This window comes from Amycolatopsis sp. (assembly GCF_036008905.1).
Classification (GTDB): domain Bacteria; phylum Actinomycetota; class Actinomycetes; order Mycobacteriales; family Pseudonocardiaceae; genus Amycolatopsis.
The window spans coordinates 1-50,474 of sequence record NZ_DASYMU010000197.1 but is presented as its reverse complement, the minus strand read 5'-3'; the positions used below and the strand labels follow the sequence as shown (position 1 = coordinate 50,474).

General features: G+C 68.6%; 50 protein-coding genes. 28 read left to right on the top strand and 22 right to left on the bottom strand.

Features of this window, described 5'->3' with window-relative positions; all coding sequences use genetic code 11:
- The 5 genes from VGP60_RS32510 to VGP60_RS32490 all read left to right on the top strand — a co-directional run.
- The coding region (locus tag VGP60_RS32510) for a hypothetical protein (RefSeq protein WP_327551985.1) at positions 1 to 337 on the top strand (337 nt) is incomplete at its 5' end.
- Positions 318 to 851, top strand: coding sequence for a DUF6879 family protein (locus VGP60_RS32505; protein ID WP_327551984.1), 534 nt, complete (start codon positions 318 to 320; stop codon positions 849 to 851). The genes VGP60_RS32510 and VGP60_RS32505, both read left to right, overlap by 20 nt.
- 12 nt (positions 852 to 863) lie before the next feature.
- Complete coding sequence (locus VGP60_RS32500; RefSeq protein WP_327551983.1) at positions 864 to 1,769, top strand: helix-turn-helix transcriptional regulator; 906 nt, start codon at positions 864 to 866, stop codon at positions 1,767 to 1,769.
- A gap of 693 nt (positions 1,770 to 2,462) precedes the next feature.
- Positions 2,463 to 2,882, top strand: coding sequence for a PPOX class F420-dependent oxidoreductase (locus VGP60_RS32495; RefSeq protein ID WP_327551982.1), 420 nt, complete (start codon positions 2,463 to 2,465; stop codon positions 2,880 to 2,882).
- A gap of 40 nt (positions 2,883 to 2,922) precedes the next feature.
- On the top strand, positions 2,923 to 4,074 hold the full coding sequence (locus tag VGP60_RS32490) for a N(5)-(carboxyethyl)ornithine synthase (protein WP_327551981.1): 1,152 nt from the start codon (positions 2,923 to 2,925) through the stop codon (positions 4,072 to 4,074).
- Between the two features lie 54 nt (positions 4,075 to 4,128).
- Here VGP60_RS32490 and VGP60_RS32485 read toward each other — a convergent pair whose 3' ends face one another.
- Complete coding sequence (locus tag VGP60_RS32485; protein ID WP_327551980.1) at positions 4,129 to 4,560, bottom strand: DUF6292 family protein; 432 nt, start codon at positions 4,558 to 4,560, stop codon at positions 4,129 to 4,131.
- Between the two features lie 151 nt (positions 4,561 to 4,711).
- On the bottom strand, positions 4,712 to 5,341 hold the full coding sequence (locus VGP60_RS32480; protein ID WP_327551988.1) for a UdgX family uracil-DNA binding protein: 630 nt from the start codon (positions 5,339 to 5,341) through the stop codon (positions 4,712 to 4,714).
- A 115-nt stretch (positions 5,342 to 5,456) separates the two neighbouring features.
- On the opposite strand from VGP60_RS32480, the gene VGP60_RS32475 reads away from it, so the two are divergent.
- From VGP60_RS32475 to VGP60_RS32455, 5 genes are all read left to right on the top strand, one after another.
- Positions 5,457 to 5,765, top strand: coding sequence for a DUF3040 domain-containing protein (locus VGP60_RS32475; protein WP_327551979.1), 309 nt, complete (start codon positions 5,457 to 5,459; stop codon positions 5,763 to 5,765).
- Positions 5,766 to 5,828: 63 nt separating this feature from the next.
- Positions 5,829 to 6,812 carry an LLM class F420-dependent oxidoreductase gene (locus VGP60_RS32470; protein ID WP_327551978.1) on the top strand — a complete coding sequence of 328 codons (984 nt, stop codon included), beginning with the start codon at positions 5,829 to 5,831 and terminating at the stop codon, positions 6,810 to 6,812.
- Positions 6,809 to 7,492 carry an HAD family hydrolase gene (locus tag VGP60_RS32465; protein ID WP_327551977.1) on the top strand — a complete coding sequence of 228 codons (684 nt, stop codon included), beginning with the start codon at positions 6,809 to 6,811 and terminating at the stop codon, positions 7,490 to 7,492. The genes VGP60_RS32470 and VGP60_RS32465 overlap by 4 nt, the downstream gene beginning before the upstream one ends.
- A 76-nt stretch (positions 7,493 to 7,568) precedes the next feature.
- On the top strand, positions 7,569 to 8,792 hold the full coding sequence (locus VGP60_RS32460) for a glycosyltransferase family 87 protein (RefSeq protein ID WP_327551976.1): 1,224 nt from the start codon (positions 7,569 to 7,571) through the stop codon (positions 8,790 to 8,792).
- On the top strand, positions 8,789 to 10,051 hold the full coding sequence (locus tag VGP60_RS32455) for a glycosyltransferase 87 family protein (RefSeq protein ID WP_327551975.1): 1,263 nt from the start codon (positions 8,789 to 8,791) through the stop codon (positions 10,049 to 10,051). The genes VGP60_RS32460 and VGP60_RS32455 overlap by 4 nt, the downstream gene beginning before the upstream one ends.
- 103 nt (positions 10,052 to 10,154) lie before the next feature.
- Here VGP60_RS32455 and VGP60_RS32450 read toward each other — a convergent pair whose 3' ends face one another.
- Both VGP60_RS32450 and VGP60_RS32445 read right to left on the bottom strand, forming a co-directional pair.
- On the bottom strand, positions 10,155 to 14,441 hold the full coding sequence (locus VGP60_RS32450; protein ID WP_327551974.1) for a discoidin domain-containing protein: 4,287 nt from the start codon (positions 14,439 to 14,441) through the stop codon (positions 10,155 to 10,157).
- 298 nt (positions 14,442 to 14,739) lie between these two features.
- Positions 14,740 to 15,915 carry a DUF1015 family protein gene (locus tag VGP60_RS32445; RefSeq protein ID WP_327551973.1) on the bottom strand — a complete coding sequence of 392 codons (1,176 nt, stop codon included), beginning with the start codon at positions 15,913 to 15,915 and terminating at the stop codon, positions 14,740 to 14,742.
- Between the two features lie 93 nt (positions 15,916 to 16,008).
- On the opposite strand from VGP60_RS32445, the gene VGP60_RS32440 reads away from it, so the two are divergent.
- Complete coding sequence (locus VGP60_RS32440) at positions 16,009 to 17,532, top strand: MDR family MFS transporter (protein WP_327551972.1); 1,524 nt, start codon at positions 16,009 to 16,011, stop codon at positions 17,530 to 17,532.
- A 144-nt stretch (positions 17,533 to 17,676) separates the two neighbouring features.
- Here the strand turns inward: VGP60_RS32440 and VGP60_RS32435 are convergent, their stop codons facing one another.
- Both VGP60_RS32435 and VGP60_RS32430 read right to left on the bottom strand, forming a co-directional pair.
- A complete protein-coding gene (locus VGP60_RS32435) occupies positions 17,677 to 18,921 on the bottom strand; it encodes an RNA polymerase sigma factor (protein WP_327551971.1) in 1,245 nt (414 codons plus the stop codon).
- Positions 18,921 to 20,024 carry a serine hydrolase domain-containing protein gene (locus VGP60_RS32430; RefSeq protein WP_327551970.1) on the bottom strand — a complete coding sequence of 368 codons (1,104 nt, stop codon included), beginning with the start codon at positions 20,022 to 20,024 and terminating at the stop codon, positions 18,921 to 18,923. The genes VGP60_RS32435 and VGP60_RS32430 overlap by 1 nt, the downstream gene beginning before the upstream one ends.
- 59 nt (positions 20,025 to 20,083) lie before the next feature.
- Here VGP60_RS32430 and VGP60_RS32425 point away from each other — a divergent pair, with 59 nt between their 5' ends.
- Entirely contained in the window at positions 20,084 to 21,349 is a 1,266-nt protein-coding gene (locus VGP60_RS32425; RefSeq protein WP_327551969.1) for an RNA polymerase sigma factor, read from the top strand.
- On the opposite strand, the gene VGP60_RS32420 is transcribed toward VGP60_RS32425, so the two are convergent.
- The 7 genes from VGP60_RS32420 to VGP60_RS32390 all read right to left on the bottom strand — a co-directional run bounded on the left by VGP60_RS32420 (position 21,346) and on the right by VGP60_RS32390 (position 28,320).
- Positions 21,346 to 22,803, bottom strand: a complete 1,458-nt coding sequence (locus VGP60_RS32420; RefSeq protein WP_327551968.1) for a serine/threonine-protein kinase — start codon at positions 22,801 to 22,803, stop codon at positions 21,346 to 21,348. The two genes, VGP60_RS32425 and VGP60_RS32420, sit on opposite strands and share 4 nt — an antisense overlap.
- A 211-nt stretch (positions 22,804 to 23,014) precedes the next feature.
- A complete protein-coding gene (locus tag VGP60_RS32415; protein WP_327551967.1) occupies positions 23,015 to 24,220 on the bottom strand; it encodes a cysteine desulfurase-like protein in 1,206 nt (401 codons plus the stop codon).
- A 3-nt stretch (positions 24,221 to 24,223) separates the two neighbouring features.
- Positions 24,224 to 24,616 carry a riboflavin kinase gene (locus VGP60_RS32410; protein ID WP_327551987.1) on the bottom strand — a complete coding sequence of 131 codons (393 nt, stop codon included), beginning with the start codon at positions 24,614 to 24,616 and terminating at the stop codon, positions 24,224 to 24,226.
- A 62-nt stretch (positions 24,617 to 24,678) separates the two neighbouring features.
- Complete coding sequence (locus VGP60_RS32405) at positions 24,679 to 25,260, bottom strand: DUF305 domain-containing protein (protein WP_327551966.1); 582 nt, start codon at positions 25,258 to 25,260, stop codon at positions 24,679 to 24,681.
- A 69-nt stretch (positions 25,261 to 25,329) separates the two neighbouring features.
- Positions 25,330 to 26,079: a lytic polysaccharide monooxygenase gene (locus VGP60_RS32400; RefSeq protein ID WP_327551965.1), complete on the bottom strand. Its 750-nt coding sequence runs from the start codon at positions 26,077 to 26,079 to the stop codon at positions 25,330 to 25,332.
- 385 nt (positions 26,080 to 26,464) lie between these two features.
- Positions 26,465 to 27,139 carry a response regulator transcription factor gene (locus VGP60_RS32395; protein ID WP_327551964.1) on the bottom strand — a complete coding sequence of 225 codons (675 nt, stop codon included), beginning with the start codon at positions 27,137 to 27,139 and terminating at the stop codon, positions 26,465 to 26,467.
- Positions 27,136 to 28,320: a sensor histidine kinase gene (locus VGP60_RS32390; protein WP_327551963.1), complete on the bottom strand. Its 1,185-nt coding sequence runs from the start codon at positions 28,318 to 28,320 to the stop codon at positions 27,136 to 27,138. The genes VGP60_RS32395 and VGP60_RS32390 overlap by 4 nt, the downstream gene beginning before the upstream one ends.
- 178 nt (positions 28,321 to 28,498) lie before the next feature.
- Between VGP60_RS32390 and VGP60_RS32385 the strand changes: the two genes are divergently transcribed.
- From VGP60_RS32385 to VGP60_RS32365, 5 genes are all read left to right on the top strand, one after another.
- Complete coding sequence (locus VGP60_RS32385; RefSeq protein ID WP_327551962.1) at positions 28,499 to 29,425, top strand: ABC transporter ATP-binding protein; 927 nt, start codon at positions 28,499 to 28,501, stop codon at positions 29,423 to 29,425.
- Complete coding sequence (locus VGP60_RS32380) at positions 29,422 to 30,279, top strand: ABC transporter permease (RefSeq protein ID WP_327551961.1); 858 nt, start codon at positions 29,422 to 29,424, stop codon at positions 30,277 to 30,279. Before VGP60_RS32385 ends, VGP60_RS32380 begins: the two co-directional genes overlap by 4 nt.
- Before the next feature lie 462 nt (positions 30,280 to 30,741).
- Entirely contained in the window at positions 30,742 to 32,094 is a 1,353-nt protein-coding gene (locus VGP60_RS32375; protein WP_327551986.1) for an amino acid permease, read from the top strand.
- 9 nt (positions 32,095 to 32,103) lie between these two features.
- Complete coding sequence (locus tag VGP60_RS32370; protein WP_327551960.1) at positions 32,104 to 32,358, top strand: glutaredoxin family protein; 255 nt, start codon at positions 32,104 to 32,106, stop codon at positions 32,356 to 32,358.
- A 7-nt stretch (positions 32,359 to 32,365) separates the two neighbouring features.
- A complete protein-coding gene (locus VGP60_RS32365) occupies positions 32,366 to 33,247 on the top strand; it encodes a LysR family transcriptional regulator (RefSeq protein WP_327551959.1) in 882 nt (293 codons plus the stop codon).
- A 34-nt stretch (positions 33,248 to 33,281) separates the two neighbouring features.
- Here the strand turns inward: VGP60_RS32365 and VGP60_RS32360 are convergent, their stop codons facing one another.
- Complete coding sequence (locus VGP60_RS32360; RefSeq protein ID WP_327551958.1) at positions 33,282 to 33,560, bottom strand: hypothetical protein; 279 nt, start codon at positions 33,558 to 33,560, stop codon at positions 33,282 to 33,284.
- On the bottom strand, positions 33,560 to 34,240 hold the full coding sequence (locus VGP60_RS32355) for a 2OG-Fe(II) oxygenase (protein ID WP_327551957.1): 681 nt from the start codon (positions 34,238 to 34,240) through the stop codon (positions 33,560 to 33,562). Before VGP60_RS32355 ends, VGP60_RS32360 begins: the two co-directional genes overlap by 1 nt.
- A 96-nt stretch (positions 34,241 to 34,336) precedes the next feature.
- On the opposite strand from VGP60_RS32355, the gene VGP60_RS32350 reads away from it, so the two are divergent.
- Positions 34,337 to 34,963 (top strand): alpha-ketoglutarate-dependent dioxygenase AlkB, encoded by a 627-nt coding sequence (locus tag VGP60_RS32350; protein WP_327551956.1) that lies wholly within the window; start codon positions 34,337 to 34,339, stop codon positions 34,961 to 34,963.
- A 13-nt stretch (positions 34,964 to 34,976) separates the two neighbouring features.
- Entirely contained in the window at positions 34,977 to 35,207 is a 231-nt protein-coding gene (locus tag VGP60_RS32345; RefSeq protein WP_327551955.1) for a ferrous iron transport protein A, read from the top strand.
- Between the two features lie 75 nt (positions 35,208 to 35,282).
- On the opposite strand, the gene recQ is transcribed toward VGP60_RS32345, so the two are convergent.
- From recQ to VGP60_RS32325, 4 genes are all read right to left on the bottom strand, one after another.
- Positions 35,283 to 37,121, bottom strand: a complete 1,839-nt coding sequence (gene recQ / locus VGP60_RS32340) for a DNA helicase RecQ (RefSeq protein WP_327551954.1) — start codon at positions 37,119 to 37,121, stop codon at positions 35,283 to 35,285.
- A 108-nt stretch (positions 37,122 to 37,229) separates the two neighbouring features.
- Entirely contained in the window at positions 37,230 to 37,982 is a 753-nt protein-coding gene (locus VGP60_RS32335) for an SRPBCC domain-containing protein (protein ID WP_327551953.1), read from the bottom strand.
- 3 nt (positions 37,983 to 37,985) lie between these two features.
- Positions 37,986 to 38,600 carry a helix-turn-helix domain-containing protein gene (locus tag VGP60_RS32330; RefSeq protein WP_327551952.1) on the bottom strand — a complete coding sequence of 205 codons (615 nt, stop codon included), beginning with the start codon at positions 38,598 to 38,600 and terminating at the stop codon, positions 37,986 to 37,988.
- Positions 38,601 to 38,653: 53 nt separating this feature from the next.
- Positions 38,654 to 38,848 carry a 2-hydroxymuconate tautomerase gene (locus VGP60_RS32325; RefSeq protein WP_327551951.1) on the bottom strand — a complete coding sequence of 65 codons (195 nt, stop codon included), beginning with the start codon at positions 38,846 to 38,848 and terminating at the stop codon, positions 38,654 to 38,656.
- A 65-nt stretch (positions 38,849 to 38,913) separates the two neighbouring features.
- Between VGP60_RS32325 and VGP60_RS32320 the strand changes: the two genes are divergently transcribed.
- Together VGP60_RS32320 and VGP60_RS32315 are read left to right on the top strand one after the other, a co-directional pair.
- Complete coding sequence (locus VGP60_RS32320; protein WP_327551950.1) at positions 38,914 to 39,849, top strand: RluA family pseudouridine synthase; 936 nt, start codon at positions 38,914 to 38,916, stop codon at positions 39,847 to 39,849.
- 37 nt (positions 39,850 to 39,886) lie between these two features.
- Positions 39,887 to 40,600 (top strand): GntR family transcriptional regulator, encoded by a 714-nt coding sequence (locus tag VGP60_RS32315; protein WP_327551949.1) that lies wholly within the window; start codon positions 39,887 to 39,889, stop codon positions 40,598 to 40,600.
- Positions 40,601 to 40,658: 58 nt separating this feature from the next.
- On the opposite strand, the gene VGP60_RS32310 is transcribed toward VGP60_RS32315, so the two are convergent.
- Positions 40,659 to 41,159: a MarR family winged helix-turn-helix transcriptional regulator gene (locus VGP60_RS32310; protein ID WP_327551948.1), complete on the bottom strand. Its 501-nt coding sequence runs from the start codon at positions 41,157 to 41,159 to the stop codon at positions 40,659 to 40,661.
- 128 nt (positions 41,160 to 41,287) lie between these two features.
- Here VGP60_RS32310 and VGP60_RS32305 point away from each other — a divergent pair, with 128 nt between their 5' ends.
- Genes VGP60_RS32305 through VGP60_RS32295 form a run of 3 tightly spaced genes read left to right on the top strand, consistent with a single transcriptional unit; the run spans position 41,288 to position 44,294 of the window.
- Positions 41,288 to 42,295 (top strand): acyl-CoA dehydrogenase family protein, encoded by a 1,008-nt coding sequence (locus tag VGP60_RS32305; protein ID WP_327551947.1) that lies wholly within the window; start codon positions 41,288 to 41,290, stop codon positions 42,293 to 42,295.
- Entirely contained in the window at positions 42,292 to 43,578 is a 1,287-nt protein-coding gene (locus tag VGP60_RS32300) for a PIG-L family deacetylase (RefSeq protein WP_327551946.1), read from the top strand. Before VGP60_RS32305 ends, VGP60_RS32300 begins: the two co-directional genes overlap by 4 nt.
- Positions 43,575 to 44,294, top strand: coding sequence for a glycosyltransferase (locus VGP60_RS32295; RefSeq protein WP_327551945.1), 720 nt, complete (start codon positions 43,575 to 43,577; stop codon positions 44,292 to 44,294). The genes VGP60_RS32300 and VGP60_RS32295 overlap by 4 nt, the downstream gene beginning before the upstream one ends.
- Here VGP60_RS32295 and VGP60_RS32290 read toward each other — a convergent pair.
- Complete coding sequence (locus VGP60_RS32290; RefSeq protein ID WP_327551944.1) at positions 44,291 to 44,602, bottom strand: hypothetical protein; 312 nt, start codon at positions 44,600 to 44,602, stop codon at positions 44,291 to 44,293. The two genes, VGP60_RS32295 and VGP60_RS32290, sit on opposite strands and share 4 nt — an antisense overlap.
- A gap of 109 nt (positions 44,603 to 44,711) precedes the next feature.
- Positions 44,712 to 45,317 carry a hypothetical protein gene (locus tag VGP60_RS32285; RefSeq protein WP_327551943.1) on the bottom strand — a complete coding sequence of 202 codons (606 nt, stop codon included), beginning with the start codon at positions 45,315 to 45,317 and terminating at the stop codon, positions 44,712 to 44,714.
- Between the two features lie 250 nt (positions 45,318 to 45,567).
- On the opposite strand from VGP60_RS32285, the gene VGP60_RS32280 reads away from it, so the two are divergent.
- The 4 genes from VGP60_RS32280 (at position 45,568) to VGP60_RS32265 (ending at position 50,209) form a co-directional block, all read left to right on the top strand.
- Positions 45,568 to 46,539: a Ku protein gene (locus VGP60_RS32280; RefSeq protein WP_327551942.1), complete on the top strand. Its 972-nt coding sequence runs from the start codon at positions 45,568 to 45,570 to the stop codon at positions 46,537 to 46,539.
- A gap of 3 nt (positions 46,540 to 46,542) precedes the next feature.
- Positions 46,543 to 47,643: a DNA polymerase ligase N-terminal domain-containing protein gene (locus VGP60_RS32275; protein ID WP_327551941.1), complete on the top strand. Its 1,101-nt coding sequence runs from the start codon at positions 46,543 to 46,545 to the stop codon at positions 47,641 to 47,643.
- Between the two features lie 60 nt (positions 47,644 to 47,703).
- On the top strand, positions 47,704 to 48,924 hold the full coding sequence (locus VGP60_RS32270; protein ID WP_327551940.1) for a serine/threonine-protein kinase: 1,221 nt from the start codon (positions 47,704 to 47,706) through the stop codon (positions 48,922 to 48,924).
- A 94-nt stretch (positions 48,925 to 49,018) separates the two neighbouring features.
- Positions 49,019 to 50,209 (top strand): NAD(P)/FAD-dependent oxidoreductase, encoded by a 1,191-nt coding sequence (locus VGP60_RS32265; protein WP_327551939.1) that lies wholly within the window; start codon positions 49,019 to 49,021, stop codon positions 50,207 to 50,209.
- The last annotated feature ends 265 nt before the right edge of the window (positions 50,210 to 50,474 follow it).

Genomic DNA, 50,474 nt, shown 5'->3' with positions numbered 1-50,474 from the left:
AGTCAGCATGCGGCTAACATTCCTCGGCAAGGCAACGCAAGGCGGAGGATCGCCGACGTTGTTCGCCACCGATCAGGGCACCTACGTCGTGCAAGGCTGGAAAGTGCCTGGGCACTCGAGCAGCGTGGAAATCCCGCATCGCCTGCTCGTGCATGTTCAGGCGGACACCTACGTGGGAGCACATATGGCTGATACCGGGCGAGGTACCTTCACCCTGTCGGGCGAGCCGGTCACCGACACCGAAGCATTGTCGCAAATGGACATTCCCGGGCACGAGACCTGTGTGGAAGTCCCGAAAAAGGAAGAGGTGTGGTTTGGTGGAGTTGCTACAGGGTGAGGCGTTCGACGATCTCTTCCGCGGATTCGATCGTGAAGCGTTCCATCTAGAGGTCCAAGATGCCTATCACACTCCGAACGAGGCCGACCCGTTCCACTTGTTCCTTGCTGGACAGGACGATGATTTCGAGTGGCACCAGCCTTGGCTTGAGCTCGTCCGGGACACTACCTCCGCAGGCAAGCACATCCGGCGCGTGCGGGTAGTATCGGTGCCCCACGTCGACTACACCCGATGGGGGCTCACCGTAGCCGAACACAACATCCGTGCCGGGGAAGACATCCGCTGGCTACCCCGCCACCTCATCGATCCCGAGGCTTTGACGACCGACGACTTCTGGTTGTTCGACGCCGAACGCGTGGTGTTCACCGTGTTCGAACGCGGTGGCCAGTGGGTCGGCGGAGCCGCTACAACCGACCCAGTGATCGTTGATCGGTGCCGCGCAGTGCGGGATCGGGTATGGCACGACGCGATCCCGCATCGGGACTACCTCGACACCGAACACGTCCGCGCGTAAGCGGATACTCCCGTGACGAGTTCCGTTCACCAAGCGCGCGAAGCCCTCGGCCATCGGCTGCGCGATCTCCGCAAAGATGCCGGTCTCACCGGTCGAGGATTAGCCGTCCTGGCCGGGTGGGACAGCTCGAAAGTCTCCAAAATCGAGTACGGCAAGCAAACCCCGTCCGACGACGACATCCGCGACTGGTGTCACCACACCGGAGCCGACAACCACATACCGGACCTGATCGCCACCGTGCGGCACATCGAAGCCATGTACGTGGAATGGCGGCGCACCCTCGGTAGCGGCACCCGGCGCCGCCAAAACGCCTCCCGTACCCTCGAAGGCAAAACTCAGCTCATGCGCTGGTACGAACCGGTGCTGATCCCCGGCATCCTGCACACGGCCGAATACGCCAAAGCCGTCCTGCGCCGCATCATCGATTTCTACGACATCCCCGACGATCTTGACGCGGGTGTTTCCGAGCGGATGGAACGCCAGCAGATCCTGTACCGGGGCAACCACCGCTTTCACTTCAACATCGCCCACCAAGCGCTACTGACCACAGTCGGCGACACCGGCATCATGATCGGGCAGCTTGATCGACTCTTGGCGGTCATGTCCCTGCCTCGCGTCGTAGTCGGCATCATCCCCGCCCACGCCGACTACCGCGTACCCACCAACCAATTCATCATGTACGACAACCGACTCGTGCACGTAGAAACCGTCTCCGCCGAACTGGCCATCAACCAGCCGAGAGAAATCGCCCTCTACGCCAAGACATTCTCCGAACTCACCGCACAGGCCGTCATCGGTCCCGCGGCCCGCGACCTTGTCACCGCGGCACTCAACCAGCGCCGAGAAGCCAGCCTCAAAGTAGTTGCGCGTTCACGCGCCGGGGAAGGTGTCGACACTTTCCCCAGGGTGCAGCCTTGACTTCGAGTTAAGTCGAGGTTCGGCAATGGCGGGCTGCCACTGCTGGCGGGTCCCGTGGAGGCCAGCGCGCTCGGCAACATCCTGGTCCAGGCACGTGCCGCCGGACTCGTCACGCGCCTGCGCGACGTCTCCACAGCCAATCCCCTGGTCGCCTACGAACCCCACGGCCCCCCTGGCGCGCCGCCGCCACCCGCGTCGGCGTCACCCTCTAACCCCCATGTACGACTCGTGAGTGCGTAACAGTGTTAGAACACTGTTACGCACTCACGACCCACAACCAGCCGCGCCCACAAACCCGGCCACGCGGGCTTTGCCTGAAACCCAGCCAGGGCGACTCACGTCCGCCCAACGGGCGGGAGTCTTCACCGCGCGCGCTCGCCGAAGGCCACGTTTGCGGGAGCAGGGCGCCCCCGAACCGGTCGTGACCGACCTCCCATGTCACGCCCTGGTCACGCAAACCTGATCGCGCGCTGCCAATAAACACAGGCCTTTCTACCGTCACGCGCAACACCACCAGCCGCAAGCTTTGAGCCGTACAGGCCAGAGCCCAACCACCAGCCTTGTGCCCTACCTCTAAAACCAGCTGCCAGCTTTGAGCCATACAAGCCTGAGGCCAACCACCAACCTTGTGGCGACCCCCTTGACCTTGAGTTAAGTGGAGGTTCGAGAATGGCGGGGAACAGAGGAGAGTCCATGTCATTCACTCAGGTCGAGCTCGACTACCTGGCGTCGCAGCAACTGGGCCGGTTGGCCACGATCCAGCCCGACGGCACGCCCCAGCTCAGCCCGGTCGGCTTCACCTACAACGCCGAGCTCGGCTCGATCGACATCGGCGGCTATCACATGTCCGAAAGCTGGAAGTTCCGCAATCTGAAGCACAACAACAAGGTCGCCTTCGTCATCGACGACATCGTTTCGACAAACCCTTGGCGCGTAAGGTGCTTGGAAATCCGGGGAATCGCCGAGGGAATCGAAACGCCGTCTGATTCCGCCGCCGGAATCGACGGCGCGATCATCCGGGTACATCCCCGGCGCATCGTCAGCTTCGGCATCGGCGACCCCGATATCGACCCTCACCTGCTGAAGCCGAGCAAGCGCAACGTCGGCGTGTAGCCCGGGCTGTGCTAGACAGGGTGTAACCAAAGGGGCACCCATGAACGAGCTCAGTCTCGGTATTCTGTCGCGCTCGAGTAAGGAAAACGAGCGGCGGCTGCCCATTCACCCCCTGCATTTCGAGCGGATCGACGCCGCTCTTCGTAGCCGGATCTTCCTCGAACACGGCTATGGAGAGCGCTTCGGCCTGTCCGATGAACAGTTGACGCCCTTGGTCGCGGGAATGCGAACACGGGAGCAGTTGATCGCGGAGAGTGACGTCATCTTGCTGGCGAAGCCGCTGGCCGGCGACCTCGCCGAGCTGCGCGCGGGCCAGGTCCTGTGGGGCTGGCCGCACTGCGTCCAGGACGAGAAGCTCACTCAGCTGGCCATCGACCGGAAACTCACGCTCATCGCGTTCGAGGCGATGAACCACTGGACCTCCGACGGTTCGTTCAACCTGCACGTCTTCCACAAGAACAACGAGCTCGCCGGGTACTGCTCGGTGCTGCACGCCCTCGAAACCATCGGCTCGACCGGCGTCTACGGCCGGCGGCTGCGCGCCGCGGTGATCGGTTTCGGGGCGACCGCCCGTGGCGCGGTGACGGCGTTGAACGCGCACGGCGTGCACGACGTCTCGATCCTCACCAACCGGGGCGTGACGGCGGTCAGCTCGCCGATCCACTCCGCGACCATGGTGCAGTTCGACCACGACGTGAACCACCCTGGCGACCCGCGCCGCAGCCATGCCGACACCGAGAACGGGCGCATGCCGCTGGCGGAGTTCCTCGCCGAGCACGACATCATCGTCAACTGCGTCCTGCAGGACACCGAGGCGCCGCTGACGTTCCTGATCGAGGAGGACCTGCCGAAGCTGGCGCCGGGTTCGCTCATCGTCGACGTCTCCTGCGACGAGGGGATGGGCTTCAGCTGGGCCCGGCCGACGACGTTCACCGAGCCGACCTTCCCGGTGGGCGACAACATCACCTACTACGGCGTCGACCACAGCCCGTCGTACCTGTGGAACTCGGCTTCGTGGGAGATCAGCGAGGCACTGCTCCCCTACCTTGAGGACGTGCTCACCGGGCCGGGCGCCTGGGCCTCCAACGAGACGCTCCGCCGGGCGATCGAGATCCGTGAGGGCGTCATCCAGAACCCCGCGGTCCTGTCCTTCCAGGACCGGGTGGCGGAGTACCCGCACGCGCACAAGTAAGCCGCACGACAAAGGGCGGGCCGGCACGGCCCGCCCTTTTGTCCGGAACCGGCGCTATCCGGTGACGCAGTGACGGGCGAGCCGCTCCAGGAGCTCCCCGTGGTTACCGGCCTCGCGGAAGTCCGGCGGGTCCGGCCTGCCGAGCGTGTGGTCCGCGACCCGCAGCGCGGCGAGGAACTTCACGACCTCGCGCGGGTCCGGGACGATCTCGTCCCCGCCCAGGTAGGCCAGCACGACGAGGTCGTCGCGGCCGGGTGCCTCGAGAACGGCGGCCCAGCCGTGCCGCTCGTGCCACAGCAGCGCGAGATCCCGGTCGGGGAACCGGTCGAGCCGCGAGTCGATCGCGACGTAGACGGTCGCGGGGGTGTCGAGGTCGAAGACGCAGGCCTCCAGCCCGATCCCCAAAGCAGTGGTCATCGCGGCCGAGTAGCCCCTCAGGTCGCGCCCGAAATCTTGTTCGATGTCGGCGCCCATCAGACTTGTCACGTGAATCTTCTCCGCTCTCTCTTGGTGAGCTTGAGAACGGACTACCCGCTGACAGATCGCTCTAACACTCTGTTGAACAGTTTTTCTCGGGGAAGTTCTTGCTACGTACGGATTCTGGTCCGAGACCCGCACACGGCGTGAGGACGCGTCCTTAGCGGGAGAGCTCTTTGGCCGCTAGGCGCAGATCGGCGACGAACTCGTCGTAGGCGGTGTCCCGGTCCGGTGCCCGGAGCACCGAGGACGGGTGCACGGTGGCGAGCGCGGCGATGGGCCTGCCCACGACGCCTTCGGGGATCTCGATGAGCTTGCCGCGTTCCTTGGTCACCTTGAACGACGTGCCCAGCAAGGACTGCGCCGCCGTCGCGCCGAGCAGGACGACCAGCTCCGGGCGCACCGCGTTCAGCTCGGCGAGCAGCCACGGACGGCAGGCCAGCATCTCGCCGCGGGACGGTTTCTTGTGGATGCGGCGCTTGCCGCGTTCGGCGGGCACGAACTTGAAGTGCTTGACGGCGTTGGTCAGGTAGACCTCGTCGCGGTCGAGGCCGACATCCCCCAGCGCGCGGTCGAGGAGATGCCCGGCCGGGCCGACGAACGGCGCGCCGGCGCGGTCTTCCTGGTCCCCCGGCTGCTCGCCGACGAACATGGCCGACGCGGTTTTGGGGCCGGCGCCGAACACGGTCTGCTCCGCGTCCCGGTAGAGGTCGCACCCACGGCAGTCCGCCGCGGCCGAGCGCAGCCGCGGCAGGGCTTTGGTGTCCGGGATGTAGGGGAAGGCGTCCATGCCGACGGATACCCGGAGGACACCGCCGGTGAAACAACCGGACTTTTCACCGGGACGTGTGAATTGCCCCACCGTTGGGTACCTGTCCCGCAGGACGCTCGAGGCGGGAGAAGTCATGCTCAGCCACCATGATCGGGACGCACTGGATCGTATCGCCCAGCAACTCGAGGAAAGCGATCCCGCGCTGGCTGCGGCATTGCGTGAAGGCAAGGTCTCCGGCCTGCCGGGGATGAAGACGTTCCTGTTGTTCGCGCTCGGCCTGTTCGGGGTGCTTCTGCTGGTCCTCGGCATCGTCGCGGCGAGCATGGCCGTAGTGGTGTCGGGCCTCGCGGCGCTGTCTGCGGCAGCCATCATCCACGGTATCCGGCAGATGGCGAAGGACGGCGGGAAGCGCAAGTCCCGCCGGACCCATCCGCCGGTTTGATCTTCGCCGCCCCCGGGTACCCGCCGGATCGGGAGCACTGAACAGGTCCAGCGGGAGGTCGACGTGCGTATCGGATACACCTTGATGACTGAGCAGGCGGGCCCCAAGGCGCTCGTGCGCTACGCCGCGGCGGCCGAGCGGGCCGGGTTCGACTTCGAGGTCAGCAGCGACCACTACTCGCCGTGGCTCGACGAGCAGGGGCACGCGCCCTACGCCTGGAGCGTGCTCGGCGCGGTGACCCAGCGCACCGACCGCGTCGAGCTGATGACCTACGTGACCTGCCCGACCGTGCGGTACAACCCGGTCGTCGTGGCACAGAAGGCCGCCACCCTGCAACTGTTGTCGGACAACCGGTTCACCCTCGGGCTGGGCTCCGGCGAGAACCTCAACGAGCACGTCGTCGGCACGGGCTGGCCCCCGGCCAACACCCGCCACGCCATGCTGACCGAAGCGATCGACATCATCTCCGGGCTCTTCGACGGCGGCTACTTCAACTATTCCGGCCGCCACTTCCAGGTCGACTCCGCGAAGCTGTGGGACCTGCCCGAGATCCGGACGCCGATCGGGGTCGCCGTCTCCGGCAAGCAGTCGGTGGAGAAGTTCGCGCTGACCGCCGACGCGATGATCGCCGTCGAACCGGACGCGGACCTCGTCAGCCGATGGGACGCCCAGCGGCACGACACGGGTTCACGCAAGGTCGGGCAGTTGCCGATCTGCTGGGACGCCGATCGCGACGTGGCTGTCAAGCGCGCCCACGACCAGTTCCGGTGGTTCGGCAGCGGCTGGAAGGTCAACGCCGAGCTCCCCGGCACGGCGGGCTTCGCCGGGGCGACCCAGTTCGTCACCGAGGACGACGTCGCCGGCGGCATCCCGTGCGGGCCCGACCTCGAACCGATCGTGGAGAGCGTGCGGAACTTCGCCGACGCCGGGTTCACCGACCTCGCGCTCGTCCAGATCGGCGGCGACCACCAGGACGGGTTCCTGGAGTTCGCCCAGTCCGACCTGCTGCCCGCGCTGCGCGACGCGTTCCCCGACGGAGCCCGATGAGCCAGGGTGCGGCGCTCTTCGACATCGACGGCACGCTCGTCGACTCCAACTACCTGCACGTGGACGCCTGGCAGCGGGCCTTCCACAAGGTCGGGCACCCGGTCGACGCCTGGCACATCCACCGCGGGATCGGGATGGGCTCGTCGCAGCTGCTCGCCACCCTCCTCGGCGATGCGGTGGACAAGCTGGGCGACGAGGTCAAGGAGCTCCACAGCGAGTTCTACCGGAAGTCCTCGAAGCTGCTCCGGCCGTTCGAGCACGCCCGTGACCTGGTGAACACCGTCGCGAGCCGCGGCGCGAAGGTCGTGTTCGCGACCTCCGCGGCACCCGACGAGCTGGACCGGCTGCGCAAGACTCTCGACGTGGAGGAGTCCGTCGCCGAGATCACCTCGTCTCAGGACGTCGACGCGGCGAAACCCGAACCCGAGATCGTCGAGGTCGCGCTGCAACGGGCCGGGGTGAGCGCCGATCGAGCCGTCTTCGTCGGCGACGCCGTCTGGGACGTCATCGCAGCCAGACGAGCGGGCGTGCCGACCATCGGCCTGCTCTCCGGCGGGATCAGCGCCGCGGAACTCACCGAGGCCGGGGCCATCGCCGTCTACGACGACGCGGCCGCCCTCCTGCACGAGCTGGACGGCAGTCCGCTCGCCTCACTCTGGCGCCCGGAGGCCGCCCGCTAGACTTCGCGCTGGCCAGCGGCACGCGATCGGCAGCAAGGACACACGGGCGTTGTACAGATATTTCTGGGTGACACTGGTGGCCGCCGCTGCCCTCCTCGTCTTCTCCCTGAACTGGATGATCGGCGAGATCGGGCCGTGGCGGATCGACCTCGAGGTCTACCGGCACGGGGTCGAGGCCTGGTGGAACGGCCGCGACATCTACGGCAAGCTGCCGCCGTCCGCGGGCGGGCTGGACCTGCCGTTCATCTATCCGCCGTTTTCGCTGGTCGTCCTGCTGCCGTTCGCGGTGCTGCCGTTCTCCCCCGCGGTCGTCACGCTGTTCGTGGTCAACCTGCTGTGCCTGGGCGTGACGCTGTACGTCGTCGCCAAGAGCGTGTGGAAGCCGGGCGGCACGCGGGGCGCGCTGGCCGTCGCGGCGCTGGCCCTGCCGCTGGCGCTGTTCCTCGAGCCGATCAACGCGACGTTCCGGTTCGGGCAGATCAACATCATCCTGATGGCGCTCGTCGCCGTCGACTGCCTGGTGCCCAAGCCCAAATGGGCGCGCGGTATCGGCGTCGGCCTGGCCGCGGCCATCAAGCTGACCCCCGCGGCATTTGTCCTGTACTTCCTGGTCCGCAAGGACTTCCGCGCGGCGATCACGGCCGCGATCACGGCGGTGGTGGCTTCGGCCATCGGGTTCGCGATCGCGCCCCAGGCGTCGGTCGACTACTGGTTCGGCGGGCTCGCCGGGGCGTCGAAGGTCGGCGGGGTCCCGTTCCTCACCAACCAGTCGGTGCAGGCCGTGGTGGTCCGGCTCGGCTTCCCGTCGCTGACGACCACGGTGGTCTGGCTGCTGCTGGTCCTGGTACTGCTCGCGCTGGTGATCGCCGCGATGCGCCGGGCCGATCCGGCCACCGCATTGATGGTCAACGCCGGGTTCGCGCTGCTCGCGTCGCCGACGTCGTGGTCGCACTACTGGATCTGGGTCGCGCCCGCGCTGGTGGTGATGCTCGCCGCCGCCGTCCGCCACGCCCGCGCCGGCTCGCCCGCCTGGATCGGCGGGCTCGCCGCCGCCGCCGCGACAGCCGTGGTCTGCTACCTCGCGCCGTTCAACGGGCTGCCCGGCTTCGACAACCGCGAGATGTCCTGGACGTCCTCACAGCAGGTGCTCGGTGCCAGCTATCCGATACTCGGGTATGCGCTGATCCTCGCCTGCGCACTGCCCGCGATACTACGAAGGAAGCCCGCCGACCAGGATTCGTGGGAGAAGCCACAGGTCGGCGCGGTGAGCCGAAGCAGTTCTGGTGAGGAGACGGGTTGAGGCCGGTTACTTCGAAGCGAGCCTGGCTGCGCGTCGGCGCCCAGGCACTGCTGGTCGTGGGCCTCCTGGTGGTGCTCGGCTACCTGGTGGACGAGTTCCCCAAATGGCCCACCGACGTCGACATCTACCGGCTCGGCGCCGAGACGTTCCTCAAGGGGCACTCGATCTACACCGAGCTCCCCGTCTCGACCGAGGGCGGCCCGCTGCCCTATACGTATCCACCGGTTTCCGCGGTCGTGTTCGTGCCGCTGGGCCTGCTGCCGCCGTCGCTCGGCTTCCCGCTGCTGACCGTGGTGACCGGGCTGGCGCTCATCCCGCTGATCCTGGCGTACCGCAACGGCGTGCCGGAGTTCAAGAAGCTGCTGCGCCAGCCGTGGGTGATCGTCGCGGCGGCCATCGCGCTGGTGATCGCGCACCCGGTGAAGAACACCATCTTCTGGGGCCAGATCAACGTCATCCTGATGATGCTCGTGGCACTGGACATCCTGTGGCCGAACCCGCGCTGGCGCCGCGGCGTGCTGATCGGCATCGCGGCCGCGGTGAAGCTGACGCCCGCCGGTTTCGCGCTGATCTTCTTGCTGCGCAAGGACTACAAGGCCGTCGTGACCAGCATCGTCAGCTTCGCGGTGATGACCGCGATCGGCTGGGCACTGCTGCCGTCGGACTCGTTCATCTACTGGACCGACCGGATCTTCCACGCCACCGACATGAACATCGGGCTCCCCTACGCGAACGAATCGCTGACGGCGGGCCTCGAGAAACTCGGCATGACCGGCACGACGTTGAGCGTCGTGTCGACGTTGGGCCTGGTCGCGGTGCTGGTGATGACCTGCCTCGGCACCAAACGCGCCCTCGACGACGGCAACAACGGCCTCGCGCTGGGCGTCACGGCTGCCGGGGTTCTGCTCGTCTCGCCGATCTCGTGGTCGCACCACTGGATCCTCGCGCTCACGACGTCGGCGCTGCTGATGGTGATGGGCTACCAGCGGCACAACGCGTGGCTGCTGCTCTCCGGCGCGGTCAGCGTCGTCATCTACTGGACCGCGCCGCACTACAAGATCCCGCTGTTCGCCGACACCTGGGACCTCTACGACAAGATCGCCGGGAGCAGCTACCAGATCCTCGCGCTGGTCCTGCTGATCGTCATGTCCGTGCGGCAGCTCGCGAAGCTCCCCGACCGCGGCGCCCTCACCCCGATCCTCCCGGACGCTCCCCTCCCCACCCCTGCCGCCAAACCCACCCCCTCCGAAGTCTCGTAACCGGGAAGCACGCCTGCACAACCGGGAAACACGACTACCCAGCGGGGTGTTTCCCGCTGGGTAGCCGTGTTTCCCGTTCCGGTAGTCGTGTCTCCCGTCTGGGTTACGGGTTCCTGGTGATGGTGAAGCCGGGGGTGGTGTTCTTTACGTCGAGGAAGTTGTCGGACATCCTCAGGTTGTTGAACACCACCGAGCCGACGGCCGGGCCCTGGCCCGATTCCGGCATCTCGTTGGCCCAGAGGCCGAAGCCGGACTTGGCGTCGTAGGCGTCACCGCTCTTGCGAGCACCGGTGATGGAGACGTTGGTGAACACCGTGTCCTTGATCGGGAACTGGGGCTGTCCTCCCACGTAGTTGGTCTGGAACATGATGCCGCTGTAGGTCGGGTCGACGATGTCCACATCGGACACCCGGATCCCCTGGAACACTTTCGACGCGGAGAAGATCCAGATCCCCGGGAACGTCTGCCCGTTCCAGAAGTGCCCGCCGGCGCGGACGATGGAGATGTTCTGGAAGTTCGTCGGGTCGGTGCCGAACCCGTTCATCGGGTAGCCGAAGTCCAGCGACGAGATGGTGATGCCGGAGTAGACCAGGGTGTCGGCGATGTAGATGTTCCGGAACGTGTTCGCGAAACCGCCGTAGACCGCGACACCGGCGGCGCGCCAGGTCAGGATCGACGTCAGGTTCTCGTACAGGTTGTTCTTCTCGTCGGCACCGCCGGCGTCGATGGCGGAGAACAGCGCGAAGCTGTCGTCCCCGGTGGCACGGGCCTCGATGTTGTTGAGGTGGTTGTCCGTGCTGCCGTTGGTCATGTTGACGCCGTCGGCGAAGGTGTCGCGGATCCGCGAGTTGGAGATGGTGATGTTGTCGGTGTTCGCGCCCCAGTACAGGCAGATCTGGTGCTCGTTCCAGACGTTGTCGATCAGGATGTTCGACACGTTGGAGAAGTCGAACACCTTGCCCGGACCGTCGATCCTGGACGTGTAGTTCCCGAAGTAGGCGAAGTTCGTGAAGCTGGAACCGGCCGCCGCGGCTTCCGCGCGGAAGCCGTTGTCGGTGTTCTCCTGGCTCTGCGGCGCGAAGAACCTGGTGAACCACGGCCCGGCGCCGACGACCTTGACCGCCTTGCCGTACACCTGGAACTTGCTCGCCGTCTGGTAGTCACCCGCGGGCAGGTACACACCGACGAGGCTGGCGTCCTGCCTGGCCTTGTCGAGGGCGTTCTGCACGTCCTGATGGGTGAAACCGGCAGGCACCGCGTACTTCGCGGGGTCCGGGTTGGCGACCGGCGCGACCTGCTCGGTGTTGACGAAGTCGATCGCGTAGTTCGTCGTGTTGGCCGCGTCCTTCTGCAGCTTGATCTTGCTGCCCGCGGGGACCGTGGTGCCGAGCAGGAGGTTGGCCTCGTCGTAGATGTGCCGCGGCCCGCCCGCGCCCGGCGAGTTACCGGGGCCGGTTTCGTTGCCGTAGAGCCACGCGTACTTCGACGTCAGGTTGATCGGCTTGAGGAAGGTGCCGTTGACGTAGACGTTGAGCGTGGAGTCGATGCCGCCGCCACCCGCGGAGTCCGGGATGGAGAACCGGGTGACCAACGTGTTCGTGCTGGCCTTCGTGGTGAACTCGACCGCACTGCCGGTGGAGTTCAGCGTGACGGCCTTACGACCGGACGCCTCACCCGCGAGGTCGCCGACGGTCCGGTTCGGGCCGATCACCGACGCGCCGCCAGTGACGACGCCGTCTTCGGCCTCGTACATGTCGTACGGCATGTTGGCGCCGCGGCCGACGAACAGCGACTGGGTGCTGGTGTTGTTGGCCTGCTTCACCGCCAACTCGTTGGCGTCGTTGGCGATGACCGTCTTCACGGTGTACTTGCCGTTGGCCGCGGTCCAGGTGCCCAGGTTGACCGGGCTCGAGGTGGCGCCCGCCGCGATCGCGCCGCTGTAGGAGCCGGTCATCGTCTTGACGACCGAGCCGGACGTCGCGTCCGTGACGGTCACGGTGATCCCGTGGGCGCCGGCCGCCGAGGCCACGGTGCCCTGGTTCTTGATCGCGACCGAGAACGTCACGGTGTTGCCGTTGGCCGGGTTGCCCGGCGTCCAGCCCGACGGCGACGCGATCAGGTCGGAGCTCGCGACCGGGCTGACGACCAGCGAGGACGAGCTCGTGAAGGTGTTGTTGGTGTCGTTCTGCTCGATGACCGTGTTGGCCTCGTCGACCTTGGCGCTCAACGGGTACGTCCCCGCGTCACGCGGGCCGATGTTCGCCGAGACCGTGGCGGACGCGCCGGCCGCGAGGCCACCGACGTTGGCCGTACCGGCGAGCACGGTGCCGAGGTAGAAGTTGACGTTCGTCGCGCCGGACGCGGCGGTCCCGGAGTTGCGGACCGTGGCGGACAGCGTGACGGCGTCGGTCTCGACCGGGGTGGCCGGGGCCGAGGTCAGGCCGGTGATGACGAGGTCCGGGTTCGGCGCCGGGGTGCCGATGACCTGGAACTCCGCGACCTGGCCCGCACCGGAACCGGTGTTGGTGGTGATCTGCAGGCGGAAGTCGGCGGCGGTGGCGGAGACCGGGATGGTCACCGTGTTGCCCGACGCCGGGTTGAACGTGTACGCCGCCGGCGCGACGATCCGGGTGAACACCGACGAGCCCTGGTCACGGCCGAGGACCTCGATGGTCTGCGTCCGGGTCGACCACGCGGAGTCCGGGTTCAGCTTGACCACGATCGAGGAGGCGCTGGCGTTCGCGCCCAGTGCCACGGTGAGCGTGTTCGGGTAGCTGTTGCCGTTGCCCTCCCAGTAGGTGGCGACGTTGTTGTCGTTCGCGTTGGCCGCGACGAAGGTGAAGATCGACGACGAAGCCGTGATCGCCTTGCCGACGGCCAGGTTGATGTCGCCGCCACCGAGACCGGTACGGGTCACGGCGTTGCTGTTCGCGGAGGTGTTGCCCGCGGCGTCCTTGGCACGGACGAAGTACGACACGGTCGCGCTGTCGGGCTGGTTGTCGGTGTAGGTCAGGACGTTGCCCACCACGCTCGAACGCAGGGCGTTGTTGGCGTAGACGTCGTAGCCGGTGACGGCCACGTTGTCGCTGGCGGCGGCCCAGGTCAGCCGGATCTGGCCGGTGGCGGGCTGGGTGAACGCCAGGCCCGAGGGAGCCGTCGGCGCCTGGGTGTCACTCGAGGAACCGGTGCGGGTGACGGTGTTGCTGTTCGCGGACTGGTTTCCCGCCGCGTCCTTGGCCCGCACGAAGTACGACACCGTCGCGCTCGCGGGCTGGTTGTCGGTGTAGGTCAGGACATTGCCCGCCACGCTCGAACGCAGCGTGTTGTTGGCGTAGATGTCGTAACCGGTGACGCCGACGTTGTCGGTGGACGCGGCCCAGGTCAGCCGGACCTGGTCCCCGGCGGGCTGGGTGAACGCCAGCGTGCCCGGGGTGCTCGGCGCCTGGGTGTCCCCGGTGGCCGGGCCGAAGACCTCGAACTCCGAGAGCTGCCCCGCGGGCCAGCCGGTGTTGGCGGTGATGTTCAGCCGCACGTACCGGGTGGTGGTGGCGTTGAAGTTGATCGTCACCGTGTTGGCGGTGGCCGGGTCGAAGTTGTACGCGGCCGACGCGACGAGGTCGCTGAAGGTCGAGCCGTTCGTACTTCCCTGGACCACCAGCGTTTGCCGTCGTGCTTCCCAGGTTCCGGGGAGTTTCAGCACGAGCTTGTTCGTGCTGACCGAGGCGCCGAGGTCGGCCTGGATCCACTGCGGGAACACGTTGTTCGTGCTCTCCCAGTAGGTCCCCTGGTTGGCGTCGCCGACGTTGCCCGCGCCGTACGGGGCCACCGAACTGCTCGCGGTGAACGTCGCCGCGGCGGCCGCGAGGTTGGTCGTCGATTCGGGCGCGGCGTAGATCTCCAGCTCGGAGATCTGGGCGGCCGGGAGGCCGGAGTTGCCGGTGACCTCGACGCGCACGAACCTCGTCACGGTCGCCGGGATCTTGATCTTCACGACGTTGTCTTCGCCGGGATCGAACGTGTAGGCCTTCGAGGAAGCGGCGGTGGAGAAGCCCGTTCCGTCCGAACTTCCCTGTACCGCCAACGTCTGCGTCTTCGCGTCCCAGCCATCGGGGACCTTCAGGACGAGCTGGTCGACGGCCGCGTCCGCGCCGAGGTCGACCTGCACCCACTGCGGCAGCGTGGTGCCCGCGCTCTCCCAGTACGTCGCCTGCTTGCCGTCGTTGATGTTGATGGCGGTCAGCCCGCCGTTCGCGCTGCTCGCGGTGACCACCTTGCCCGCGGCCAGGTTGGCAGCCGAGGCCGCGGCGGCGGGGACTATCAGTCCGCCCATGGCCATACCGGTGGCCAGCGTCGCCGCGGCCAGCCGCGGTATCAAACGCTTCGCTCTCATCGAAATCCTCTCATCGCCGATCAACGGGGGATGGCGGCGCGCGAGAAGACCCCGCGCGGGGGGTGCCGCCTGGCTCGCGAGGTGAAGACCTCGGGCATGTGGATGCAGACGAACGGCAGACCGGTGAGCCCTGCCGGTCGGCGTCGACACAGGAGCGAGAAGCGGTGATTTGCGGGGACCTGCGAGGAATTTTCATCGTTGTGCACGGATTTTGCACTGCTTCGCCCAAGGGTTACAGACGCGCGTCGGCAAAGTCAACGGTTCACGAAGATCGGTTTGAGGATTCGCGGGAGGGTGCTCAGCTGTCCGCGAGCAGCAGCCCGCTGCGCGGCTTCGGGGTGAAATAAGTGGCCTTGCGCGGCATCCGCCGACCGGACTCGTGCACCGCGAGCAGAGCGCTGAACGGCACCGGCGCCAGTAGCAACACCGCGTCACGATCGGCGGGCACCGGGACTCCCGGCAGCAGCGGGCGCAGCGACGGCCCCTCGGGATCGACACCGAGGGCACGCCTGATCATCACCTGCTCGACCACGCTGTGATCGATCTCCGGATCGGCCGCCGGCGCGCCCGCGGACGGCAACGTCACGCGCAGGGCAGAATCCCCTGACAGGACAACGACTTCTCCGGGCCAAGACGGTGCCGTCCGGTCTTCGGACGGGCGGACGCCGAGCCCGGCGGCCCGCCACCGGCGGCCCATCTCGGCGAGGTCCAGACCAGTGCCGGTGAGCACCCGGTGGATCGGCCCGATGCGGAGATCCGGGCCGGCGGTCACCAGTGCCAGCAGCGAACCCTGCCCGGCGACGGCCGCCGCGGCCACCCGATGGTTACCGTCGGCGACCAGAAGCGGGTGTTCCTGGGCCAGCGCGAGCAGTTCGTCCTGCCGCTCCCCCTTGCCCAGCACCCAAAGTTCGTGCCGACGACGTCGTGAGTCCACTGTGGACACCGAGGGCGCACCGAGTTCGGCGATGGCCGCGCTCACCAGCGCGGTGAGCCGCTCGCCCCCGGACACCGGCATCAGCATCGCCGCACTCGTCGCGCAGCCCAGCGCCGCCAGCATCGCGGCCCGCTCGGCGACGACGTCCGGGTAGACCTCCTCGGTGTGGCGCACGCGAGTCAGCCCGTCGGTGCCGATGGCGGCCGGGTCGACCACGCAGAGCAGGCCCAGCGCCGAGCCGTCCGGGCCGTCGACGCGGTAGGGCGCGACAACGTCGGACACCGGGCGATAGTGGTGCTCACGCAGGTGCGCGAGCGCCGCGCGGGCGATCGGGAGCGCCGCTGTCAGTCCCAGGCCATCGGCGATGGCGGCCGGGGTGCGGTGCGGGTGCTGGACGGCGAGCAGCGTGCCGTCGGCACCGCCGGGAGCGGCGAGCGCCGCCGTGATCTGCTCGGGTTCCGCGAACTCGTCGACGTCCGGCCCGGGGACCGCGCCCAGTACCACCCAGCCTCGGCGAACCGGGCGAATCCAGCCGCTCATGCGTCCCATCATCGTCGTCGTGGAATGCTTACGCTTGCGAAGTAGTTCCCCGTTCGAGGACCGCCGTCGATTCTTCCCTAGGAGCGCCCGCAGATGACCACCCCGGCCCCCGCGCCCCCGAAGGCTGTCGGCCTCCGTTCGGAACGCGGCCCGGTGCTCGCGGCCGTCATGCTGAGCACCAGCCTGGTCGCCCTCGACAGCACGATCATCGCCACCGCGGTGCCCTCGATCGTCGCCGACCTCGGGGGATTCTCGCAGTTCCCGTGGCTGTTCTCGATCTACCTGCTCACCCAGGCCGTCACCACGCCGCTCTACGGCAAGTTCGCCGACATGCTGGGCCGCAAGCCGGTCATGTTCTTCGGCATCGCGGTGTTCCTGATCGGCTCGGTACTGTGCGGGTTCGCGTGGAGCATGCCGGTGCTGATCGCGGCGCGGGCGATCCAAGGCATCGGTGCCGGCGCGATCCAGCCGATGAGCATGACGATGGTCGGTGACCTGTACACCGTGGAAGAGCGCGCGCGGGTCCAGGGCTATCTCGCGAGTGTGTGGGGGATTTCGTCGGTCGTCGGCCCGACGCTCGGCGGGGTGTTCTCGGAGTACCTGAGCTGGCCGTGGATCTTCTTCATCAACCTGCCGCTCGGCGCGCTCGCCGCGTGGATGCTGGCGCGCAAGTTCAAGGAGAAGGTCGACCGGGCCACCCACAAGGTCGACTACACCGGCGCGTCGATGCTCACGGTCGGGTGTTCGCTGCTCATCCTCGGCCTGCTCGAAGGCGGCGTGGCCTGGGGCTGGGGCTCGGTCCCGAGCGTCTCGATCTTCGCGGGGAGCCTGGTCCTGCTCGTGACGTTCGCCTTCGTGGAACGCAAGGCGACCGAACCGGTGCTGCCACTGTGGGTGTTCAGCCGCCGCACGCTGGTCGGCGGGAACCTCATGGCGCTCGTCGTCGGCGCGCTGATGATGGGGCTGACCTCGTACCTGCCGACCTACGTCCAGGGCGTGCTCGGCACCGGCGCGCTCGTGGCCGGGTTCGCGCTGGCCGCGCTGACCGTCGGCTGGCCGATCTCGGCGTCGCTGGCGGGCAAGGTCTACATGCGCATCGGGTTCCGCGACACGGCGTTGATCGGCAGCGGGATCATCGTGATCGGCGCGGTGCTCACCGCGATGCTCACGCAACACGCGCAGGTGTGGCAGGCCGCGGCCGCGTCGTTCGTGCTCGGTCTCGGGCTGGGCCTGGCGTCGAGCCCGACCGTGGTCGCCGTGCAGTCCACCGTCGGCTGGGAACGCCGGGGCGTGGTCACCGCGACCAACATGTTCAGCCGGTCGCTCGGCAGTGCCGTCGGTGCCGCCGTGTTCGGCGCCATCGCGAACGCCACCCTCTCCTCCCGCTTCGCCAACCCGCCCGCCGACGTCGCCGGTCACCTGCCCGACAGCGTCGACGCCACCAGCCTCGTCCTCGGCGGCCAAGCCGCCGAACACACCCCGACGACGAATTTCGTCCAGACCGCCCTGTTCGACGCCACCCACCACGTCTTCCTCGCCTCGGTCGCCGTCGCCGTCCTCGGCTTCGTCGCCCTGCTGGTCATGCCCCGCCGCACCGAACAACTCACCTTCGTCTAAGCATGGCCAACCACACACCCAGTCACGTCCGCTCACCGGAGGGATCGCCACCTGTCGACAGATGGCGATCCCTTAGCAACTGAGAGATCACGTGATGTCGACATCTCGCGGCTGGATCCACCCCCGGAGAACGCCAGAGTCGACTCAAGGAGCCAGCCGAGCAGCCTGAGCCTCAAGGTAACGCTGCTCGGGGATGCTCGTCGTCCGGCGCGCGGCCAGCAGGTAACCCTCACGCGCGGCGGCGAGGTCGCCCGCGCGTTCCAGCAAGTGCGCGCGGACGGCGGCGAGCCGGTGGTGCTTGCCCAGTTTGTCCGGTGCGGCAAGGGGTTCGAGCATCTCGAGCCCGGCGCGTGGGCCGGACACCATGGCGACGGCGATGGCATGGTTGAGCGTCGCCATCGGGTTCGGCGAGATCCGCTCCAGCACCCGGTACAGCTGGACGACCTGCGGCCAGTCGGTGTCCTCGGCGCGCGGCGCTTCGTCGTGGACGGCCGCGATCGCCGCCTGCAGCTGGTACGGGCCGAGCGCGGACCGGGCGAGCGAATCGCTCACCAGCGCCACGCCCTCCTTGATCGACTCGGCGTCCCACAAACCCCGGTCCTGCTCGGCGAGCGGGATCAGGGTGCCGTCGGCGTGGCTGCGGGACCGGCGCCGCGCGTCGGTGAGCAGCATGAGCGCGAGCAGCCCGGCGACCTCGCCGTCGTCGGGCAGCTGCGCGTGGACGGCGCGCGTCAGCCGGATGGCCTCGGCGGTCAGCTCGACGCGCACGAGGTCCGGGCCCGAGGTCGCGGTGTAGCCCTCGTTGAAGATCAGGTACAGCACGTGGAGCACGACGGCCAGCCTGTCCGCGCGCTCGGCCTCGGGCGGCATGCGGAACGACGTCCCCGTGGCCTTGATGCGCTGCTTCGCCCGGCTGATGCGCTGCGCCATGGTCGCTTCGGGGACGAAGAACGCGGCCGCGATCTGCACGGTGGTCAGCCCGCCGACCGCGCGCAGCGTCAGCGCGACCTGCGACGGCGGCGACAGCGACGGGTGGCAGCACAGGTACAGCAGCGTCAGCGTGTCGTCTTGGTCCGCGGCGACGGCGTCATCGGGGGCCGGTGCGAAGGCCTCGTCGGCCGGGGCCATCGTCGCCGCGGTCTCTTCACGGCGACGGCGGGCGTGCTCGCTGCGGAACAGGTCGGTCATCCGCCGCGACGCCACCGTGATCAGCCACCCGCGCGGGTTGTCCGGGACGCCTTCCTCCGGCCACTGCACCGCGGCGCTCAGCAGCGCCTCCTGGACCGCGTCCTCGCAGGCGTCGAACTGCCCGTGCCGCCGGATCAGCGAACCGAGGACCTGCGGCGCCAGTTCGCGCAGCAGGTCCTCGATCCGGGTGCCGGTCTCCATCACGCCAGGGTCTTGGTGACGAGGTCGGCGAGCTGTTCGGCGGCGCCGCCCTCCGAGAAGGAATAGAGGTTCCGGGTGAGGGCGAAGGCGATTCCGCCGGCCGGGTCGGCGAAGGCGGCACTGCCCCCGGCGCCTTCCATGCCGAACGCGGTGGTGGGCGAGCCCGGCTCCAGGCCGGGACGGCCGGGCGAATAACCGAGGGTCCACGCGACCGGGTAACCCATGACCTCGTCGACGCCGCTGAACGCGACCGTCGAGATCTCCTTCAGCCGCTTCGCCGAGACCAACCGGACGCCGTCGACCTCGCCGATCAGCGCCGCGTAGATCCTGGCGACCCCGCGGGCGGTGGTGGTGCCCCCGGCGGGGATCTCGGCGGTGAGGATGTCGGCGCGGTTGCCGTATTCGGCGTCCGGCAGCGTCCCGGCCGGCGCGATCTTGGCGAACATGCCCGCCATCAACGCTTTCATCCCGGCCTCGTTCTCCGGGGCTTCCATCTTCGCGAGCCTCGGGAGCTGCCTTTCCGGGACGGCGAGGAAGACCTCGTCGCCGACGCCCAGCGGCCCGGCGACCTCGTCCCGCAGGACCTGCGAAACAGTCTTGCCGGTCGCGCGCCGCACGAGCTCACCGACGATGTAGCCGAAGGTGTGCGCGTGATAGCTGGTCTTCTCCCCCGGCACCCACCACGGCTCGGTGTCGGCGATGGCCGCGGTCATCTTCGCCCAGTCCGTCAGGTCCTCACGGGTGGTGTCCGCGGGGATCCCCGGCACCCCGGCGGTATGCGTCAGCACGTGCCGCAGGGTCGTGCTTTCCTTGCCGTGCGCGCCGAACTCCGGCCAGAGCTCCACGATCGGCCTGTCATAGCCGAGCGCCCCGCGCTGCACCAGCACGTGTGCCACGGCCGAGGTCACGCCCTTCAGCGTCGACGCGCTGAAGAACGGCGTCGACGAGGTCACCGCGCGCCCGGTCTTGGTGTCCGCGACCCCGGCGACGGCGTCGACGACGAGCTCGCCACGGTGGTACACCGCGACCTGCAGACCGGTCTCCGAACCGGATTCGACCAGCCGGTCGATGGCTTCCTGCACGAGCCTTCGCACGTCACTCATAGGGGAAAGCTACCAATCAAGCTTGCGGCGCCGTACCGAAGATGGTCTGATCTGGCCCTGTGACGGCTACCGACACCCATCGCGCGATCGACGCCGTCTGGCGCATCGAGTCGGCGAGGCTCATCGCGGGCCTGGCACGGCTCGTGCGGGACGTCGGGCTCGCCGAAGAACTCGCCCAGGACGCCCTCGTCGCCGCGCTCGAACAGTGGCCGGAATCAGGGGTGCCGGACAATCCCGGCGCCTGGCTCATGGCGACGGCGAAGCATCGCGCGATCGACCTGATCCGCCGGAACAAACGCCTCGAGCAGAAGCAGAACGAGATCGGCCGCGACCTCGAATCCCGCGGTGAGGGCTTCGAGCCGGACATCGACACCGCGCTCGACGACGACATCGGCGACGACCTGCTGCGCCTGGTGTTCACCGCCTGCCACCCGGTGCTGTCCACCGAAGCCCGGGTCGCGCTCACGCTGCGCCTGCTCGGCGGCCTGACCACCGACGAGATCGCGCGCGCGTTCCTGGTGTCCGAGCCGACCGTCGCGCAGCGGATCGTCCGCGCCAAGAAAACGCTGGCCAAGAAGAAGATCCCGTTCGAAGTCCCCAGCGGCGCCGAACTCGCCCCCCGGCTGTCGTCCGTGCTCGAAGTCGTCTATTTGATCTTCAACGAGGGCTACTCGGCGACGGCGGGCGACGACTGGCTCCGCCCGGCGCTCTGCGACGACGCGCTCCGCCTGGGCCGCGTCCTCGCCGGGCTCGCCCCGGGTGAGCCCGAGGTCCACGGGCTCGTCGCGCTGATGGAGATCCAGGCGTCCCGGTCCAAGGCGCGGGTCGGCCCGACTGGTGAGCCGATCCTGCTGCTCGAACAGAACCGCGCACGCTGGGACCAGCTTCTCATCGGACGCGGGCTGGCCGCGCTGGCGAAGGCCGAGAAACTGGGCGGTGCCAACGGAACCTACGCGCTGCAGGCCGCCATCGCCGCCTGCCACGCGCGGGCGCACACCCCGGAACAGACCGATTGGGAACGCATCGCGAGTCTCTACGGTGTGCTCGCGGAGGTCTCGGAATCCCCAGTCGTGGAACTGAACCGCGCTGTCGCTGTCTCCATGGCGTTCGGCCCGGCGGCGGGGCTCGAAATCGTCGACGCGCTGGCCGAGGAGCCCTCGCTGAAGAACTACCACTTCCTGCCGACCGTGCGCGGCGACTTCCTGGTCAAGCTGGAGCGGTTCGAAGAGGCCCGCGCGGAGTTCGAGCACGCGGCCTCGCTGACCCGGAACAACCGCGAGCGCGAGCTGCTATTGGGCCGGGCGAAGGCCGCGCTGGAGCATTAGCGCATCGCCTGGCTGTCGATCAGCCACTTGCCGTTCTGCTCGACCATCGCGTACCGGTGCCGCTCGGTGGACGTGGCACCCTTTTCCGTGAAGGTGACGTTCGCGTTCACCGCGTTGCCACCCGCCGGAGTCACGTCGGAGACCGACACCGCGCTGAACCTGTTCCAGAAAGCGCTGTACTTCTCGAAGTTCTGATTTTTCGAGCTCTTGAAGTTGTCGCTCAGACCGGCGAAGGACGCCTGCAGGTTCTTGGCTTCCACCAAGCCGTAGTAGTCCGTGACTGCCTTGACCTGGGCTTCCGGCCCGGTCGGCACGTTGGTCGTCGTGGGCGACGAAGCCGAGGTGGGTGGCGTCGACGGCGACGACGGCGGTGAGGCCACCGGCGGCGGCACAGCCGCGTCCGAGGTGGGCGTGACGGAAACGGAAGCGGACGGTGTCGGCGAATTCGTCGGCGCGGCTGTTTCGGTACCGGCGTTGTGCGCGGCGATCAGCGCCGCGGCGATGATCGCCGCCAGCACGACGACCCCGATCAACGCCACGCCGAGCCGCTTCTTCGACGGCCCGTCCGACGCGGAAGCGACCGCGGCCACCGGCTCGGGCGGCGGGAGCTCGCGGACGGTCGGCATCGAGCCGCCGGTGACGCCGAAGGCTTCGAGCTCCTCCAGCGCCTGCTTCATCGTCGGGCGGTCCGTCGGTTCCATCGCGAGCAGCCGGAGCATCAGCGGCTCGATCTTGCCCGCCTGGGCCGGCGGCACGATGTCGCCGCTGGAAACCCGGTACAGCAGGGCGATCGCGTTGTCGCCGTAGCCGAACGGCGGTTTCCCCTCGACCGCGGTGTACATCGTCGCGCCGAGCGAGAACACGTCGGAGGCGAAACTCGCCTCGTCACCACGGGCCACCTCGGGCGCGAGGAACGCGGGGGTGCCCGCGATCTCGCCGGTGGCGGTGAGCGTGACGTCACCGATCGCGCGGGAGATGCCGAAGTCGGTGACCTTGACCGTGCCGTCCTCGCCGAGCAGGATGTTGCCCGGTTTGACGTCGCGGTGCACGATCCCGGCCTCGTGGGCCACGGTGAGCGCGGAGGCGAGCTGGCAGGCGATGCCGATGACCTCGTCGATCGGGCGGGCACCGTCGGCCTTGATCACGTCCGCGAGGCTCTTGGAGGGCAGGTACTCCATGATCAGCCACGGCCGGTCGCCGTCCTCGACGACGTTGAACACCGAGATGGCGTGGGGATGCTGCAGCCGGGCGGCGATCCGCGCCTCGCGCATCGCCCGGTTCTTGGCTTCCTCGGCCTTCTCCTCGCCCTGCCCGAACGGCATGAGCAGTTCCTTGACCGCGACCACCCTGTCGAGCTGGATGTCCTTCGCCTGCCAGACCACGCCCATGGCGCCGCCGCCGATACGCGCGATCAAGCGATAGCGACCGGCGATCTCTCGGATCTCCTCGCTCAACGAATTCTCCCCGGTCCAGCTGCTGTCAAAGAAGGTGTGCGAACGTGCGCACCCGGAATGCTACTGCGGCGCGGAAGCCCTCACGTCGGCAGCGTAGGTGATCTCCCCGTGCGGAGACTGAGAGTCCTTTGTGGACACTGTAAGCACCGGTCACTCTCCGAAACCGGGCAGCCTGGGGAATTTCGTCCAAGTGCCGCACGACCGGCGGCGGTTACTCCCGCGCGAGGGCGTCGACGCCGGTCAGCAGCCTGTCCACATCGGACTCGGTGGTGTAGGGCGCGATCCCGGCACGCACCGCGCCCGTATCGCCCAAACCGAACCAGCGGGCACATTCCAGCGCGTAGAAATGCCCGGCGGGCGCGTTGACACCGCGCTCACCCAACTCCCGGTAGACCTCGCCCGGCGTGACGCCGTCGACCGAGAACAGCACCGTCGGGGTGCGCGGGCGGTCGGGCGAACCGTGCACGGTCACCCCGATGATCTTCGCCAGCCCGGTTTCGAGGCGCTCACGCAGCACCGACTCGTACTCGTCCAGCTCCGCCAGTGACACGGCCAGCCGCTCCCGCAGCGATCCTTCACCCGGCACGAGCCCGGCGAGGAACCGCACCGCCGCGGTCGTCCCGGCGAGCAGCTCGTACGGCAGTGTGCCGAGCTCGAACCGTTCCGGGACGGCGTTCGACGACGGCAGCAGCTTGTCCGGGCGCAGTGTCTCCAGCAGTTCCGGCTCGGCGGCGAGGACACCGAGATGCGGGCCGAGGAACTTGTACGGCGAGCAGACGTAGAAGTCCGCGCCGAGGCCGATGACGTCGATCAGCGCGTGCGGGGTGAGGTGCACGCCGTCGACGTAGGCGAGCGCACCCGCGTCGTGCACAACATCGGTGATCGCGCGGACGTCCGGCCGCGTGCCGAGCAGGTTGCCCGCCGCGGTCACCGCGACCAGCCGGGTGCGCTCCGACAGCACCGCGGCGACGTCGTCCACGCCGAGGACGCCGGTTTCGCGGTCGAAGTCGGCCCAGCGCACGGTGGCGCCGACGGCTTCGGCGGCGTGGACCCACGGGCGGATGTTCGCGTCGTGGTCGAGCCTGGTGACGACGACCTCGTCACCGGGGCCCCAGCCCTTCGCGAGCGTGCGGGCGAAGTCGTAGGTCAGCTGGGTCATGCTGCGGCCGAACACGATGCCCTGGCTCGTCGCGCCGAGCAGATCCGCCATCGACTGGCGGGCTTCGGTGACCACGGCGTCGGCACGGCGTTCGGCCACGGTCACCGTGCCGCGGTTGGAGATCGCGGACGTCAGCGTGCTCGCGACGGCCTCGGCCACCACATCGGGCACCTGGGACCCACCGGGGCCGTCGAAATGCGCGGCGCCTTCTTCGAGCGCGGGGAACTGCCGCCGGACCGCGTCGACGTCGTAGGCCACGCGTCAGGCCTCGATCTGCACGGCGGTTTCGGCCCACTCGCGGGTCGCGGCGACGTCGTCGTTCAGCGCGTCGATGAGCGCCTCGCTGGACTCGAAGGCACGCTGGTCCCGCAGGTGGCGTCCGAGGTGGACGATCAGCGTCTCGCCGTAGAGATCGCCGGAGAAGTCGAGGACATGCGCTTCGAGCAGGCGGTGGCCGTCCTCGTAGAAGGTGGCTCGGCGCCCGATCGACACCGCGGCCGTCAGCTTGGTGCCGTCCTCGCGCTCGACCCAACCGGCCCAGACGCCGTCGCCGGCCTCCCCGGACTGGTCGGGCATGGCGATGTTCGCCGTGGGGAAGCCGAGGACCCGGCCCCGCTGGTCACCGGGTTCGACCACCCCGCGCACCGTGATCATTCCGGCGCGTTCCTGACCGGCTGGTGACTCCACGACGTCTCTCCTCTGGCACTCGGGTACGGCTACTTCCCCAAGAATGCCAGCATCTGACTGATTTCGGCGGTCCGGGACTGCACGATCCGGTCGGCCAGCTCCTTGACCTGCGGATTGGCTCCACCGGCCGTCTCAGCCTTTGCCATTTCGACCGCGTTGTGCTGGTGCCCGGTGAGCAGGTTCAGGAACTTGGTCTCGAAGTTGTCGGTCACCGCGGCCAGCGTGGCGATGGTGTCGGGACTCGTCAGCGGCAGCCCACCGTGGTGAGCGTGCGCGTCCGGGTTCGCGTCCATGGTGGCCGGCTGCTTCCAGTCGCGGAGCAGGTCGGACATGGTGTCGGCTTCGAACACCTGGGTGACTTCGATCGCCGCGGCGAGCACCTTGACCTCTTCGCGGGCCGTGCGGTCCTTCGCCAGCCTCGCGATCTCCGCACCTTGGCCGAGATGCGGGATCATCATCTGCAGGAACATGACGTCGGCCTGGTTGAACTCAGCGGACGCCGCTGCCGGTACGACCGGCGCCGCGGCCGTGGAACCGGTGCCGGTGCCGCAGCCGCAGCCTGCCAGCAGCACGAGGCCCGCGGTGAGCAGGACGAGCAGTGCGCGGTTCATGGAAGTTGTTCTCCCGCAAGGTAAGCGGGCCCGCACCCCCGGTGAAGGAGATGCGGGCCGCACCAATGGTTAAAGCTTCTGCCACAGGGCCGGGGTGCTGGACGGTTCCCAGCCGGTGATCGCGGTGTGCGCCTGGAGGCACTTGTAGGTCGAACCGCCGTAGGTCACCTGACTGCCGACCGCGTAAGCCTTACCGGCTGCCCAGGTACCGCCGGCCGGCGGCTGGGTCGGCGGCGGGGTGGTCGGCGGCGGGGTCGTCGTCGGCGGCGGGGTGGTCGGCGGGTTGGTGGTGCCACCGCCCCCGACCTGAAGGTCGACGCACGAGTAGAAGGCGTTCGCCGTGTTGGAGATGTTCCAGATCGCGAGCACCTTCTGCGTGCCCGTCCGGCCACCGAGGTTCACCGAGTGCGAAACCGACGCGCCGGGCGTGCGGCCACCGTCGTCGAACACCGCGATCCGGGTGCCGCCGATGTAGTACTCCCACGTGCTGGTGGCGTGCTGCGCGGTGAGGACCCAGTTGAAGGTCACCGTGCCGCCGACCGACGCCTTCGGCCAGGCCCTGCTCTCGTCGGCGAGCACGGCGAACTGGGAGAGGCCCGCGTTGCAGCTGCGGAGCCCCTTCGGCCCCTCGACACTCTGTGGCTCGTAGATGATCGCGCCACAGTTGGCGACTGCCCCCCGCGCGCAGTTCGCCTGCCGGCTCGGCGGCGACGAGATGTAGCCGTGCGCGCTGGCTGTCGCCGCGGGCAACGCGACGACGAACACCGGCGCCAGGCCGGCGCCGATCGCGACGGCCATGAGCTTCCGTTTGAGATTCATGTCAGCTCCTTCTGATGGAACAGCAGTTCCCAGGTGCGCGACACCAGTTCGACAGGCGCGTCAAAACTCCCCTGGCGTGTGAACACGCACGCCAGGCGAACTGGTCTAGGTGTCAGGTCGATGAAACTGGTCTAGACCATAATCGGACATATGGGCCAGGTCAAGAAGTACCTCGCACCCCATGCCGATCGGGGAGAAACAAACGGCGGAACCGGGGAACTGAATCGGTCAGGACACAGCGCGTGAACCCGGAAACCCTTGCCATTGCGCCATTTGAGGCCCCGGTGAACCGTCGCCCGGAAATGGTCCGTACCACTGGTCCGGTATCGGCAAAGAATTGCACGATACGCAATGCGCGCACTTCCGCGAGAAAGCGCGGAGGCCGTCAGTCCGGCATTTCTCCGGGGCGTACCAGACCGCTGTGATAGGCGACCACCACGAGCTGAGCCCGGTCCCGCGCGCCGAGTTTCATCATGGCTCGGTTGACATGGGTCTTCGCGGTCAGCGGCGAGATGTGCAGTTTCTCGGCGATGTCCTCATTGGACAATCCGAGCCCGACCAGTGCCACGATCTCCCGTTCACGATCGGTCAGGACGTCGAGCTGCGACGACCGCAGGGGTTCACCCCGCGAGGGTTCGGTGAGGAACCGGGCGATGAGACCCTGGGTCGCCTTCGGGGACAGCAGCGCGTCGCCGCGTGCGACCACGCGGATCGCGTTCAGCAACTCGTCGGGTTCGACGCCCTTGCCGAGGAAACCACTGGCACCCGCGCGAATCGCCTCGAAGACGTACTCGTCGATCTCGAAGGTCGTCAGGATCATCACCCGGACCCCGGCGAGTTCCTCGTCGGCGATGATCTCGCGGGTGGCGGCGAGACCGTCCATCTCGGGCATGCGGATGTCCATCAGCACGACGTCCGCGCGGGTCGAGCGGACGAGGTTCACCGCTTCCCGCCCGGTGGCGGCCTCGCCCACTACCTGGAGGTCGGCCGCGGAGTCGATCAGCACCCGGAAACCCGCGCGGATCAAGGCCTGGTCGTCGGCCAGCAGCACCCGGATCATGCGGGGTCCTTTTCGGGTCTGGGCAAGGTGGCGGTGACGCGGAACGCGCCGTCCGGCTCGGCGACCGCGCGCAGGGTACCGCCGAGCGAGGTGGCGCGTTCGGTCATCCCGAGGATCCCGTGCCCGCCGCTCGGCGGGGGCTCGGTGGACGCGGGATGCCCGCCGCGGTTGTGCACTTCGATGTGCAGCGCGTCGAAGTCGTGGGCGAGCCGGACCCGGGTGTCGCCGCCCGCGCCGTGTTTCTGGGCGTTGGTCAGGGATTCTTGCACGATCCGGTACGCCGCCAGGTCGGCCGCCGCGGACAACGGCCGTGGCCGCCCCGAGGTCACGACGTCGACTTTCAGGCCCGCGGTCACGAACCTGTCGACCAGTTCGTCCAAGCGGGCGAGCCCCGGAGTCGGCTCGGTCGGCGCGCCCGCGTCCTCGGGCTGACGCAGTACGCCGAGCAACGTACTGAGCTCGTCCAGCACCGAGCGGCTCGCCTCGCGGACGTGCCCGAGCGCGATCGCGGCGTCGTCGGGCTGGCTGCGCAGCAGATGCGTGGCGACGCCGGACTGCACGCTGATCAGCGCGATGTGATGCGCGACGACGTCGTGGAGTTCACGCGCGATGCGCAGGCGTTCCTCGGCGACCCGGCGCCCGGCTTCCTCTTCCCTGGTCTGCTCCGCGCGCCGCACGCGTTCCTCGATGGCGGCGATGTAAGCCCGGCGGGTCCGCAAGGCGTACCCCAGCGCGACGGCCATGCCGATCCACCCGATCGGCTCCAGACTCTGCGGGTTCCCCCAGGACGTCGTGGTGAACAGGAGCGCGGTGAGGACCAGCACCGCGGCCGCGGCCGCGCCAGACGCCCAGGCCAGCGTTCGTTCGTTGCGTGACGCGACGGTGTACGCCGCCACCGCCACCATCGCCGCGTACGGCGTCTTCCCGTCCGTCACCACGATCGCCACCGCGGTTCCGGCCGTGGTGAAGGCGAGCACGGGAAACGGCCGGCGCCGCCGGACGACCAGCGCGAGGCTGATCAGCGCGCCCGCCACGACACTCGGCACGGTCACGACGAAACCGGGACCCCGGTCGGACTGGGAAGCGGCCAGCGAGGCGGTGAACAGGAACGTGGCGAGCAGCGCGTCGAGGACGTAGGGATACGCCCGCGCCTTCGCCCGCACGAACTCCCACCCACTCATCCGGACACTGTACGACGATCACCTGCCGGCGCGAGTCGTCCGCGCGCGGTAGCCGCGGCCTGCTGCGGACGCAGTACACGGACGGGTTTCCGGCGGCGGCATACCGCTGTCGCAGCAGGCCCAAGTGACGGCGTTGGGACGACGCGCGAGCAGGGGTCCGGCGGCCATCGTTTAACCCATGATCACAGTAGCCAACCTGAGCAAGCGATACGGCGACAAGCTCGCGGTCGACTCGCTGGACTTCACCGTCCACCCCGGCATCGTGACCGGGTTCCTCGGTCCCAACGGCGCCGGGAAATCCACCACCATGCGCATGATCGTCGGCCTCGACAGCCCGACGTCGGGCGACGTCACGGTCAACGGCAGTCACTACGCCGAGCACAAGGCGCCGATCCATCAGGTCGGCGCGCTGCTCGAAGCGAAGGCCGTCCACACGGGACGGTCGGCTTACAACCACCTGCTCGCGATGGCCGCCACCACGGGAATCTCCAAGCAGCGGGTCGAGGAGGTCATCGATCTCGTCGGGCTGCGCGAGGTCGCCAAGAAGCGGGCCGGCGGTTTCTCCCTCGGCATGGGACAGCGCCTCGGGATCGCGTCGGCGTTGCTCGGCGACCCGGAGGTGGTGATCCTCGACGAGCCGGTCAACGGGCTCGACCCCGAAGGCGTGCTGTGGATCCGGAACCTGTTGCGCAGCCTGGCCGGCGAGGGGCGCACGGTGTTCGTCTCCTCGCACCTGATGAGCGAGATGGCGCTGACCGCCGAACACCTGATCGTCATCGGCCGCGGCCGGTTGATCGCGGACGTCTCGGTCGCCGAGTTCACCGCGAGCGCGTCGAACAAGAGCGTCCGGGTGCGCTCCCCGCAGGCGACCGAGCTGCGAGACCTGCTCGCCGACGACGACGTCAGCATCGCCAGCAGCGAACGCGGGCTGCTGGAGATCACCGGGCTCGAGCCGGCCGACATCGGCGACCGCGCGCTGCGCGCCGGGATCGCGCTGCACGAGCTTTCCCCGCAACAGGCCTCATTGGAAGAGGCGTTCATGGAACTCACCCGTGACGCCGTCGAGTACCACTCCACCACGACTTCGGGAGCAGACGCGCGATGACCACCACACTGGAAAAAGCGGCCCCCGTCGCCGCCGAGCACCGCCCGGTGCCGTCGAACCTCAAGGTCACCCAGGCCAGGGTGGTCCGCTCGGAGTGGATCAAGTTCCGCTCCCTGCGCTCCACGGTGATCACCATGGCCGCTGGGGCGATCGCGGTGATCGGACTGGGCCTGCTGTCCGCGGCGTTCGCCAGCGGCACGATCACCAGCCCCGACGGCGGCGGCGGCCCGCCGGGAGGCAACGACCCCACCGGGATCAGCCTGAACGGGGTGATGCTCGCCCAGCTGATCATCGGTTCGCTCGGGGTGATGATGACCTCGGGCGAGTACACCACCGGGATGATCCGCTCCTCGCTCGCCGCGGTCCCGAAACGGCTTCCGGTGTTGTGGGGCAAGGCGATCGTCTTCGCCGGAGTGACCTTTGTGGTCATGCTGGCCGCCACCCTGGTCGCCTTCCTCGGCGGGCAGGCGATCCTTTCGGGCGCAGGCGTCGCGAGTGCGTCGCTGGGCGACACCGGTGTCCTGCGGGCGATCGCCGGCTCGGCGCTGAACCTGACCGGGGTCGGCCTGATGGGCATCGCGCTCGGCGCGCTGCTGCGCAGTACCGCCGGGGCGATCTCGACGCTGTTCGGGATCGTGCTGATCCTGCCGGGGCTGCTCCAGCTCCTGCCGAGCAGCTGGAACGCGAACATCGGCCCGTACCTGCCGTCGAACGCGATCGGGTCGTTCACGACCGTTCAGGCGGAAGCGGGCTCCACGATGTTGTCCGCGGGCGCGGGTCTCGCCGTCTTCGCCGCCTGGATCGTCGTGCTGCTCGCCGGAGCGGCCGTGCTCCTGAAGCGCCGCGACGCCTGATCGGTTACAGCCTGATCCGTTACAGCCGGACCACCGAAGGCCATCTCGAGGGACTTGTCCCCCGGGGTGGCCTTCGCCACATTTCCGGCGCCTTTCCTAGGTAGCCCTTCCGGAAACCTCAAATCGAAATCAACTCAGTGTGAGCACGGGCAAATTATTCACCTGAAATTACCAAGATCTTCCTGTGAGATTGACAGCAGGTGTTCTGCGACACCAGTATTCCCCGCAAACGCAGCACGCCTGGCACCTTGAGCTACTTCGGGTGCGACAAGAAGCGCCGAAACTGTTCTCGCAACCGTGAATGACAACGGCGCCTTCTGCGTCACAGAAAAGTGCCGTATCACAGAAAGTGAAGCCTTGACTGCGAACACTGCGACACCCGTGCCGCTTCCCCCGGAATCCGGACATGTGGACGTCGGCGACGCCGGTTACCACAAAGCCTTGAAGAGCAGGCACATCAGCATGATCGCGATCGGTGGCGCGATCGGGACCGGCCTGTTCCTCGGCGCCGGCGGCCGGCTGAACCAGGCCGGACCGGCGCTGGCCATCGTCTATGCCGTCTGCGGCGTCTTCGCCTTCCTGGTCGTGCGGGCACTGGGAGAACTGGTCCTGCACCGGCCGTCCTCGGGCGCGTTCGTCTCCTACGCCCGGGAATTTATGGGCGAAAAGGGCGCTTTCGTCGCCGGGTGGATGTATTTCATGAACTGGGCGACCACCGGGATCGCCGATATCACCGCTATCGCGCTGTATGCGCACTACTGGAGTTTCTTCACCGACATACCACAATGGGTTCTCGCGCTGATCGCGCTCACCGTTGTCCTGGTACTGAACCTGGTTTCGGTGAAGCTGTTCGGTGAGATGGAATTCTGGTTCGCCATCATCAAGGTCGGCGCGCTGGTCATCTTCATGGCCATCGGCATCTTCCTGCTCGTCACGCAGCACCCGATCGACGGCCACACCCCCGGCCCGAACCTGATCACCGACCACGGCGGCATCCTGCCCAACGGACTCGTGCCGCTGGTGCTCGTGGTGCAGGGCGTCGTCTTCGCCTACGCGGCGCTGGAACTGGTCGGGGTCGCCGCCGGCGAAACCGCCGAGCCCGCCAAGGTCGTGCCCAAGGCGATCAACTCGATCATGTGGCGGATCGCGGTGTTCTACGTCGGCTCGGTGGTGCTCCTGTCGATGCTGCTGCCGTCGGACTCCTACCAAAAGGGCCAGAGCCCGTTCGTCACCGTGCTCGCCAACCTCGGTATCCCCGCCGCGGGCGACGTGATGAACCTCGTCGTGCTCACCGCCGCCATGTCGAGCCTCAACTCCGGGCTCTACGCCACCGGGCGCATCCTGCGCTCGATGTCGGCCGCGGGCTCCGCGCCGAAGTTCACCGGCAAGATGAACAAGTCCCAGGTCCCCTACGGCGGGATCCTGCTCACCGGCGCGTTCTGCGCGCTGGGCGTCGGCCTGAACTACCTGGTGCCGGGGGAAGCGTTCGAGATCGTGCTGAACTTCGCCGCCATCGCGACGCTGAGCACCTGGGGCATGATCATGATCTGCCACTGGCTCTACGTGCGGAAGACGAGGACCGGCGCGCTGACCCGGCCCGCCTACCGGCTGCCCGGCACGCCGTTCACCCACATCGCCACGCTGATCTTCCTGGTGACCGTGTTCGTGCTGATGTGGTTCGACGCCCCTGTCGGCCGCACCACGCTGCTGGCCTCGCCGCTGATCGCGGTGGCGCTGGTGATCGGCTGGTTCTGCGTCCGCAAGCGGGTCCAGACCACGAAGGACGACGCGGAAGCCAAGATCACCGGGCAGTAGGATCGAGGGATGAGCAATCCTCCGGTGGACCGCCTGACCGTGTACGGCACCGGCTGGTGCCCGGACGTCAAGCGAAGCCGAGCCCTTCTCGACAGCGAAGGCGTGGACTACAGCTACGTCGATGTCGAGGAGGACGCGCAGGCCGAGCTCGCCGTCCGGGCACTGCAGGACGGGAACCGGCGCATCCCCACGATCGTCTGGCCCGACGGGACCCACCTGGTCGAGCCGACCGACGAGGCCCTCGCCGCCCACCTGGCCCGCTGACCCGCGGATGGAGCGGCGGGACCTCGAGATCTTCCTGGCGCTGGCCGAGCGCCTGCACTTCGGGCAGACGGCCGAGCAGCTGCGGGTCTCGCAGGCCAGGGTCAGCCAGACCATCAAGAAGCTCGAACGCCAGATCGGCGCTCCCCTGTTCGAGCGGACCAGTCGCCGGGTTTCGCTGACCCCGATCGGGCGGCAACTCCGCGACGACGTCCAGCCTGCGTATCAGCAGATCCTGGACGGATTCGGCAAAGCCGTCACGGCAGGCCGCGGCATCGACGGTCTGCTGCGTATCGGTTTCGAGGCTCCCGGCGTCGCCGACCTCGTCTCGGACGTACTCGACACCTTCCGCGCCCGCCACCGCGACTGCGAGCTCGAGATCCGCGAGGCGGAGTTCACCGACCCGTTCAGGCAGCTCCGCGCGGGCGAGGTCGACGTACTCATCACCCTGCTCCCTGTGTCGGAGCCCGATCTCACCACCGGCCCGGTCGTGTACACCGAACCCATGCTGCTCGCGGTGTCCTCGCGACACCCGTTCGCCCGCCGGGACAGCGTCACGCTCGAAGACCTGGCGCGCGACACCGTCTTTCGCGCCGCCCGGCCGCCGAAGCCGTACTGGGAAGACCCGGTGCTCCCCTGGCTGACGCCGAGCGGGAAGCCCATCCAGCGCGGCCCCGCGGTCGCCACCTTCCAGGAACTCCTGACGATCGTCGCCGCGGGTAAGGGCATCTGCCCGCTGGCCGCCCACGCCGCGGACTACTTCGCGCGCCCGAAGATCGCTTTCGTACCCTTCGCGGGCACTCCGCCGGTCGAATGGGGCCTCGTATGGCGTTCCGCAGGCGAAACGAACCGGGTCAAGGCCTTCACTGAAGCCGCCAGCTGGGCGAGATAGTCACCAGGGCGACGAGCTGGGTCTGGCTGCGGGTTCACAGCTCGTAGGTTCGCGCGGGGTCCCAGGCCGGGGTGAGCGCGAGACGCCGTCTCATCCCCGCCCAGCCCCGCGCGGTGGCCACCACGACCCAGGCGTCGGGATTCCCTGCGGTGAACCGGTTCGCCTGCCGCAGCCACGACGCCGCTTCCTCCGGCCAGTCGACGACGTCGAGCACGATCCGTCCCGACGCCGTCCACTGTTCGGCGAACGCCTTCGCGGCCGCCCGGGCCGGTTCGTCACGGCTGTGGCCGATGGTGATCGTGACGGCCTCCATCACGCGGCATCGTGAAAGACGAGACCGAGGGTGCGGCGGATTCCCGAACGCACCACCGACACGCCGTGCCGGACCGGCGCGGCCGACCAGCCCCGCGCCGAGCGCACCGGCCGCTCGCTCGTGGTGAACAGCAGCCCGTGCCCTTGGCGCAGCAACGTCGAAGTGCCGCGGGACTGCGCACGCGGACGTTGTTCGACCAGCAGGAACTCACCGCCGGTGTGGTCCACCTCCGGCTCGTCGAGCCCGATGACGATCTGCAACGGGAACACCAGGTCGCCGTAGAGGTCACGGTGCAGCGCGTTCCAATCGCCCGCCTGGTAACGCAACAGGATCGGTGTCGGCTTCACCTGACCGGCCCGGTGACACTGGTCCAGCCATTCCTCCAGCGTGTCCGGCCAGGGCGCGGGCCTGCCGAGTTTCGCCGCCCAGTCCCGCGCGATCGGCAGCAGGTGCGGGTAGAACGCCGTCCGCAGGCGCTCGACGGTTTCGGGGAACGGCCGGGCGAAGTAGCGGTACTGCCCCGAGCCGAACCGGTAGCGGGCCATGTCGATCGTGGAGCGGAATCTCGCCACGTCGTCGTACAGCTCGGCGATCTCGCGGCAGTCCGCGGGCGCCAGCACCGGTCCCAGTGCCGCGCACCCGTATTCGTTGACCTCTTCGGTCGCTTTGGCCCAATCCATGTCCCCATCCGACCAGTGATCGCCACCGGGTTCCGGCGAGAATCGGACGTCACAGTCACTCGAACAGACGTTCGAACGTGGAGTACAGTCGGCCGCATGTCCACAGCTCTGCAGGGATCCCTGTTCGACGAGCCCGGCGCGGTCGGCCTGCGCCCGCTCGCCCCGGTCCGCCGCACGGAACTCGGCTCCGGCGCGTGGATCGACGTGCTCCCGGGCTGGTTGACCGGCGCCGAAACGCTGTTCGACAGCCTGGTCGACGGCGTCGGCTGGCAGGCCGAACGGCGCCCGATGTACGACCGGGTCGTCGACGTGCCCCGCCTTCTGCGCTACTACAAGGAAGACGAGCCACTCCCGCACCCGATCCTGTACACCGCCCGCGCGGCCCTCAGTGAGCATTACGCCGCCGAACTCGGCGAGAGCTTCCGCACCGCCGGGCTCTGCTACTACCGCGACGGCCGCGACAGCGTCGCCTGGCACGGCGACAACCTCGGGCGCGGCAGCACCGAGGACACCATGGTCGCGATCGTCTCCGTCGGCGCGCCGCGAGCGCTCTGCCTGCGGCCGAAGGGCGGCGGCGAAGCCATCCGCCGCGCACTCGGGCACGGCGACCTGATCGTCATGGGCGGTTCGTGCCAGCGCACCTGGGAACACGCCATCCCGAAGACGTCGAAGCCGGTCGGCCCGCGCATCAGCATCCAGTTCCGGCCGCGCGGCGTTCGCTGATTGAATGGCGCCCATGACTCCGGCCCAGTTCCTCACGACCACCCCGCTGGGCACCCGGGTCGTCGTGCGCTCGAAGATCGAGGGCGGTTTCACCGACGCGCTCGGCTACCTGCGCGGACGCAGCGACGTCGACTGCACCGTCGAGACCCGGCGCGGCCTCACGACAGTCGCGCTCGACGACGTCGTCGCCGCGAAGGAAGTCCCGCCGCCGCCACCACGGCGACGGCCCCTGGCTACGACCTAGAGCGCAGCTGCGTGGGTGGCTCGTGAGTGGCAACACGTGTTCTAACACTTGTTGCCACTCACGAGCCACGCGCGGTCAGGAGGCTTCGAGGGTGTCCAGGATCTGCTGGCCGTACTTCGCCAGCTTGTTCTCACCGACGCCGCTGACGGTGCCGAGTTCGTCGAGGGTCTTCGGCGCCAGCGTGGCGATTTCCCGCAGCGTGGCGTCGTGGAAGATGACGTACGCGGGCACGCCCTGCTCCTTCGCCGACGCGGCACGCCAGGTGCGAAGCGACTCGAAGACCGGCACCGCTTCCTGCGGCAGGTCGACGGGTGCGCCACGCTTGGCCTTCGCCGTCCTGACGGACTTCGCCGAGCGCTCGGGCTCGCGGCGCAACATGACCTGGCGTTGCTGGCTCAGCACTTCGGAACTCGCCTCGGTCAGCACGAGCGTGCCGTAGTCACCTTCGACGGCCAGCAGGCCTTGCGCCAGCAGCTGCCGCACGACCCCGCGCCATTCGGTGTCCCGCAATTCGGTACCGATGCCGAACACCTTGAGCGAGTCGTGCCCGTGCTGGGTGACCTTGGGGGTGGTCTTGCCCAGGAGGATGTCGACGACCTGACCGGCGCCGAACTTCTGGTTCCGCTCGTTGAGCAGCCGCACCACGGTCGAGAGCAGCTTCTGCGCGGGAACCGTGCCGTCCCAGGACTCCGGCGGGGTCAGGCAGGTGTCGCAGTTGCCGCAGGCGGTGCTCTGCTGGCCGAAGTAGGCGAGCAGCTGCACGCGGCGGCATTCGACCGTCTCGCACAGCGCGAGCATCGCGTCGAGGTGGATGCCGAGCCGCCGCCGATGCGCGAGGTCGCCCTCGGAGGTGTCGATCATCTTGCGCTGCTGAACGACGTCCTGCAGCCCGTAGGCCAGCCACGCCGTCGACGCGAGGCCGTCACGCCCGGCGCGGCCCGTCTCCTGGTAGTAGCCCTCGACGGACTTCGGCAGGTCGAGATGTGCGACGAACCGCACGTCCGGTTTGTCGATGCCCATGCCGAACGCGATGGTCGCGACCATGACCAGGCCGTCCTCGCGCAGGAACCGCGACTGGTTGCGCGAACGCACCCGCGCGTCGAGGCCCGCGTGGTACGGCAGCGCCGAGATTCCGTTCTGTACCAAGAACTCCGCGGTCTTCTCGACCGAGTTGCGCGAGAGGCAGTAGACGATTCCCGCTTCACCGGGGTGCTCGTTGCGCAGCAGTTCGAGCAACTGCTTCTTGGGCTCGTTCTTCGGCGCGATGCGGTACTGGATGTTCGGCCGGTCGAAGCTGGCGACGAAGTGCCGCGCTTCGCCGAGGTTGAGCCGCAGCGCGATTTCGGCGTGCGTGGCCTCGGTGGCGGTCGCCGTCAGCGCGATGCGCGGGACGTCGGGCCAGTGCTCGTGCAACGCCGAAAGCGCGAGGTAGTCGGGCCGGAAGTCGTGGCCCCACTGGGCGACGCAGTGCGCTTCGTCGATGGCGAACAGCGAGATCTTGCCACGTTCGAGCAGCCGGACCGTCGACTCGACCTTCAGCCGCTCCGGCGCCAGGTAGAGGAGGTCCAGCTCGCCGGCGAGGAACGCGGTTTCGACCTGGCGGCGCTCCTCGTAATCCTGCGTGGAGTTGAGGAACCCGGCACGCGCGCCGAGGTTGGTCAGCGCGTCGACCTGGTCCTGCATGAGCGCGATGAGCGGCGAGATGACCACGCCGACGCCCTCGCGCACGAGCGCGGGAATCTGGTAGCACAACGACTTCCCGCCGCCGGTGGGCATCAGGACGAGCGCGTCACCACCGGTCACGACGTGGTCGATGATCTCCTGCTGCTGGCCCCGGAACGAGTCGTAACCGAAGACGCGATGCAGAACCTGCAACGCCTCGCTCACCGCGGGACTGGTTTCGAGGGAAGCCATCGGCCGATCCTACGGGGATCGGCCGGCGACGTTTGCGCGGTGCCGCGGCGAGCGGCCCGCTCGTGCGGTTTATCGGCACGAACGGGCCGTTCACGAGCTAGGTCGTGTCTAGGCGTACACGCGAGCGAGCCAGTCGCGCCAGGTTTTCGACACCGCCGCGACATCGGCGCCTTGGGTGAAGACGTGGTGCCCGACGGCGATCTGCTCACCGTGACCGTGGAAGCGGTACAGCGTTCCCGCGTCGCGGATGCCGAGCAGTCCCCGGTATCCCGGCACCGCGTAGTCCACGACGCCGTCGATCGGCGGGAGACCTTCCGGCGTCAGGTGCACCTTGTCGCCCTGCTCGAGCGCATCGGGCAGCCCCAGCGCCTCGCTCAGTACCGTCCACGAATCGACGCCCTCGGCGACCTTCGGGCCTTCGGCGGAGACGTAGACACCCGGGTGCCCGCCGAAATGCGTGAGGTACTGGTTGAGGGTGTGGAAGTACATCGTCCAGCCGTAGCCGGTCATGTCCTCGTACTCGGCGCCCCAGTCGTCACTGATGATGCCGTTGTGCACGAACCGAAGCACGGTGCTGCCGCCGTCGCGGCCCTCGACGAGGTACTCCATCGCGTGGAACGAGCCGTCCGGTCCGGTGTCGCTGCGGTACGCGAGCCGTTTCTGCGGGTCCCACGCGGTGATCGTCGAGTGCTCGGAGAAGTCCCCGATCGTCAGCGACATCCTGCCGCCCTCGCCGGGTTCGACCGTGTGCGGGCCCATGAACCACGAGTCGATCCCGGGGCCGGTGGCGATCGCGTCCCACACCTGCTCGGGAGTCGCCTCGATCTCGATCTCCTTGTGCAGCTCGAATTCCCTCGGCATAACTCAGGCCTCCTCAGCCATTCTTTCCTGGACGCTCGTCTCTTTGACGCTGGGATGGATCGCGACGATCACGCGATGGGCGCGGCCGCCCTCGGCGGACTCGTCGTGGTACTTGCTCACGAGCGCAGTGAGCACTGTCGCCAGTTCGCCGGTGAAAGCCGCCCTGTCCGCGGCCGACGCGAAGCGCACTTCGCCGTCCATGGCGAAGGTCGCGAGTGGTTTGCGGGCCTTGGTCGCGCCGGTGATCAGTGCGCCGACGTCGCGTACCAACCGGCCCGCGACGGCGAGCAGCCAACGCGCGGAGAGCTGGTCCCTGGCCCGGCCGGGGTCGGGCTGCACCGCGGCGAGCGCTGTCGGCGAGATGACGTAGGACGCCGCGGTCGCCTGCATGACGCGCTCGGTGACGTTGCCCTTCTTGCGCTCCTCCACCAGTTCGACGAGTCCGTGCTTCTCGAGGGCCCGGAGGTGGTAGTTCACCTTCTGCCGGGCGAGGCCGACCTTGGCGGCCAACGTCGTCGCGGAGCCGGGCTCGGCCAGCTCCGCCAGCAGCCGGGCGCGCACCGGGTCCAGCGAGACCTCGGCCGCCGCCGGGTCCTCGATCACAGCCACATCGAACATGGCCACACCGTCTCACCGACAAACAAAATTGTCAAGACTCCTGAACTTGTCGGCTAGCTCGGCGACTTTTCCTCGAGGGTGACGTCGCCGGCGGCCCAGTGCGTGCCGGGCACCTCGGTGACCACCACCCGCACGGACTCCTTCGGCGAACCGACGCTTTCGGTGACGGCCGAGGTGAGCGCGGTGATCAGCGATCGGATCTGCTCGGGCGTACGCCCTTCCCGCAGGCTGATCTGGACGAACGGCATAGTGCTACCTCCATGGGAATCGGGCTTCGAGATCGACTATGGCAGGCCAAGTACGCTGAGCCGCGATGAGACGCAAGCTGAAATCGTCCCTGCCCCAGCGGCACGGCCTGGATCCCGCGCGCCTGAAGATGCCTGCGGAGGGTCCCTGGACGACGCTCCGGGATCACCTCGTCGAGCGACTTCCGCGTCTCGAACCCGGGCACATCGACAGGATGCTGAGCGAGAGCCGCATCGTCGGGCTGGACGGCCCACTCCCCCTCGATGCCCCTTTCGTCCCGAATTCGTTCATCTGGTTCCACCGCGACCTGCCGGAAGAGGTCCCGGTGCCGTTCGAAATCGGCATCGTCCACCGTGACGAGGACCTGCTCGTCGTCGACAAGCCGCATTTCCTCGCGACCATCCCGCGCGGCCAGCACATCGTCGAGACCGCGCTGGTACGCCTGCGCAAGCAGCTCGACCTGCCCGAGCTCGTCCCGGCGCACCGCCTCGACCGCGTGACCGCCGGGCTGCTCATGTTCGTCATCCGCCCGGAGCGGCGCGGGGCGTACCAGATGCTGTTCAAGGACCGGCTGATCAGCAAGGAGTACGAGGCGATCGCGCCGTACGACCCTGCCCTCGAACTCCCCTGGACCGTGCGCAGCCACATCGTGAAGGAGCGCGGCATCATCACCGCGCAGGAACTGCCGGAGCCGCCGAACAGCGAGACCCGCGTCGAGCTGATCGAGCATCGCGACGGCCTCGGCCGCTATCGCCTGCTCCCCGCGACGGGCCGCACCCACCAGCTCCGCCTGCACATGAGCGGTCTCGGCGTGCCGATCCTGGGTGACGACTTCTACCCGGTGCTCACCGAAACCCCGCTCGGCGACTTCACCCGCCCGCTGCAGTTGCTGGCGAAGGTCCTGGAGTTCACCGACCCGATCAGCGGCGAGCCACGCCGGTTCGAGAGCAAGGCGACCCTGCAAGCGTGGACGTCGTACGAGGACTGGGCGCGTACCGGCTGAGTTGTCACGCACCGCGCCGCCGGGTACATGTTTGTACATGTCTTCACCACGGCGGTTCGGCAAGCGGGAACGGCTCATCGACGCGATCGTGTCGCGGATCCGCTCGGGCTCACTGGGCCCTGGCGATCAGCTCCCCGGTGAGCACCAGCTCGCGCACGAGTTCGGCGTCAGCCGCGGCACGGTCCGCAGTGCGCTCACCGAGCTGCAGCGCCGCAGCCTGATCGCCACCGAGTCCGGCATCGGCTCGTTCGTCACCTACGACGGCGTCGACCTCGACGACCGGCACGGCTGGGCGCGCGCCCTCGCCCGATCCGGCCTGCACGCCAGCACCGACCTGCTGTCGATCGACGTGGCGGCCGACGAGGAGCTGCGCGCGAAGTTCGGCCTTGCCGGGGTCGTCGCCGTGCATCGCCGCCGCCGCGACACCGACGGCCTGCCGGTTTCGCTCGAACGCGCGCTCGTCCCCGCACAGGGTTCGCTCGCCGACCTGCCGTCGACGGGACTGCGCAACGGCTCGCTGTCCGCGTCGCTCGCCGCCGCCGGGCTGACCGCGACCCACGGCGAGCAGGACATCGACCTGCGGCCACTGCCCGAGCCGGAAGCCACGCTGCTCGACCGCGCGCCGGGCGAGCTGTTCCTGCGTTCGAGCCGTACCACGCTGACCGACGCGGGCAGCCTGGTCGAACACGTCGTGAGCTGGCTCGATCCCGCCCATTTCCGCTTCCACATCGCGTTCGGCTCCCAGCCGTGACGACCACGCGCACCTGTGGGTCGTGAGTGTTTACGAGTGTTAGAACACTTGTTGCCACTCACGAGTCTTCGGCGAGTGCTTCCCACCGGCTCGACAACATGCTGAGTTCCTCCAGCAGTCGTTCGCGCTCGGCGGGCGCGTAGCCCTCCAGGAGACGCTCGTCGAGCTGCCGGGCACGCCGGTCGATCTCGGTCAGCTTCGTTTCGCCGTCTTCGGAGAGGTAGAGGAGTTTGCGGCGGCCGTCGGTCGGCGCGGGTTCGCGGACGATGAGCCCGCGGTCTTCGAGCCGCTTCGCGATGTCGGCCATCGTGGACCGGTCCAGCGCCACCGAGGACGCCAGCGACCCCTGGTCGACGCCGGGATAGCTGTGCACCGCGGTCAGCACCGCGAACTGGGGCCCGGTCAGCGTCGGATCCACCTGGCGCACCCACGCCGCGGTGTACGCCTGGTACAGCCACCGGACGGCGTACCCCGGCGCCGCGAGCAGCCGCGGAGGTGTCGACGGAACCTCGTGCCCGCCCTCTCCGGTGATCGCCACCTCGTCCGTCCCGCCAGCCATGCCCTACCTAAGCACGCCCACCAGCGCCGGGGTGGGTGATCTCGGCTTGGAACGGGATTGAGCGGGTAGCGCACCGGGTATCCACCGCTGGTCACGGTCCGTGGCGCCGACGACGAGGAGCCCGCCCGATGAGTGTCATGCCGACGAAGATCCTGCTGCTGGGCATCACGCCGCCCAAGCCGCTGCCGTCCCCGCGGAGCACGACGTCGGTGGAGACCGAACTCCGCGCGCTGCTCGACGGCGGGGGCCTGGACCTCCCGCTGCCCGGTGGCGGCCACACCACGCGCCGATGGCAGGCACTCGCGGAGCTGGGACGTCGTGATCTGGCGCTGGCGAGGCTGGCCGAGGGGCATGTCGACGCCGTCGCCATCCTGGCCGACGCGGGCCGGGCACCGGTGCCGGGCGCGCTGTACGGGGTGTGGGCGGCGCGGTCGGGCGGAACCGGCGCGGCGTTCGACGGCGACACGCTGTCCGGGACGGTCCGGTTCTGTTCCGGCGCGCACGTCCTGGACCGGGCGCTCGTGGCCGCGCTCGACCCCGGCGGACAGTGCCATCTGCTCGACGTCGACCTCACCGACCAGCGGGTACACCGGAGCGCGGATACCTGGCAGGCCATCGGGATGGACGCTTCCGACAGCGGAGACGTCACCTTCGAGCACGTCCCGGGCGCGGTGGTCGGCGTTCCCGGCTGGTACGTGTCGAGGCCCGGATTCGGCCACGGCGGCATCGGGGTCGCGGCCGTGTGGCTCGGGGGCTGCGCGGCGGTGCTCGATTCCGTGCTGGCGGAGCTGGGCGAACGCGGTAAGCATGACGAACACCAGCTCGCCCACGTCGGCGCGATGGACACCGTGCTGCGAAGCGCCGAAGCGCTGCTCAGCCGAGCGGCGGAGGATATCGACGCAAACCCGGGACTTGACGCGGTGCACGCGGCCCAGCTGTGCCGCGCCGCGGTCGAACACGCGGCGGGCGAAATCCTCGACCGCGCGCCGAAGGTCACCGGGCCCGGGCCGATGTGCCGCGACCGCCGGTTCCCGCAGCAGCTCGCCGACCTCCAGGTGTACGTCCGGCAGCATCACGCCGAGCGCGACCTCGCCGCACTGGGCGCGCAGGTCATGGCACAGGACCTGGCCCGATGAGCCCGCGACCGACCGTCGGCGAACCCGAGTGGGCACCCGCGTTGCGGCAGCACGGGATCCGGTCCTTGCCGCCCGGCAGCTACCGCAAGGCCGTGGTCGTCGCCGCGCATCCGGACGACGAAACCCTGGGCGCGAGCGGGTTCCTGCAACGGCTCCACGCCGAGGGCGCCACCGTCACCCTGGTGATCGCCACCGACGGCGAGGGCGCGTTCCCCGGCTCTTCCCCGGAGGAACAGCGGGAGCTCGGCCGCACCCGGCGGCGCGAACTCAAGGATTCCTTGCGCTCCCAAGGCCTCGGCGACGTCCACGTCGACTGGCTCGGCTTTCCCGACTCCGGTCTCGCCGGGCACCTGGACGAACTCGTCATCCGCCTGCGGCCGACGCTCAGCGACGCCGAGCTCTGCCTGCTGCCGTGGCCCGGTGACCCCCATCCCGATCACCAGGCCGCCGGGCAGGCGGCGCTGCTGGCCGCGCCGATCACCGCGCACTGCTGGTCCTATCCCGTCTGGCTCTGGCACTGGATCCGGCCCGACGCCGAAGAAATACCGTGGGCGAAGGCGTTCCGCCACGAGCTGGACGAGGAGCAGCGGCGCCGGAAGGCCGACGGAATCGCGGCGTTCGTCTCCCAGCTCAAGCCCGGCCCGGCGGGCGAGGACGCCATCCTCTCCACCGAAATGCTCACGCATTTCCAGCGGGACAACGAGATCCTGTTCCGGGAGCCACCCGCGGGTTCGGCGCCGCGCAGCCGGTTCGCGGAGCTCTACCGTGACGCGGCGGACCCGTGGGCGGTGTCGAGCTCGTGGTACGAGCGCAGGAAACGCGCCGTCGCCTTGGCCGCGCTCCCCCGCGAGCGCTACGCGTCGGCGGTCGAACCCGCCTGTGGCATCGGGACTTTCACCCGGGACCTGGCCACCCGCTGCGACGCGTTGCTGGCCTTCGACCCGGTGGAGTCGGCCGTCGCGCGCGCCCGGCAAGAAAATTCGGTGGACGTCCGGCTCGGTTCCCTGCCGGGCGACCTGCCCGAGGGCCCGGTCGATCTCGTGGTCTTCAGCGAGATCCTCTACTACCTCGGGGACGACGACCTGTCCGCCACCATCGAGGGCGCGGTGTCGGCGTTGCGGCCCGGCGGCGACCTGCTGGCGGTGCACTGGCGGCCGTGGGCAGCCGAAGCACCGCGGGACGCCGCGGACGCGCACCGGCGCCTGCTGGCACACCCGGTGCTGGAGACGGTGGTCGAGCACGTCGACGAGGAGTTCCTGCTCCACGTGCTGAGGCGCCGGTGATCTCGGCGATCGGGGTGGTGGTGCCCGCACACGACGAAGCCGAATTCATCGGCCCGTGCCTGCGCGCGCTCCGCCGCGCCTTGTCGGAACTGCCGGCGAGAATCGACCGGGCCGTTTGTGTCGTCGCGGACCGGTGCGCCGACGACACCGCGGAAATGGCCCGGCGCGAATTCACCGGCTGGAGTTCGGGCCTGGTGACGGTGACCGGCGCGGCGGGTTCGATCGGCGAGGTACGTGATCTTGGTATGCGCCGGGTCCGGTCGGTATTGCCTGGTCACGACGATTCCGAGACCTTGTTGCTGGGCACCGACGCCGACACCGTCGTCGCCCCGGATTGGGCTTGCCGACATCTTGATCGCGTTTCTCGCGGCAGTCACGCGATCGCCGGTTTCGCGAAACTCGACGAATCCTCTTCGCTGACCACGGACGCACAACTTCGCTATAACCAGGTTCTTTCCGACGCGCGGCAACCCGCCGGTCACGGAAATGTCTACGGCGCCAATCTCGGCGTCCGCGCGGACGCCTACAGTTCGGTCGGCGGTTTCCGCCCGCTGAGCACCGGCGAGGACCACGACCTGTGGCGACGCCTCGGCCAAGCCGGCTACCGGCTTTCGTATGCGGCCGACACCCTCGTCACGACGAGCGCCCGTCTCCGCGGCCGCGCGACCGGCGGACTCGCCGACCTGCTGTACTCACTCGAGAACGGTGCCGCCTAAGGAAGTTCTTCGTCCAGGATGTTCTTGAGCCGGCGCGACGCCCGGCGAAGCGAGCGCACCACCAGCGCCAGGAGCAGGAACGCCACCGCGGCGATCAGGCCGACCAGCCACGACGTCCACAGCCACAGCAGCCCGAACAGGGCGGCCGCGGCGAGCGGGACGAGCACACGGGTCAGGCGGAGCGGCCGGGACGTCGAATGCCGGGCGGCTTTCCGCCCTGGCTCGGACGAGGTGAAGCCGGCTCGTCCGTTTTCCGCCAGGTGCCTTCCCGCGTGATGCCAATACGGTAAGGACGCGACCTGGGACATGAGGATTTCCTTCCACGGGATAGGCAACGGCCCGAAGTCGCCGCTGTCACCACCACATGGTTGCCGAATGCACCAGAAGCGGACATGGGCCGAAAGCCCCCATTGGGCCTTAAGGCGTCAAATACCGGCCTGGGTCACTACCCGCCCGTGCACCACTTTCCATCCATCGAGTGAATCCCTCACGATCCCGGCCTTCCAGTTCGTCCAAAAGACGCCGCCGGAAATCCACAATTTTGTCACGGGCGCTTTTGTCCGAGGTCCGCAGGAGAAGAACGTAACTTTTGCGCCAGGCGGCGCACAGGACGTCGGTGGCGAATTCATCCGGATGGTCGACGCATTCCTGTAAATCCGGCGGCAGGTCCGAGGCTTCGGCGGCCACGGGCACGGCGACCTTCTCCGCCTGGTGTTCCGTGCGCGTCCGCGACCGCCGCCAGGACCAGACCGCCACCCCGGCCGCGACCAGCAACAGCACGGGCAGGCTCGCCGAGCCGAGCACCGCGACCACACCGGCCAGCGCGATACAGCTCGCGAACACGCCCGCCCCCACGACCAGACCGGCTCGGCCAGGGGCGACCTCGAGGTTCCTCGCGTACTTCGCCGGCGGGCTCGACACCGCCATCGACGCCACGGTGCCGGCTATCGCGGCCAGGAAGATCCAGCCCACCACCGCGCCCAACGGCGTCGTCAGCAGCCCGATCGCGAAGAGTATCCCCACGAGGGCACCGAACATCGTCCTAGCGAACCAGGTGGGCATGCGCTGCCTCGACCTCCGTACGGGAGCCCGGAAACCTGGAATGGAGCCGAGCTGGAGACCTTGCAATGTACCTCCGCGCGCGGCGCCGTGACAAGGTCAACCGGGGAGTCCACAATGGACGGAAAAGCGGCTGGAGCGACACCCGGCCGGGTGCGGGCACGCCGGTGGTGATCACCGTTTCAAAGCACTGACCTCGGGGTATGTCGAATCCATGGCGAGACCGATCTGGAGCGGGGCCATCAACTTCGGCCTGGTCACCGTGCCCGTCCAGTTGTACAGCGCGACCGAGGACCACAGCATCTCGTTCCGGCAGTTCGAGCGCGGCACGTCCGACCGGATCCGCTACCGCCGGGTGAACGAGCGCACCGGCAAGGAGGTCGACTACAACGACATCGTCAAGGGCTACGAACTGGACGATGGCGACTACGTCATCGTCGAGCCCGACGAGCTGGACGACATCGCCCCCGGCCGCTCCCGAACCCTCGACATCGAAGGGTTCGTGGACCTCGACGAGATCGACCCGATCTTCTTCCAGAAGACCTACTGGCTCGCCCCCGCCAAGGAGGAGTTCGGCAAGGCGTACAGCCTGCTCCTGGCGGCGATGGAGAAGACCAACAAGGCGGGTATCGCGAAGTTCGTCATGCGCGGCAAGGAGTACATCGCCGCGGCGCGGGCGGGCGACGGCGTGATGGTGCTGAACACGCTGCATTTCGCCGACGACATCCGGAACCCGGCGAAGGAGCTGAGCAAACTACCGGGGAAGTCCGAGGCGACCGGCAAGGAACTCGACATGGCGACGGCGCTGATCGATTCCATGGCCGAGGACTGGGAGCCGGAGTCGTACCACGACACCTACACCGAACGCGTCGAAAAGCTGATCAAGGACAAGAAGGCCGGGCGCAAGATCACCCCGGCGTCCGAGCCGGCGGAGCCGACCAAGGTCATCGACCTGTTCGACGCGCTGTCCCGCAGCGTCAAGGACCGCAAGGGCAGAGGGCAAAAGGGCAGAGGCAAACCCGCGGCCGCCGGTCTTTCCGAGCTGTCCAAGGCGGATCTCGATAAGATGGCCAGGGAACTGGACGTCAAGGGGCGGTCGAAGATGAGCCGGAAGGACCTCGAGAAGGCCGTCGAAGCGGCCACCGAGACCACGGACAAGGCGCCTGCCAAGAAGAAGGCGTCCTAGCCGGTGGGTGACCTCAGCGAGTACCGCCGCCGGCGTGACCCGCGGCGGACCCCTGAACCCATCCCTGCCGGCGACGAACTCCCCCGCGGTGACGACGACGTGTTCGTCATCCAGGAGCACCACGCGTCGAGCCTGCACTGGGACGTACGGCTGGAACGCGACGGCGTGCTCGCCTCCTGGGCCGTGCCGAAGGGCCTGCCCAAGGAACCGGACGTCTCGCGCCTGGCCGTGCACACCGAGGACCATCCGCTGGAGTACGCCACCTTCCACGGCGAGATCCCCGCCGGGGAGTACGGCGCCGGCACGATGACCATCTGGGACCACGGCCGCTACGAGACGCTGCACTGGAACGACCATCTGGTCGAGGTGGTCTTCCACGGCGAACGTGCCCAAGGCCGCTACGCCTTCGTCAACATGCACGGGGACGACAACGCCTGGCAGGTCAAGCGCGCCGAACCGGCCGCCGAGGGCTGGGAGGAGCTCCCGCCCTTCGTGCGGCCGATGTCGGCACGCCCTGGCAAGCTGCCCGAGGAGTCCGCCGACGACGAGTGGGCGTACGAATTCGACTGGGACGGGCAGCGGGCCATCGTCCGGGTGCAGGGCGGGCGCGCGACCCTGTTCGACGAGACCGCCACGGAGATCACGCACACCTATCCCGAGCTCCGCGCGATCGGCGGCCAGCTGGGCTCGACCGAAGCGTTGCTGGACGGCGAGATAGTCGCCTTCGAACAGGGCCTGCCGAACCGCGCGGCGCTGGGGCGCCGGCAGTCCGCGGCTCCGGCGCAGGCCAAACGGCTCGTGACGGCCCATCCGGTGATGTACCTGCCGTACGACCTGCTCCACCTCGACGGCGCCTCTCGCCTGCGCGAGCCGTACCTGCGCCGGCGCGAACTGCTCGCCGAACTCGGCCTGACCGGCCCGAACTGGCAGGTACCCGAGCACTACGTCGGCGACGGCGACGCCGTCCTGCGGGCAGCCGAAACCCACGGGCTGGCGGGGATCGTGGCCAAACGCGCCGACAGCGAGTACCGGCCCGGCAAACGGAGTCCCGGCTGGATCGCGGTCGCCACGAAGAAAACCGCTGGCCCGCAGGACTATGTTTGACTCGCCGGCCGCGCGGGTAGTTTGCCGCAACCCACCGGCCGAAGGAAAGGTGCAGCCGACATGGCCGACGCGGAAGCGCGCCCAGCCAGGCACACCGAAACAACCCTGACCAGGTTCTCGCTCGGGGAGCACGAACCCGAACCGGTCCCGAGTGTCCTTGGCAAGCGTTACGAGGTCGGCCGCCTGATCGGCCGCGGCGCCACCGCGCGGGTCTTCCGGGCCTACGACCTGGTCGATCGGCGCCGGGTCGCGGTGAAGCTGTTCCATCCCGGCGCGGTGCCCACCGAGGAGCGGCGGCGGCTCAAGGAGATCCAGATCCTGAGCCGGTTGCAGCATCCCGGCCTGGTCGCGTTGTACGACACCGGGACCCAGGAGGGGCATGCGTTCCTCGCCATGGAACTGGTCGAGGGCCCGAACCTGGCCGACCGCGTCGCCAGCGGACCGCTGACCGCGCCGGAGGTCGCCGCGTTGGCCGTCCAGCTCTCCGCCGCGCTGGCCTACGTGCACCGGCGCGGCGTGACGCACCGGGACCTGAAGCCCGCCAACGTCCTGCTCGCCCCGGACCGTCCGCTGATCAGCGATTTCGGTATCGCACAGGCCTTCGACTCGACGCAGATCACCGCCACCGGCATGGTGGTCGGCACCGCCGCGTACATGGCGCCGGAGCAGGTGCTCGGTGAGGACGTCGGGCCGCCGTCGGACGTCTACGCACTCGGGCTGGTGCTCCTGGAGTCCCTCACCGGGGTCCGGGAGTACGCCGGCACGATGGTCGAGTCGGCGATCGTGCGGTTGCACCGGCCGCCGCGGATCCCGGCCGGACTGCCTCCCACGCTGGAAACGACGCTCCGGCGGATGACCGCACGGAAGCCGTCCGAACGCCCCACTGCCCAGTCCGTCCACCAGGCACTGCGGGCCGACGACGACACGGTGCTCCTGCCCGTGGTCCTCCCGAGGACTCCGTACCGCCGCCGGCGGCTGCTGGCCGCCGGGGTTCCCGCCGCGGCGGCCGTCATCATCGCGGCCGCCCTGTTGCTGTCTCCCGGCACCGACAACCCGCCATCACCCGTCCAGCCCGTTGCCGCGACCCCGCCGAGCGAGACGCCACCGGGCCCGGCCGACCCGCCGCGGGCCATCGCCCCGGCGGCAGGGGAGATCGCCGTCGAACCGAGGGCGACACCCGGCCCGCGCACGCCGGTGGCGGGCAACGACAACCGCGGCGACGGGAACTCGGGTAACGGCAACAAGAACAAGCCGAAGAAGCCGAAACAGGACGACGGGTAGGTCGTGTCCTGATACCGCTCGGCGGCGCGGCGCCCGGCACACCCACTGTGCGCCAGCACGTGTGTGTAACGGGCTTCCTGGGTAACTCACCAACATGGTTGAGAAAACGGGCGACAAGACCGACAGAGTGGTCATCATCGGCGGCGGGCCCGCCGGTCTCTCCGCGGCGCGGGCCTATCGGGGCTCGGGCGGGCCGGGATCGGTCCGGATCATCTCGGCCGACACCGACGCGCCGTACGAACGCCCGCAACTGTCGAAGGAGTTCCTCCGCGGGGAAGCCGAAGACAAGGACCTGCCGTTGGTGGACACGGAGTTCTACCGCGACCACGACATCACACTGAGCCTCGACGAACCGGTGACCTCCTTGGACACCGCCGCCCGCACGGTCACCACGGCGAGCGGCGAAACGGTGTCCTACACGACTTGCGTGCTCGCCACCGGATCCGAGCCCGCCCGTCCGCCGTTCGATGGCGCGGATCACCCGGACGTCCACCTCCTGCGGTCCGCGACCAGCGCGCGGCGGCTGCGAGAAGCCGCGAGCGACGCGCGTAGTGCGATCGTCGTGGGTTCGGGTTTCATCGGTTGCGAAGCCGCGGTTTCGTTGGCCCGTAAGGGAGTTCAGGTCACGCTTTTCACGCCGGAGAGTCTGCCGCAGGCGGCCAGGCTCGGCGACATCGCGGGGAAGCGGATCCTGCACTGGCTCAAGGCCGAGGGCGTCAGCGTGCTGACCGAGACCGAAGTCGACGGGATCGAGGACGGCTTCCGGGTACACACGGACCTGGTGCCCACTCTCGACGCCGGGATGGTCCTGCTGGCCACCGGCATCGAGCCGCGCATAGACCTCGCGAAAGGCGCGGGGCTGGACATCGCGGACGGCCGGGTCAGGGTGGACGAGCACATGCGCACGAGCGCGGACGGAGTACTGGCCGCCGGGGACATCGCGCTGGCACACAACACTTCCGCCGGACGCGCGCTGCGGGTCGAGCATTGGGGCGAGGCACTCACGATGGGCGAGATCGCCGGGCGCACCGCGGCGGGCGATCAGGCGAACTGGGACAACGCGCCCGGGTTCTGGACCGTCATCGGGGACAAGGTGCTCAAGTACGCGGCCTGGGGCGACGGGTTCGACCAGACCGAAGTGGTCAACTACGCCGACGGCGGCTTCACCGTCTGGTACGGCAAAGAAGGCACCACGGTCGGCGTCCTCACCCACGACGCCGACGCCGACTACGCACGCGGCACCGAACTCGTCGAAAGCGGTGCGCCACTACCCAAAGAGTCGTGAGTGGCAACAAGTTGTTCTATTGATGGGAAGGTCAAATGTGGCGTCGTTCGGGTGCGAAGTTTCGCACTTTGGTGAGAAAGCGCCGGTCGGCTTGTCGCCCGAGGTAGTGAAGGCCTCCTTCACGGCGTTCTGGTCCACTACTTGAAGGGGACCGCGATCCACGCGACCGGGACCCTGCTCAGCACCGGATCGTGGCCGCGCGCGGTGGATCCGGTGGCGGAGTACAACGCCGCCCGCAAGACATCTCGCAGGGGTTAATCCAGTG

Excerpts from the sequence above, each read along its gene's own strand:
- VGP60_RS32365 (WP_327551959.1), top strand. The coding sequence starts at position 32,366 with ATGGAGCGGCGGGACCTCGAGATCTTCCTGGCGCTGGCCGAGCGCCTG.
- VGP60_RS32305 (WP_327551947.1), top strand. The coding sequence starts at position 41,288 with ATGAGTGTCATGCCGACGAAGATCCTGCTGCTGGGCATCACGCCGCCC.
- VGP60_RS32495 (WP_327551982.1), top strand. The coding sequence starts at position 2,463 with ATGTCATTCACTCAGGTCGAGCTCGACTACCTGGCGTCGCAGCAACTG.
- VGP60_RS32385 (WP_327551962.1), top strand. The coding sequence starts at position 28,499 with ATGATCACAGTAGCCAACCTGAGCAAGCGATACGGCGACAAGCTCGCG.
- VGP60_RS32290 (WP_327551944.1), bottom strand. The coding sequence starts at position 44,602 with ATGTCCCAGGTCGCGTCCTTACCGTATTGGCATCACGCGGGAAGGCAC.
- VGP60_RS32480 (WP_327551988.1), bottom strand. The coding sequence starts at position 5,341 with ATGGACGCCTTCCCCTACATCCCGGACACCAAAGCCCTGCCGCGGCTG.
- VGP60_RS32345 (WP_327551955.1), top strand. The coding sequence starts at position 34,977 with ATGACTCCGGCCCAGTTCCTCACGACCACCCCGCTGGGCACCCGGGTC.
- VGP60_RS32410 (WP_327551987.1), bottom strand. The coding sequence starts at position 24,616 with ATGATCACGGTGCGCGGGGTGGTCGAACCCGGTGACCAGCGGGGCCGG.
- VGP60_RS32490 (WP_327551981.1), top strand. The coding sequence starts at position 2,923 with ATGAACGAGCTCAGTCTCGGTATTCTGTCGCGCTCGAGTAAGGAAAAC.
- VGP60_RS32370 (WP_327551960.1), top strand. The coding sequence starts at position 32,104 with ATGAGCAATCCTCCGGTGGACCGCCTGACCGTGTACGGCACCGGCTGG.
- VGP60_RS32330 (WP_327551952.1), bottom strand. The coding sequence starts at position 38,600 with ATGTTCGATGTGGCTGTGATCGAGGACCCGGCGGCGGCCGAGGTCTCG.
- VGP60_RS32400 (WP_327551965.1), bottom strand. The coding sequence starts at position 26,079 with ATGAATCTCAAACGGAAGCTCATGGCCGTCGCGATCGGCGCCGGCCTG.
- VGP60_RS32320 (WP_327551950.1), top strand. The coding sequence starts at position 38,914 with ATGAGACGCAAGCTGAAATCGTCCCTGCCCCAGCGGCACGGCCTGGAT.
- VGP60_RS32390 (WP_327551963.1), bottom strand. The coding sequence starts at position 28,320 with ATGAGTGGGTGGGAGTTCGTGCGGGCGAAGGCGCGGGCGTATCCCTAC.
- VGP60_RS32310 (WP_327551948.1), bottom strand. The coding sequence starts at position 41,159 with ATGGCTGGCGGGACGGACGAGGTGGCGATCACCGGAGAGGGCGGGCAC.
- VGP60_RS32405 (WP_327551966.1), bottom strand. The coding sequence starts at position 25,260 with ATGAACCGCGCACTGCTCGTCCTGCTCACCGCGGGCCTCGTGCTGCTG.
- VGP60_RS32380 (WP_327551961.1), top strand. The coding sequence starts at position 29,422 with ATGACCACCACACTGGAAAAAGCGGCCCCCGTCGCCGCCGAGCACCGC.
- VGP60_RS32280 (WP_327551942.1), top strand. The coding sequence starts at position 45,568 with ATGGCGAGACCGATCTGGAGCGGGGCCATCAACTTCGGCCTGGTCACC.
- VGP60_RS32360 (WP_327551958.1), bottom strand. The coding sequence starts at position 33,560 with ATGGAGGCCGTCACGATCACCATCGGCCACAGCCGTGACGAACCGGCC.
- VGP60_RS32300 (WP_327551946.1), top strand. The coding sequence starts at position 42,292 with ATGAGCCCGCGACCGACCGTCGGCGAACCCGAGTGGGCACCCGCGTTG.
- VGP60_RS32395 (WP_327551964.1), bottom strand. The coding sequence starts at position 27,139 with ATGATCCGGGTGCTGCTGGCCGACGACCAGGCCTTGATCCGCGCGGGT.
- VGP60_RS32350 (WP_327551956.1), top strand. The coding sequence starts at position 34,337 with ATGTCCACAGCTCTGCAGGGATCCCTGTTCGACGAGCCCGGCGCGGTC.
- VGP60_RS32355 (WP_327551957.1), bottom strand. The coding sequence starts at position 34,240 with ATGGATTGGGCCAAAGCGACCGAAGAGGTCAACGAATACGGGTGCGCG.
- VGP60_RS32445 (WP_327551973.1), bottom strand. The coding sequence starts at position 15,915 with ATGAGCGGCTGGATTCGCCCGGTTCGCCGAGGCTGGGTGGTACTGGGC.
- recQ (WP_327551954.1), bottom strand. The coding sequence starts at position 37,121 with ATGGCTTCCCTCGAAACCAGTCCCGCGGTGAGCGAGGCGTTGCAGGTT.
- VGP60_RS32270 (WP_327551940.1), top strand. The coding sequence starts at position 47,704 with ATGGCCGACGCGGAAGCGCGCCCAGCCAGGCACACCGAAACAACCCTG.
- VGP60_RS32315 (WP_327551949.1), top strand. The coding sequence starts at position 39,887 with ATGTCTTCACCACGGCGGTTCGGCAAGCGGGAACGGCTCATCGACGCG.
- VGP60_RS32375 (WP_327551986.1), top strand. The coding sequence starts at position 30,742 with ATGATCGCGATCGGTGGCGCGATCGGGACCGGCCTGTTCCTCGGCGCC.
- VGP60_RS32475 (WP_327551979.1), top strand. The coding sequence starts at position 5,457 with ATGCTCAGCCACCATGATCGGGACGCACTGGATCGTATCGCCCAGCAA.
- VGP60_RS32265 (WP_327551939.1), top strand. The coding sequence starts at position 49,019 with ATGGTTGAGAAAACGGGCGACAAGACCGACAGAGTGGTCATCATCGGC.
- VGP60_RS32450 (WP_327551974.1), bottom strand. The coding sequence starts at position 14,441 with ATGAGAGCGAAGCGTTTGATACCGCGGCTGGCCGCGGCGACGCTGGCC.
- VGP60_RS32335 (WP_327551953.1), bottom strand. The coding sequence starts at position 37,982 with ATGCCGAGGGAATTCGAGCTGCACAAGGAGATCGAGATCGAGGCGACT.
- VGP60_RS32465 (WP_327551977.1), top strand. The coding sequence starts at position 6,809 with ATGAGCCAGGGTGCGGCGCTCTTCGACATCGACGGCACGCTCGTCGAC.
- VGP60_RS32440 (WP_327551972.1), top strand. The coding sequence starts at position 16,009 with ATGACCACCCCGGCCCCCGCGCCCCCGAAGGCTGTCGGCCTCCGTTCG.
- VGP60_RS32435 (WP_327551971.1), bottom strand. The coding sequence starts at position 18,921 with ATGGAGACCGGCACCCGGATCGAGGACCTGCTGCGCGAACTGGCGCCG.
- VGP60_RS32325 (WP_327551951.1), bottom strand. The coding sequence starts at position 38,848 with ATGCCGTTCGTCCAGATCAGCCTGCGGGAAGGGCGTACGCCCGAGCAG.
- VGP60_RS32430 (WP_327551970.1), bottom strand. The coding sequence starts at position 20,024 with ATGAGTGACGTGCGAAGGCTCGTGCAGGAAGCCATCGACCGGCTGGTC.